The sequence below is a fragment of the Microbacterium sp. NPDC076911 genome (genome assembly GCF_040687125.1).
GTDB lineage: Bacteria > Actinomycetota > Actinomycetes > Actinomycetales > Microbacteriaceae > Microbacterium.
The window spans coordinates 327630-385057 of record NZ_JBFBMP010000002.1 but is presented as its reverse complement, the minus strand read 5'-3'; the positions used below and the strand labels follow the sequence as shown (position 1 = coordinate 385057).

Here is a 57428-nt window from a genome sequence, read left to right as displayed (position 1 = left end):
CCCAGACCTTTCGAGGTCTGGGCCGCGCGAGCGGCGCCGTGGCGCAGCTATCTCACCGCACATCTTTGGCGCAACGCTCCGCTACGCCCCACACGTAAGAAGCCTAACCTTCAGTCGCAACTGATCAAGGAGTCCGCATGACTACCGCAACGCTGCACACGATCAACACTCCAGACGGACCCTTCACGATCATCGAGGATGCCGACGGTGCGGTCATGGCTTCGGGCTGGACGGGCGACGTCGAAGCCATCCTCGCTCGGCTCGCGCCAGCATCACGGCCCACCGAGCTGGTCGAGGGGAGAACGGATGCTGCTGCCGCAGTGGCTGCGTACTACGCCGGAGACCTTGCTGCCATCGGAACGGTCCCGGTGTCGCAGCCGGGCACCGAAATGCAGCGCGCTGGCTGGGCCGCGCTTCGCGAGATCACACCCGGGCAGCCGTTGACGTACGCGGAGTTCGCCACCGCGCTCGGCAGTCCTCGCGCGGTACGTGCGGCAGCATCCATCTGTGCCAAGAATGCTCCGGCGTTGTTCGTGCCCTGCCACCGCGTGCTTCGCACTGGGGGAGCTCTCGGCGGATTCGCATGGGGGGTCGAGGTCAAGCAAGCTCTTCTCGATCGCGAAAGCGGCGGCTCGCAGGTCAGCTAGGGGCGACCGTAGGCCTCGAGCCAGCGCAACCAGACTTCGCTGATCGTCGGATAGGCCGGCACAGCGTGCCACAGCCTCGCGATGGGAACTTCGCCGACGATAGCGACCGTCGCCGAGTGCAGCAACTCGGCAACGTCGGCACCCACGAAGGTTGCGCCGATGATCACGCCGCGGTCTTCGTCGACGATCGCTCGCGCCATGCCCTCGTAGTTGTCGGAGTACGTGCTGGCGCCGGCCACCCACGCCAGGTTGTAGTCGAGAACCCGGATGTTGCGCCCGGCCTTGCGTGCGGCAGCCTCGGTCAGGCCGACCGAAGCAACTTCGGGGTCGCTGAACGTTACTTGCGGAACATGCGCGCGGTCCGCTGTTGCGACATGAGCGCCCCAAGGCTGGTCGTCGACCGATTCGCCCTGCGCTCTCGCAGCGATGACGTCTCCGGCAGCGCGCGCCTGATACTTGCCCTGGTGGGTGAGCAACGCTCGGTGGTTCACATCTCCGACGGCATAGAGCCAATCGGTGCCATGAACCAGCATTGTGTCGTCGACGCTCAACCAGTCACCAGGTGTGAGGTCGATGTTCTCCAAGCCGAGGTCACCGGTGCGCGGGGTGCGGCCGGTTGCAACGAGAACCTGCTCGGCGGTTACCGTGCTGCCATCAGAAAGCTCGAGCGTTGCAGTGTCGCCGTCGCGCTGTGCTGCGGTGGCGGTGACGCCATTGAGCACGGTGACGCCCATTTCCTTGAGGGAAGCTTCAACCATCTCGCCGGCGAACGGTTCCATACCTCCCAGAAATCCAGAACGAACGATCATGGTCACCGCGGCTCCGAGGCTGACATACGCGGTTGCCATCTCAACCGCGACCACCCCGCCCCCGATCACCGCCAGCGAGTCCGGAATCTCGTGAGCGCTCGTCGCCTCGCGACTCGTCCATGGCTTGATGTCTTTCAACCCTGGAGTGTCGGGCAGCATTGCCGCTGATCCGGTGCAGACCGCGACCGCGTTTCGGGCGACCAGATCGGTGACAGTGCCATCGTCGGCAGTGACGCGCACGCGCTTCTTACCGGCGAATTGGGCATGTCCTCGCACGAGATCGATCCCGGCGCCATCGAGCCACTCCACCTGAGACGAGTCGTTCCAGTCGTGGGTCATCGCATCGCGGCGCCGCAATACACCTGCCGCATCGAGCGTTCCGGTGACAGCCTGCTTCGCGCCATCCAGATTCTTTGCCGCGCGCAACGCAGCCGAGCTTCGTAGTAACGCCTTCGATGGCATGCACGCCCAGTAGGAGCACTCGCCGCCGACGAGCTCTGACTCCACGACTGCGGTTCGCAGCCCTCGCTCGACCGCGCGTCCCGCGACGTTCTCACCCACTGCTCCGGCGCCGATAACGATGAGATCATATTCGATTTCGCTCATCTCTTCACCGTATGCCCCTCGCGCGCTCCACGGGTGGGAAAATAGACCTTGCTTTCGCGGAACTCTCAGGCCTACTCTGGAGGGCTGTCGCGTTCACGCGTCGCACCGTCCACGCCCACCCTCAGGAGGATGTCATGAACCAGGTCGCAATTTTCGCGAAGACCGCAGCCATCCTCGGTGTGCCCGGACTGCTGACAGCGCGTCGTCGTCGGTAGCTACTCACTCGATCCGGCACTCACCGCCCGGCAACTGCCGGCCCACTGAGCGTTCTTCTTTCCGCAACGTCCGTTGCGCTATCACGCTCTGGCTGAAACCTCGGCCATCATGCACCACATTCGTCATCTCAGCTCCCACAAGGATCATGGCTACCACCCCAGAAACACCCACGCCCCACCTCTCAACTGCGAGAGCGCTGGGCAGACTTCTGCCCTTCGCCCGACCTGTATTGCCGCGCCTCGCGCTTGGTGCGCTTAGTGCGTTGGCGGCCAGTCTGCTGGCCCTAACCATTCCCCTCGTTCTTGAGGTGATCGTGGGCGGCCCCATCGCTTCGGGCAACCTGACCGCGATCGTATGGGGCTCTGCTGCAGTGCTCGGTCTCGGTCTCGCCGAGGCGCTGATGGTATGGCTGCGGCGCTGGTTCATTCTCGGCCCGGCAACGATGGTCGAGTACGAGCTTCGGCAGTCCTTCTACGCGCGACTGCAGCGCCTACCCGTTGCCTTCCACGATCGGTGGCAGTCGGGGCAGCTACTCAGCCGAATGATGCAAGACATCAGCATGCTGCGCCGGTGGCTCGCTTTCGGTCTCGTGCTGCTGGTCGTCAACGTGCTTACTATCGCTGTTGGTTCGCTGTTGCTATTCCGGTGGCACTGGCTATTGGGGGCCATCTTTCTCGTCACCTCTGCGCCTCTCTGGTATGCGGGGTACCGATTCGAGAAGTCATACGGAACGCTTGCTCGCCAGAGCCAAGACCAAGCGGGCGACTTGGCGACCTCGGTCGAAGAGAGCGTTCATGGCATTCGCGTGCTCAAGGCCTTCGGCCGTGGCACGCACGCACTGCAGAAGTTCACCCGCCAGGCCGAGACTCTTCGCGAGACCGAGCTTGATAAAGCACGAGCGGTGGGACGCATCTGGTTCTGGCTCGTGTTGCTGCCCGACATCGCCTTTGCGCTCTGCCTTGGCGCCGGCGTGTATCTCACCGCGATCGACCAGCTGCGCGTAGACGAGCTCATCGCATTCTTCGCGATGGCGACCGTGCTGCGGTGGCCGATGGAATCGATCGGGTTCCTGTTCTCATTCATGCTCGACGCTCGCACTGCGACCGATCGCATCTTCGAGGTCTTCGACGAAGAGAATCCGATTGTCGACCCAAAGTCTCCGGTTTCGATTGAGAACCCCACAGGCGCACTCTCATTCGAAGGCGTCCACTTCAGATATCAGGATGCTGCACCCTCAGAGCGTGACCTGCTCGACGGTATCGATCTGGTGCTCAATCCTGGCGAAACCATGGCGTTGGTCGGCCTCACCGGTAGCGGAAAGACGACTCTCACGACCCTGCCCGCGCGGCTTTACGACGTGACGGCGGGGCGCGTGAGTGTGGATGGTGTCGACGTGCGAGATCTCACGTTGAAAGAGCTGCGCACCCATGTGGGCATGGCATTCGAAGACGCGACGCTCTTCTCGCAGAGCGTGCGGGACAACGTGCTTCTCGGCCGCGAAGACCTCGAGGCGGGCAGCCCCGAGGCGGAAGCGGTGCTGCGTGAAGCCCTGCAGGTGGCCCAGGCACACTTTGTCGATGATCTGCCCGATGGCGTTGACACGATCATCGGTGAAGAAGGCATGAGCTTGTCAGGGGGGCAGCGTCAGCGACTCGCCCTGGCACGTGCTGTCGCCGCGCGGCCGGCAGTGCTCGTGCTCGATGACCCACTGTCAGCTCTTGACGTTGACACTGAGGCCCTCGTCGAAGATGCGCTTCGCGTTGTACTCGCCGACACGACCGCCCTGGTGGTGGCACACCGGCCCTCGACGGTAATGCTCGCTGACCGTGTCGCGCTGCTAGAAAACGGCCGCGTGACCGCGGTGGGTCGCCACTCTGACCTGCTTCGCGAAAACGCCCACTATCGCCATGTCATCTCAAGTCTCGAAGACGAAGTGACCCGGGTGAAAGAAACAGAGGTGAACCTGTGAGCACAACAGTCACGGGCACGAGCGGTGAAGACCGCTCCGACTACACGCGCGACGAGAGCAAGTCCATTCGCAGACGGTCGTTGCGCCTTCTCGGTTCGCTAATCACCCCAGTTCGTGCGCAGCTGTGGCTTGCAGGAACCGTGCTGGTCATATCGACCGCGCTACGCGTGGCAGGACCTGCGTTGATTGCCTACGGCATCAACACGGCGCTCCCGGCCGCCGTCGATCGTATGGACTGGTTGCCGACCATCGGTGTCGTCGCGCTGTATCTGCTCACGGCGATAGGCGGCGCGGGCCTGATCGGCTGGTACGTCGTGGTCGCTGCACGGTTGACCCAAGCGATCATGCTTGATCTGCGCAAGCGCATCTTCTTGCACACCCAGCGGCTCAGTTTGGAGTTTCATGAGTCGTACACGTCTGGGCGAATCATCTCTCGTCAAACCAGCGATCTCGACACCATTCGCGAGTTGTTGGACGGCGGTTTGAACGAGTTGGTGTCTGGCCTGCTGTTCGGCGGGTTCACCCTGGTCGCGTTGCTGCTCATCGACTGGCAGTCAGGGCTGATCCTTGTCTTCATGGGCGTGCCGCTGTTCTTCTTAATGCGCTGGTTCTACCTTCGCTCGCAGCTCATCTACCGCGAGTCACGAGTGATCAGTGCCCAAGTGATCGTGAAGTTTGTTGAGACTATGACGGGCATTCGCGCCGTCAAGGCGTTCCGCAAAGAAGAGCGCAACGACGACAAGTTCGGTGGGCTTGCGCTCGCCTACCGCGATGTGAACATCCGCTCGATTCGCCTGTTCGGCACCTTCGAGCCGGCGTTGATGGCGGTCGCTTCGGTGAGCATCGCGTTCGTACTACTGTGGGGCGGCATCAGGGTCGTTGACGGCAGTTTGCTCATCGGCACGCTGCTGGCAGCAGTGCTCTACGTGCGTAACTTCTTCGCTCCGTTGCAAGAGGTCGCGTTCTTCCTGAACTCGTATCAATCGGCCACGGCGGCACTCGAAAAGGTGTCGGGTGTGCTCGAAGAAGAACCCACCGTCCCCGACCCGACCGATCCGGTTGACCTGTGGAAATCACGCGGACACGTGCAGTTCAACGACGTGCTGTTCGGCTATGCCGAAGACCGCGTCATCCTTCCGGACTTCAGCCTCGACATACCGGCGGGGCAGACGATTGCTCTGGTAGGCACCACGGGTGCAGGCAAGTCAACGCTCGCGAAGTTGGTGTCGAGGTTCTACGACCCCACTCGAGGAACCGTGTCGCTGGACGGGGTCGATCTGCGATCGCTCCACCCGAAGGATCTGCGTCGCGCCATCGTCATGGTGACGCAAGAGGCTTACTTGTTCAGCGGTACTGTTGCCGACAATATTGCGTTCGGTAAGCCCGACGCGACTCTCGAAGAGATCAAGCGCGCGGCTCGCGCTGTGGGGGCCGAAACGTTCATCGAAGCGTTGCCTGACGGCTATGCCACTGATGTGAACAAGCGTGGTGGCCGTGTTTCGGCCGGTCAGCGACAGCTGATTTCGTTCGCGAGGGCCTTCCTTGCCGACCCGGCGGTGCTGATACTCGATGAGGCCACGGCGTCACTCGACATGCCAAGCGAGCGGATGATTCAAGACGCACTGCAGACGCTGCTCGCCGATCGCACGGCGATCATCATCGCGCACCGGCTGTCGACCGTTGCGATCGCTGATCGCGTGCTGGTGATGGAGCACGGCCGCATCATCGAAGATGACACCCCAGCCGCGCTGATCGCGGGCGAAGGGAAGTTCGCTCAGCTGCACGCTGCATGGCAAGACACCCTGGTTTAGACGGAGGGCGACGAGGTCTCGGTGGGGGAGGGGAATCCGAGACCCCGCCGCCGGTCGGAGTGCGTCGAGCCTTTTACAGGCGGATCTCTGCGATGACCTCACCGTACTCGGTCTCACCCACGGGAGTGAACCCCACTCTCTCGAAGAACGCGGCGGGGCCACCCTCGCCGGCTTCGTAGATCACATAAACACAGTCCATGCCGCGACGGCGCGCTTCATCGAGCAGCGAAGAGACCGCGAAACTTCCGACACCTTGACGCTGGTCGTCGGCATCGACGTTGATACGCCACAGCACAGAGCGAAAGTGCTTCTCAGGCTCTTCTTCATCAAAGTTCGCGCTGACGAATCCGACAACCTCGTCGCCGGAGAGCACGACACGTTGCCATGTCGACTGAGGATTGACCACCGTGGCAGCGATGCCATAACTGACCGGTGCAAGGAACTGCTCCTGCCCCGGCTTGAGAGACAGGTTGTTGACCGCGACGATAGTGGAGGCGGACAGCTCGACCAGACGAAGTTCTGACATATCTACACGGTACCCGTGATCGTCAAGTTGCGGCAGGGAAAACGTCTGGGGTTAATACGAACTTCATGTGGGGAGATATCTTGACGTCGAGATACTTTGCGCTCTGCGATAGGCTGGATGCTGACTTGTGAACGGAGAGCCACGCATGAACGACTCGACCATTATCTACACCCACACCGACGAGGCGCCAGCTTTAGCTACCGCCTCGTTTTTGCCTGTTATTGAGGCCTTCGCGGGACAGGCGGGCGTTTCTGTTGAAACGCGTGACATCTCGCTCGCCGGTCGCATTCTGGCAGCATTCCCGCAGCGACTTTCGCCCGAGCAGCAGGTAGGCGACTCGCTCGCAGAGCTGGGTGGCCTCGCCACCGTGCCCGAAGCGAACATCATCAAGTTGCCCAACATCTCAGCATCCATCCCGCAGCTCAAAGCGACGATTGCCGAGCTGCAGGCGCAGGGCTTCGACGTTCCCAACTACCCTGACGAGGCAACCTCGATCGAAGACAAAGATGTGCGTGCTCGCTACGACCGCATCAAGGGGTCGGCCGTAAACCCCGTGCTTCGCGAGGGAAACAGCGACCGCCGTGCGCCGCTATCGGTCAAGAACTACGCGCGCAAGCACCCGCACCGCAATAAGCCGTTCGCCGAGGGGTCGAAGACGCGCGTTGCCACGATGGACGCTGGTGACTTCAAAAGCAACGAGAAGTCATGGATCGCCGCGCACGACGACGTTCTGACCATTCAGCATGTCGACGCTGACGGCACGGTCACGGTGCTGAAGAACGACCTCAAGGTGCTGCCGCGCGAGATCATCGACGCGACGTTCCTCTCGGCTGATGCGCTCGACGCATTCCTGGCCGAGACGCTTGAGCTCGCGCAGCGCGATGACGTGCTTTACTCCGTGCACCTCAAGGCAACGATGATGAAGGTCAGTGACCCGATCATCTTCGGTCATGTCGTGAAAGCGTACTTCGCGAACATCTTCGAGCAGTACGGTGACGCGATCGCCGCGGCGGGCCTCACCCCCAACAACGGACTCGGCTCCATTCTCTCGGGGCTGTCCGCTGTCGAAAACGGTGACGCTATCTCTGAGGCCTTCACTGAAGGCCTCGCGAGCGGCCCTCGTCTCGCGTACGTCAACTCTGATAAGGGGACGACGAACCTCCACGTGCCTTCCGACGTGATCGTTGACGCATCGATGCCTGCTCTTGTGCGCAATGGCGGCAAGATGTGGGGAGTGGATGGCGGCGAAGACGACACCCTTGCGGTCATCCCCGACTCTTCCTATGCCGGCGTCTATCAAGCTGTCATCGAAGACGTGATTGCTCACGGCCCACTCGACCCCGCCACCATCGGCACGGTTCCCAACGTGGGGCTCATGGCGCAGGCGGCTGAAGAGTACGGCAGCCACGACAAGACGTTTGAAATTGCCAGCCCCGGAGTCGTTCAGGTTCTCGATGGCGATGGCGTCGTCATTCTCGAGCACGACGTTTCGACCGGCGATATCTGGCGTGCAACGCAGACGAAGCACATTCCCGTGATGGACTGGGTGAAGCTTGCCGTTACCCGTGCTCACGCGTCGGGGGTGCCCGCGGTGTTCTGGCTCGATGTCAACCGCGCACACGACGCGCAGCTGATTGCCAAGGTCCACCAGGGCATCGCCCTGCTCGACACCGATGGCATCGAGATCAAGATTCTCGCTCCTGCCGAGGCGACGCTTTACACGCTCGATCGCCTGCGCAAGGGTGAAGACACCATCTCAGTGACCGGAAACGTGTTGCGTGACTACCTCACCGACCTGTTCCCGATTCTTGAGGTCGGCACCAGCGCGAAGATGCTCTCGATCGTTCCGCTGCTCGCAGGCGGCGGTCTCTTTGAAACCGGCGCCGGTGGTTCGGCCCCGAAGCACGTGCAGCAGCTGGTCGAGCAGAACTACCTGCGTTGGGACTCGCTCGGCGAGTTCTTCGCGTTGGCCGCTTCACTCGAGCACCTCGCCAGCTTCACCGACAACCGTCGTGCCAAGGTTCTCGCTGACACGCTTGACGCTGCGACGGGTACGTTCCTTGAGAACGACAAGTCGCCGGGCCGAGCACTGGGCACCATCGACAACCGCGGCAGCCACTTCTACCTCGCCCTCTACTGGGCGCAAGAACTGGCTGCACAGACCGACGATGCCGACCTGGCGGCTGCCTTCGCGCCGGTCGCCGAGGCGCTCGCCGCTGATGAAGACAAGATCGTGGCCGAACTGATCGCCGTGCAGGGCTCGCCCGCCGAGATCGGCGGCTACTACCGCCCCGACAGCGATCTCGTTACCGCTGTCATGCGTCCCTCGTCGACGTTCAACTCGGTGATTGACGCCCTCGCGTAGAACTCGCGATAGCAAAAGCGGTGCGGATGCAGCAGCATCCACACCGCTTTTCTTTGTGAACTAGGCGTGTGCGACTGCCACCCAGGCGCGGCCCGGGCCTGTCACGCTGACGGTGTCTACATCGCCTGAGACGAACGCGGCATCGCCGCGACCGATAGTGGCGGCTGCTCCAGACGGGTCAGCTACGGTGATCTCGTCGCTGTCGGCGAGAATGATCGACGGGCCTTCAAGGGCGATGTCAACGCTGGTGTTGCTCGGCGAGACGAGTGCGAGCGAGAACGGCGCGGGTGGCGAATAGACCGTCACTGGTCCTGTCTCGACCGGCACGAGCAGGTCTGCCGGTCCTTGCTCGAACGAGAGCAAGCTTCGCAGTTCTGCGGTGTCGATGTGTTTAGGCGTGAGCCCCCCGCGCACAACGTTGTCGCTCGCGGTCATCAGCTCAATACCAAGTCCTGACAGATATGCGTGCAGCAGCCCCGCGGGCGCGTAAAGACCTTCGCCGCGCTTCAGACAAACACGATTCATCAGCATGGCGACGACGATGCCGGGGTCGCCAGCATAGTGCGCGCTGATCTCTCGAACTGTGGTGAAGGTGTCGGCGATCGGGGAGTGCGCAGCACCCGGAGCGGATGCGAGGTCGGTGATCGCTGCGACACACCCGGTGACCTCGGCGGAACCGCCAAGGAGCCAATCCAGTGTTGCCGCGATATTGGTCGGATCGTTGAGAAGGTCAAGCAACGGGGCGAGAGCAGGCGTGTTCGTCGCGCGCAGAGCGTCGACTATCTGCGCAACTTCGACTGCTGGCCGGAATCCACAGAGCGCATCGAACCGCTCGCTCACGGCCACGATGATTTCTGGCTTCGGGTAGGGATCCTTGTAATTGCGAGAAGGATCAGACAGTGCAATGCCCAGCTCATTTTCACGGGCAAACCCCGCCTTGGCCTGTTCGGGGGTCGGGTGCACCTGCAATGAAAGCGGACTTGCAGCCGCGAGAACCTTGAGCAGAATCGGCAGATCGCGGCGCTTCGCGCTCAGCTCATCGCCCAACAAGCTCGGGGTCGAATCTATCCACTCTGCGAGCGTCTCGTGTGCTTCCTCGAGGGGAGGGAGCGTGGCAGTTGCGTCGGTGGGGGAACCCTGATGGGTGCCGAACCACAGCTCGGCTTCGGGGGAGCCGCTGGGGGCTGTTCCTCGAAACTCGGCGATTGCCTCGAGAGATCCCCAGGCATAGTTTCGGGGCGCGTTCGTGAGATGGATGAACATCGGATCCTGTTCTACCCGGCGAACGGGTGTCAAACGTTGCCGTGCGAGCACCACGTTCGGTGCTTAGGCGTGTACCCACACCTCGGTGCCGGTCGGTGCCCAATCGTATACATACTTGGCTACGTCGACAGGCATGTTCACGCAACCATGGCTCATCGGGGTGCCGAAGTTGTTGTGCCAGTACGTGCCGTGGAAGCCTTGGTCTCCGTTGAAGTACATCACCCACGGAACGTCTTCAGTGCAGTATTCGGCACCGTCGAAGCAGCCCATGTCTTGAATCGGCACGTGAGCGAAGATGCGGTAGCTGCCGGTCTGCGTGACCGTTTCACCTGGGAGCCCAGACGAGATGGGCCACGAGTTAACGACGCTATCGTTCTCGAAAAGGTAGGTCGTCTGCGCGCCGAGATCAACTTCAATGCGACGCTCGGTGGCAGCCGTCGTGAAATCAGTCGTTTCGACAGGGAGGTCAAAGACCGCTTCACCTGCGGCGAGCTGAGTGGCAAAGGCCGCCGCGATGCCCGAGGTGTCGCCCAACTCGCGTCCGCTGACGCCAGCGGTGATCTCACGCAAGACCCCACCACCTGAATCGGTGATGACGACTGCGTTGACGGCGTCGCGGTTGATCTGCTCGGGCAGCGTGTCAACGACGGCTTGGATCGCATCGGCATTCGCGCTGATGTCGAAGCCGCCGGGGACGGGTGCAACGGTCAGAATTTCGGCGGTGTCAGCTCGGCTGAACGGCACGACGCGCTCGTCGCCGATGTAGAAACCAGCACGCGACAGGACTGCATTAAGTGTCTCTGCTGTCGCCTCGGCGGTCTCAGTCGCCGTCTCTGCGCTTACGGGGGCCGCGCTGATTTCGATTTCGGTGCTCGTTTCACCGGCGAGGAAAGCATCTTGAAGCGCAGCAACCACCGCGGCAGGGCCGACGCCGGTGCCATCGACGGCGGGGGTGGCTACGTAGGCTTTGGAATCGGCATCATATGCGATCGTCGCGTTCGTCGGGTCTACGTAGAGTTCGGGAAGGACCGCGCGCAACGCCGACGCCGCGGCGGCCTCGTCGACGACGATGGTCGCGTCGGCCGATTCGGAGTACCAAGCGGTGACGTTCCACAGTGGGTTTTCGGCATATGCCTGATCGGCCAGAGCGCGTGCGTCGACCGATGCGCCAAGATCGGCGCCAGTGACAACTACATCTCCGCCCTCGCCGGTGAGAATGACGGTGGTGTCGCTCAGTTGCTGTTGAATCGCGTCAGCTGCTGCGCCTACGGTGAGAAAGCCGACGGGCACGCCTGCCACGGCGGTGCCTGGGGCAATCAGCACGAGAGAAGTTGCGACGAGTGAGACGGTGGCAACTGTCGCACCCACGCCGATCCACAAGCCTGCGCGGCGCTTCTTCTTCTTAGGCTCCGCCGGAGCCCATTCGTACACCGGGGTGTCGTCGGTTGAGGGCGCGCCAGAATCTTCACCTGGCGCGGTCTCATCTGAACCTGGTTTGGTTGCGAGATCCGTCACGTGGCACCCCCGTACAGTCAGCGACGTTTGTACCTATGGTAATGGAAGCATGCGTGTGAATAGCCCGTGCAACGTCTGAGAACTTGACGGGGCAAAAAAACCGCCCCGATCAGGGGGTGCAGAGAGCTTGGAACTGCGCGATTGTGGCTTGATAGTCGGCGCCGAGCTGGTCGAGCTCTTCAAGACTCTCGGTGTCGCCGTTCAGAATGTCGTTCATGGAGTCGCCGATCTGGCGGAAAAGCGTCTCGAGTGAAGGCACGATCGCTGCCACCTCGTCGTTGGTCACGTCGGGGGTGAGCTCGGCGAGCTGATCTGCGGCCGCCTGCATCGCGTCGACGACAGCGCTCGGGTCGTCCTCGCTTGCGACATCGAAATCGTCGGTTGCTGAGGTGATCGTGTCTTGAACCAGAGCGCAGGCTTCGTCTGTCGACTGACCTTCGTCGCCCTGCGCGTCGACCCAGTTGCTCGTCGAGTCACTCCCGTCGGTGGACACTGTCGAGTCAGATGCTTCGGGTGATCCAGTGCACGCGGCGGCACCGAACACGATGCTTGTGGCTACCGCCAGCACAGTGAAGCGCCGGGTGAGGGAGTGCGTAGGCATGCCTCAACCCTACGATTTATGGGCTCCGTAGGGAATGTAACAGTTTTGTAAACACGCCACACAAAACCCTACTCGGGGTTGCATTCCATTTGTTCGTAAGGTTCACTAACAAACATGTCAACCGAAGCGCACGGCAGTTCAACTCTGGATTCGCCTCAGCATCCACTCAGCGCACGTTCTCGCGCTTTCGTTCCCGGTCGCGCGTTGCGCCAGGGAACGAAGGTCTTGCCAGAGCACGCCCGGGGGCACAACCGCTCGCTGCTTCTACAAACCTTGTTTCATCAGGGAGCAATGAGCCGCGCTGATCTGTCACGCGAGACCGGCCTGACTCGCGTCACCATTTCGGATCTCATCGCCGAGTTGATCTCCGACGGGTTTGTCGCCGAAATCGGCATGCGCGAGGCATCAGGGCCCGGCAAACCGGCGATGCTGGTTGATCTTGATCGTGCGGGCCATCGAATTGTCGGTATCGATCTTTCCGGCAGCGACGTCATCATCGGTGCTGTCCTCACGCTTGACGGCGACGTTGTCGTTCGCAGCGAGGTTGCGCTCCCGTCTGCCGACGCCGTCGTCGACACTGTGATCGAACTCGCTCGTACGCTTGTCGCTGATTCACACGCTCCCGTTCTCGGCGTGGGCGTAGGAACGCCCGGAGTCGTCGACGACCGTGGCGTGATCCTTGCCGCCCCTAACTTCGGCTGGGTGGGATTCGACCTGGAGGGTTCTTTACAGGAAGCTCTGGGCCTCTCGGTTCTCGTCGCGAACGACGCGAATGCCGCTGTGCTCGCCGAGTACACGTTCGGCGGATCAGGGGCCGACGTGCTGTTGGTCAAAGTCGGCCGCGGTGTGGGCTCGGGCCTGCTCTCAGGCGGGCAACCCATGCGTGGCGCGCACTTCGCCGCAGGCGAGATCGGCCACGTCACGGTGGGCACCGACGGTGGCCCGGCCTGCGTGTGCGGCAAGATCGGCTGCCTCGAAGCGTGGCTATCAGTCCCAGCCCTCACCGCACGGCTTGACGCCGCGGAAACCGACGCCGCGCGTGAGGGCGTGTTGCGCGATGCCGGGGAGCGGCTGGGCATTGCCCTCGCTCCCGTCGTCGGTGCCCTCGATGTGTCAGAGATCGTTCTCTCTGGCCCCCCTGAACTTCTTGACGGCCCGCTTGCAGAGCAAGCCGTTGAGACTCTCCGTGCACGAACTCTCGCCCAGTTCCATGACGGCGTGCGTGTGCGGATGACGGAGCAGGGCCAGGACATTGTCCTGCGCGGTGCTGCTGTCATGGTCCTGTCTGGACAACTCGGGGTGTCATAGCACGAGGCCCCACATCCCCCCCCGGATGGGTCACCCGACCCCCGGAATCCACCAAGAAACGAAGGAACACACCCATGAACAAGAAGCTCGGAGCCATTGCGCTCGTAGGCGCTTCGGCCGTCGTTCTCGCCGGTTGCTCCGGCGGCACCGCTGCCGCCCCTGAAGAGCCGTCGACTGGCGAAGTGACGGTCTGGCTGGTCGGCACCGACACGCCTCAGACTGCTCGTGACTACCTGGTTGACACATTCGCTGAAGAGAACGATGGCTGGACCATCAACATCGAAGAAAAGACGTGGGCAGATGTTTCTGACACGTACACCGCCGCGTTGTCGTCGAACGACGCACCGGATGTTGTCGAGGTCGGCAACACTCAGGCGCTCGGTTTCGCTGACGCTGGTCTGTTTGCAGACCTGAGCGACATCGAGGGCGAACTCGGAGACATGGTGCAGGGTCTGGTCGACGCCGGCACCTACGACGGCTCGCTGTACGCAGCGCCCTACTACGCCGGTGGACGCATCGTCTTCTACACGCCCCAGATCGTAGGCGACACCCTCCCCGCCACACTGGACGAGTACGTCGCCCAGGGCACGGCAATCACCACAGACACCGTTTCGGGCATCTTCGCGCCGGGCAAGGACTGGTACAACGCACTTCCCTACGTCTGGGCGAATGGTGGCGAGATCGCGGTTCAAGACGGCGACGTCTGGGACGCACAGTTCTCGAGCCCCGAGAGCATTACGGGCCTCGAGATGCTGCAGGACGTCTACGAGAACGCTTCGGTTGCACCGGTTGACGGCAACGAGCGTCTCGGAAACATCGCCTTCTGTGCGGGTGAGGTCGGATTCCTCTCGAGCCCTGCATGGGCTGAGGGCAACCTCACCGGCGCATGGCCCTGGGGTGACGAGGCTGCTGGTGAAGAGGTTTCCGAAGGTTGCCCCGACACCTACGCTTCCGACCTTTCTGCATTCGCGCTTCCGGGCATGACCGCTGGTGAGACCGCTCCGATCTTCGCGGGTGGATCGAACCTCGGTGTTGCGTACAAGAGCGATGCGCCTGAGAAGGCGAAGGCTGCTCTGGCCATCATGCTGTCGGAGGGCTACCAGGAACTCCTGGCCGCTCAGGGTCTGGTGCCCGGACTCCTTTCGGCTGCTTCAGCTCTGCCCGACACTGCTTCGGCAAAGGCGCAGGGTGAGGCTCTCGCAAACTCGAAGGGCACCCCGGCAAGCCCCAAGTGGTCTGAGGTCGAGGCTGCGCAGCTCATCCCCGACGCGCTCGTGAAGATCGCACAGGGCGGCGACGTCGCGGCTATTGCGGCGGAGCTTGACACATCCATCGAGGCAATTCTCAACGACTAGTCGTCATGACAGTCTCGTGACAGGGTCCCCGGCTTGCGGGCTGGGGACCCGCGTCCGGGACCGATCCCTCGGCCAGGATCAGAAGCGCGATCACGCGTGGCCTGAGCTTGACCTGGAGAGCGGTCTGGAACCGACAACACATTCCATCGAGCACGATTCGACGTGCCCGAAGAAATCTGTAGAGAGGAGGCGAACATGAGTGAAACTCAGACAGCGGTCCGCGCAGCGAAGCCCGGTGCGAAGCCTGCGAGCGGGAGAGAGAAATTTCGCGCACGTCGCGAAGCACGAGGTGCCTGGAGCCTGCTTGCTCCGTCACTCATCATCCTTGGCGTGATGGTCGGCTACCCTGCCGTGCTGATGGTGATCCAGTCGTTCAGCGACTACACCGTCAAGAACAAGGTGCAGGGCACCCTGCCGAATTTCGTCTGGTTCGAGAACTACGTCGACTTGTTCACAAAGAGCGACTTTCCCGCCGTTCTGGTGCGCAGCCTCGCGCTGATGGTCGTCTTGACCGCACTGATCGTCGTCATGGGAACTCTGGTGGCGGTGCTGATGACGCGACTGAGCCGTGGCTGGCGCATTCTGGTGTCGGTCGGTCTGCTGCTCGCATGGGCAATGCCGCCACTGACAGCAACCGTGGTGTGGGGTTGGATCTTCGATACGCAGTACGGCGTCGTCAACTGGGCGCTCAACACAATCACCGGCACCAGCGACTGGACGAACCACTCCTGGCTGCTCAACCCGCTCTCGTTCTTCTTCGTGTTGACGATCATCGTCGTGTGGCAAGGAATTCCCTTCGTCGCCTTCACCACGTACGCCGGCTTGGGGCAGGTTCCCAGTGAGGTGCTCGAAGCAGCATCCCTCGACGGAGCCAACGGCTTCAAGCGATTCCGGCTCGTCGTATTCCCTTACATCCGAAGCATCATGACCGTTGTGCTGGTGTTGCAGATCATCTGGAACCTGCGCATCTTCACGCAGGTCTACGCGCTTCAGACACGTGGTGGCATTGCCGCAGAAACCAACGTGCTCGGAACATACCTGTTCCGTCAGGGCGTAGGCGAGTTCGGCGCAACCGCGGCCATCGGTGTCGTGATGGTCATTCTGCTGCTCACCCTTTCATGGGGCTATGTGCGCACCACCTTGAAGGAGGAAGAGCTGTGAGTACTCAAGTCACCGCTGGCACCCAGCTCGGCACGATCGGGGTCGATGACCTCGTCGGCGAAGTAGGCAACACCAAGACGCCCAAACGTCGCTCGATCGATGCTCGTCGCCCGTCGGGCAAGCGCATCGCGTACCGCACCGGCCTCAACATCGCTGCGACGATTGTCTTCGCGATGTCGGTGTTCCCCATCTACTGGATGGTGAACATGTCGCTCACGCCGAACAACGAGATTGTCTCTCGCACGCCGAGTTTTCTTCCCTTCAACCTGACGGTCAACAACTACATCACCGCGTGGACACGCGAGGCAGCTCCCGGTCAGACCGACTTTCCTCACGCATTGATGACATCGGTCACCGTCACCGCTGGCGTGCTGATCGTCACCCTGCTGTTCGCATTCCTTGCATCGATCGCGGTCGCCCGCTTCCATTTCAAGGGCCGACGGGGGTTCATCGTCTCGGTGCTCATCATCCAGATGATTCCGGGTGAGGCCATGATGTTCACGATCTACGGCATGATCGACGACTGGCGGCTGATGAACACGATGCTCGGTCTTGGCATTGTCTACGTGGCGATGGTTATTCCGTTCACGATCTGGACGCTGCGCGGCTTTGTTGCCGGCGTGCCCGCAGACCTCGAAGAGGCCGCCATGATTGACGGGTGCACCAAATCGCAGGCGTTTTGGAAAGTCACCTTTCCGCTGCTGGCCCCCGGCCTCGTATCCACCGGAATCTTCGCCTTCATTCAGTCGTGGAACGAGTTCACGATGGCGTTGTTGCTCATGAAGGGGTACAACCTCACCCTGCCGACATGGTTGAACGCTTTCCAGTCCTCGAGCGTCGGCGGCCAGGTCGACTGGGGCGCCATCATGGCGGGTTCTACAATGATCGCGATTCCCGTTGTCATCTTCTTCCTGTTCGTGCAGGGGCGCATGACCGGTGGTCTCGTTGCCGGAGCGGTCAAAGGCTGATGCGCGCACGAATACTCGCCACCTCCCGCGGGGAGGGTGGCAAATGAGGGTTGGGCTCGACGTCGGTGGAACGAAAACCGATGCGGTTGCAATTGATGATGCAGGCACGGTTGTATCGCGAGTGCGCCTCGCGACCGGATGGGGCGCGGACGCTGTTGTAGCGACAGTGTTCGAGGCGGTGCAGGCGTTGCGCGAGCAGATGGATGCTGCATCGCCAGAGTTTCGCTCGGTCGGTATCGGTATTCCAGGTCAGGTCGTCCCCGGCACAACACGCGTGACGCACGCGGTCAACCTCGGAGTTGATGAACTCGATTTGGCGGCTGCGGTATCGCCTACGCTCGGCGTGCCGGTGCACGTCGAGAACGATGTGAAGGCTGCGTCGCTGGGCGGGTATGCCCTGCACGGGGCAACGGGGACCATGGGCTACCTGAATTTGGGCACCGGCATCGCCGCGGGAATCGTGGAAGATGGCGTACTCATGCGGGGTCGTCACGGCACGGCCGGCGAGATAGGTCACATCTCGGTCGATCCGAACGGCCCGCTGTGCCGATGCGGCCAGCGCGGCTGCATCGAAGCTCTGGCGGGTGGCCGCTCGATCGCCGAGCGGTGGGGCCGGGTATCGGCATTTCCGGTGCTCGACGTCTTTGACGCCGCTGACGCGGGTGACCTGCTCGCCGCCGAGCTTCGCAACGGCCTCGCGGCGGGAGCCGCGGCAGCCGTGCGGGTGCTCGTGCTGACCGTTGATGTCGACACCGTGGTGATCGGTGGCGGCGTTACCAACCTCGGCGCGCGGTTGATGCGCGATATCGCCGCAGATCTGGACGCAAGCGCGACAGCTTCGCCGTTTATGCGATCGCTCTCGCTGTCGGCGCGAGTGTCACTATTGCCCGCGGGTTCGCCCGCGGCAGCACTCGGTGCTGCTCTGCTCGGTGAGGCACGCAACACAGAAGGAGTTCTCGCTCATGGCTGAGGTCATCATCGTCAACAACAAGGCTGCCGGCGGCGAGATCGTCGCCCGTGAGATTGCACGCCTCGTGCGAACCAATCCCGAAACGGTCTTGGGGCTTGCCACCGGCTCAACGCCGTTGCCCGTCTACGAAGCCTTGCCCGAGCGCCTGGATGGCATCGACGTGTCGCAGGTGCGCGGATTTGCCCTCGATGAGTATGTCGGTATCGCTCCGGGACATCCCGAGAGCTACCGTGCGGTAATCACCCGCGAGGTCGTCGAGCCTCTCGGTCTAGACCCGGCGCGTATTCACACGCCCGATGGCTCCGCCGAAGGCATCGAGCATGCGGGTGAAGACTATGAACGTGCGATCGAGGCGTCAGGGGGCGTCGATCTTCAGATTCTCGGAATCGGAACTGACGGGCACATCGGCTTCAACGAGCCTGGTTCGTCGTTTGCCTCGGCCACTCGCGTTAAGACGCTGACCGCACAAACGCGTGAAGACAACTCACGTTTCTTTGACTCAGTCGACGAAGTGCCGCGACACTGCATCACCCAGGGGCTCGGAACGATTCTTCGCGCGAAGCACCTCGTGCTGCTCGCTTTCGGTGAAGGCAAAGCGCAGGCTGTAGCCGCAGCCGTTGAAGGAGCGCTCACCGCATCGGTTCCCGGATCGGCCATACAGCTGCACCCACACGTCACTGTGGTGGTTGACGAAGCCGCTGCATCCGACCTCTCGAACGCGGACTACTACCGGTACACGTTTGCGAACAAGCCGGTCTGGCAGGGGATCTAGCGCCAGGCAAAGCGAATCAGCTGGTTGCGGCTCAGCGGAGCGAGCGGGGTGTCAGCAACCTCGTGCTCGCGAACCCATCGCAGCTCGGCGATCTCGGCACTGGCGACGGCTTCGACGCCGTGCACTTTTACGGCGAATGCTTGAGCGATGACCGAGTGCCCCGGTTCGTTGGCAGCAGTGTCGGTGAAAGTGCCGAGCGCTTCTACATTGACCGGGTCGACGACGACTCCGGTCTCTTCTTCCAGCTCGCGAAGCCCGGTCTCAAGCGCCGTCTCGCCGGGGTCAGGTTTTCCGCCGGGCTGTTGAAAGACGGATGCTCCAGCCTTGCGAACGACGAGAGCTCGCCCCTGTTCGTCGCTGACGACCATCGCGCTCACGCGGACAATCCGCTGTGGCTCGCTGCGTTCGGCGCGGGGGGTCTCGTAGGTCACGGCGCGAATACTTTGCCGGGATTGAGGATGCCCTGTGGGTCAAACACTCGGGTGAGCTGGCGTTGGAGTTCCCACTGGTCGTCGCCAATCTCGTCGGCAAGCCACCGCCGCTTGAGTACGCCAATGCCGTGCTCGCCGGTGAGCGTGCCACCAAGCTTCAGCGCGGCGGTGAACAGCTCGTCGGCGGCCTCCCAGATGTAGTCGGGCACATCGACGATCCCGGCATCATTCGGTTTCGCGTCGAAAATGAAGTTCGGGTGTAGGTTGCCATCTCCGGCGTGAGCCACGGTAGGTATCACGACACCGCGTTCGCGTTCGATGCGCGCAATTTCGTCGAACATCGCGGGCATCGCGCTGCGCGGGACCGATACATCCTCAATCAGAGTGGTGCCCAGCTGCTCCATCGCGGGGTGCATTGAACGGCGGATGGCCAGCAGGCGTTCGCCCTCCTCTGCATTGCGTGACACTGCGACGGTGCCGCCCGCATCGCGCAACACGGTGGCGATCGCTTCGGCATCGGCGACGGCGGCTACGCCGTCGGTTTGAATCGTCAGCTGAGCCACCCCGGGAGCGGGAGTGCCGAGGTCGAGCAGATCGTGCACCGCGGCGAGCGAGGCAGCATCCATCAGCTCCATGATGGCTGGCTGCACTCCCGAAGCAGTGACGGCCGCTGATGCCACGGCCGCAGCTCGCACGTCGGGGAAGGTAGCGGCGAGAGTGCACACCTCGCCAGGAATCGCGCGCCGTAGTTTCAGGGTCGCGCCGACGATGACGCCGAGCGTGCCCTCGGAACCGATCATCAGCGATGTCAGATCGAGTCCCGTGACGCCTTTCACAGTGCGGTGACCAAGACGAAGGAGGCGTCCGTCAGCGAGCACCACGTCAACGCCCAACACCGCATCTCGCACGACGCCGTACTTTGCACAGAGCAGTCCGCCCGCTCCGGTTGCGATGTTGCCGCCAACAGTTGAGATGGCTCGACTTGCAGGATCCGGCGCCCACCACATGCCATATTCCGCGAGCGCCGTATTGAGGTCGGCGTTGAGGATGCCGGGTTCCACGACGGCGACTAGGTCATCGGGGCGCACCTCGACAATGCGATCCATGTGGCGCACAGACAGCGCGATTTCGCCTTCGCCGGCGTTCGCTCCGCCTGCGAGGCCGGTACGTGCGCCCTGCGTAACGACCGGAGTGCCGGTCGCCGAGGCGATGCGCAGCGTCTCTTGAACGTCGGAAACGCTGCGTGCGTGCACGACCGCGAGCGGGAGTCCCCGTGCTGCGTGGCCCGACTTGTCGGCTCGCGCTGACTCTCGTGCTGCCTGAGTGATCTCGACAGCATCGCCAAGGGCGGCAATGAGCTGCGTGACGACAGTCGCGCTCATGCGAAGCGGCGCCGTCCTGCCAACACCCCGATTGTGACGGCCACGATCCCGAAGCCCAAGCCGACCCAGGCGAAGTCCATGCTCCACCAGGCGAGAGTTGCCGAGGCGTAAACAAGGATCTCGACGAGCGCGCGGATGAATGGGTGTACGAGAAAGACGGCTCGAGGTGACACAAACAGCGCCCATACGACAATGGCGAGCGCGGGCGCGCCGATGCCAGCGACGATGTTCCAGGGGAACGGCCAAGAAGCGAAGCCCCAGATAGCGAGCGTTGCAAAGGCTGCGAGCTCGACCAGAAACGCCACAACGTCGATCGCTGAGAGCGGTGCGCGGGTTCCCGGCGCGGGCTGCGCGGCGGGCTCGGCGGACTCGGAGGCAACGGACTCAGGCATGATTTCCAGTCTAGGAGGTTCTCCTGTCTGCTGCTGCGGGCGTTTCAGACTGTTGTGCCTAGGCACGGATCGCAGCGATAAGGTCTCGCAGACTGACGATGTCGCCGAGGCGGACCGAGTTCGGCGCCCCCACCTCTTCGCCAGCGATGTAGCTCACCGCGACGCTCGAGTTGGCAAGCAACTGGGCGAGACTTGGTCTGATCGTGACGGTGGCGCTCCCGTCGGCGCCGAGCACGACCTCGCCGATACTCGAACCGCCGAACGAGACCCGCGCGGTCGCATCCGGTTCACCCGTGACGGGAATCTGCAAGGTGAGGCGAGTGCCAGCAAAACTTGCCGCGGCGGTGCCGAGAGAAGGTGCACCTGCCGCGAGGGCCGACTCGCCTTCGCCGGTCCCCGGATCTGGGGTCGGTGTGGGTTCAGGTGTCGGTTCGGGCGTGGGCTCGGGCGTGGGTTCGGGCGTGGGCTCAGGCGTTGGTTCCGGGGTGGGTTCGGGCGAGGGCTCGGCTGTTGGTTCTGGGGTGGGCTCCGGCGAAGGAGATGGGGTGACCACTGGCGGCGTGCCGGGAGTCACGGGTTCAGGAACGGCAGTTTCTGGTGCCGCTGGTTCGGGCGACGCAGGCTCTGCTTCGGCAGCCCGAATGCTGTCCGAAGGTGCAGTCTCGGGCGTTGCGTCTGGCGCGTTTGCGTCGTCTGATTCGACCGGCGGCACAGGGGCCGCGGGCGGCGCCAGCTCATCGAGCGGCTCAGTTGCGCCGGCATCCGTGTCGTCTTCGTCCGCAAGTGTGATCGACGGCAACTCGGCGGCAGTTTGTTGCTCTTGCTGGGTTGTCGACGACGCTGCGCTGGTGGAATCGGCGAGCTGTGGCAGCGCGATCGCGGCTGTCATCGCGGCCGCCGCCACGACCACCCCGGCAGTCACCAGACCCACCGTCGCACCGACGCTCGAAAACGCACCCGCGCTTGCCGCCGCACCAGAGGCCGCGCTCGCGCTGGAGCTTCCTGCACTCGCGGAGGTTGCCGCGCTTGTGGCCAGCGTCGTCGGAGCTCCCACGCTCACTGCGCCTTCGATCACCGAGGAAGGCATCGCTGCGAGAGCGAGCACCGGGACTGGGGCCCCCTGCAACGAAGCCAGGTAGCCCGCGGCGCCAGCGACGCCGACGGTCAGCGGCAACAGCACCAGCGCGAGGCGGTTGCCAACCTCATGGGCTTCGCCTGCGACAATCGCACACCGCGCGCACTCCGCCAAGTGATCGTCGACCTTTGATCGGTCACGGGCCCCGACGTTGTTACGGGCGTAGGCGCCGAGGCGCTCGATTGTCCAGTGGCACGCGGACCCGTCGGCGACTGATTGCAGGTGCGCTTGGATCCATGCCTCGCGAAGACCTTCTCGCGCACGGAAGGTCAATTGCGCCACTGCTGTGGCCTTCATGCCGAGCAGTGGAGCGATCTCTGCAGGTTTCATCTGCTCGATCTCGGAATACCAGAGCACTTCCTGCCATCGGGACGGCAGACTGCGAAACGCACGATGGGTGAGCCCACGGTCCAATGCATCTGCGGTGGCTTGTTCGGTGCTCCCTGGGTCTTCGACGAGTTCCAGAGTGTCGAGGGCGGTCTCGCGATCCGAGCGGCCCCACGCGGCGGCGGTGTTGCGGATGCTGGTGAAAAGATAGGCACGAAACGACCCGGTAGGGCCGCCGCCCGCAACAATCGACTTGTAGATGCGGGTGTAGGCCTCTTGCACGAGGTCATCAGCGTCGGTGCCCGGTGAGACGTTGCGCGCAACTGTGATGCCAGAACGATAGTGGCGTCGCCAGAGTTCACCAAAGGCGTCACTATCCCCCGAGCGAGCGCGCAACACGAGATCCGCGTCGGCCATTGCAGCCGTTGCGCGGGTCTTTGCTACTTCATCTTCGGGCACTGATATCTCCGGTCGGTGGGGGGAAGTTGCGTTGTGTCTGTTCGACCAAGAGACGGTGAATACGGCGTCGTATCACGCAACTTATCCATTCTTACGGCCAACGCTCAGTTTCGCCAGGTGGGGCAGCGACGGGAACGCCGAAAATCTTTTTTCAAAGTCGCGTAATAGATCGGCAATTACGTCGTCTCATATGTCAGGAGAAGGTTGTTCGATACCCGGGGGTACACGAGAACAGCCAATGGTGAGATCAGGAACTCGGGGGAGGGACTGAAATCACTGTCACTCCGGGGGGTCGGCGGCCGTCGCATTGGGGATGCGGCGGCCGCTCCGACGTCAACGGCTCACATCTTGTGCCGCGACCCAGACTCGAACGACATTCAAGTCGCCGTCAAGCAGAACCGCGTCGCCTCGCGCACCCGCGGCGAGATGCCCGAGATCTGGTCGGCCGATGCAACGTGCTGGGGTACTGGTCAGGGCTCGGATTGCCTCGATGATGGGCACGCCCGCACCGACGGTTCGCCGGAGAGCATCGTCTTGGGTAAGGGTTGAGCCAGCGATCGCCCCGTTGCTCGCAAGCCGCGCAACTCCCGCAGCCACATCAACGTCAAGCCCGCCAAGGTCGTAGCGGCCATCACCCACCCCGGTCGCCGCCATCGAATCGGTCACGAGCGCCACTCGCCCCGGTGCGGCTGCGAAGATGACAGCGATCAGGTCGAGATCAACGTGCACGCCGTCGGCGATGACCTCAAGCGTCACGCGAGGGTCGCGAAGAGCAGCGACCACGGGACCAGGAGCCCGGTGATGGATGCCGCGCATTGCATTGAAAGCATGAGTCATCACCGTTGCGCCAGCATCGAATGCGTGTTGGGACGTGGCATGGTCGGCATCGGTGTGCCCGATCGCAACGGCAACGCCCGCAGCGATGAACTGTGCGATCGCGGCGTCCGAGCCGGCGAGTTCTGGCGCAAGCGTAACTTGGCGGATGGTTCCGCGGCCAGCCAGCAAGAGACGTTCGATCGATGCCGGGTCGGGTGCGCGCAACAGTTCGAGGGTATGAGCGCCCTTGTGACCGGGATCGAGAAACGGGCCCTCTAGGTGCGAGCCGAGAATCGAGGAGTCGTGCTCGGCCAAATCAGCAACAATGCCGACGCGAGCGACGAGATCGTCGATCGATGTGGTCACCAACGAGATGACGGCCGCAGTCGTGCCGTGGGCGCGGTGCACAGCGCGCCCGGTGGCGATTGCCTCGGCGCCTTCGTCATAGCTCGCTCCGCCACCACCATGACCGTGAACATCGATGAATCCGGGTGCGAGGATGCACCCTGAGCCATCGATCACCTCGCGCGCAGACGGGTAATCAGCGCCGACCCCTCGTGCGGCGACCTGGCCGCGATCGAACAGCACCCAGGCGACGTCGATGTCAGCACCGTCGTCGACGAGGCGCACCGAATGCACCAGCGTGCTCATTCGCGGCTCCAGTCAATCTCGTCGGACTCGGAGAACCGAATGCACTGCTTCGTCCACATCGGTCCCAGAGCGCCCACACGCGTTCGGAAGGAATCCCAGGTGCGCAGCTCGCTGTGGCCGGTGGCGGGAGACCACCCTGCTTCGGCCGCCGCCGCGATACGCGGAAAAGCAAGTGTGTCAATGGCATCGAGGTCGCGCACCGTCTCGGTCCAGAGCGGTGCTTCAATGCCGAGAATGTCTGCGTCAGTGATACCAGCGATCACTGTTGAAGGTTCCCACGAGTAAGAGCGCTCGACGCTCGTGGCGCCATTGGCCCATGTGAGCCCGAGCGCGGCGTCTGGAGTTGGCTTCATATCGAGGTAGATCGCGTCGGCCGGAGAGAGGATCAGTTGGGCACCGTTGCGAACGAACGCGCGCGCCTTGTCATCCATGCCGTCGGTTGGCGTCACGAATCCCCAGTACTGACCGACCGTGCTGTCGTGCAGGCCTGCAGCCGCGCCCGCTTCGTGCCATGCGACGGGAATCTTGTCGAGGTCAGCGATGAGCTCGCTCGCTCGTCTTACGAACTCGGCGAAGTCTGCTGGCTCAGTACCGAGCGCTTCGTCGCCGCCGAGGTGCAGGTATGGCCCTGGCGTCATGCCCGCGAGTTCCCCGAACACATCGGCGAGAAAGTCGTAGGTCTTCTCGTCGTGAATCTTGAGCGACGAAAACCCCACCGCCACGCCGTCGTATGGGGCGCCGTTCTTTGGAAGCGAGCCACCGTAGTCGCGAACGACTTCGCGGATGTGCTCACTCAGCACAGGCTCTTCGACGAGTTCGGGGTAGGCCAGCCCCACGGCGTGAGTGTGTCCGGGCACATCGATCTCAGGCACGACAATCATGTGGCGTGAGGCCGCGTACTCGACGATTTCTCGGTAGTCGGTTTTCGTGAAGAAACCGCCGGGGCGGCCGCCGACCGAGCTGCTGCTGGCCATTGCGGTCAGCTCAGGGCGCGAGCGCAACTGGATTCTCCAGCCTTGGTCGTCGGTGAGATGGAGGTGAAGAGCGTTGAACTTGAGCCCGGCCGCCCGATCGATGTACGCCTTGACCGTCTCGACGCCATGAAAGTGGCGAGCGACGTCGAGCATCACACCGCGGTATGCGAAGCGGGGCCCGTCTTGAATGGACACGGCCGGAACACTCCAGGTGTCGCCGTTGCGCGTGACCAACTGAACGAGAGTCTGGATGCCATAGAACAGGCCCGCGGCATCGGCGCCCATGAGCTCCGCTCTGCCGCTTGTCACAGCCAGCCGGTACGACTCGGGCGCGCCAATGCCGTCAACACTCATCGTGATGAGCGCAGCGTCGGTCGAGACGATCTCGACATCCAGACCGGTGCGAGTCGCGAGCAGGGCCGCCGCGATGCGCGCTGCGGCGGGGTCACCGCCGACGGAGGGCGCAGCAAGCGACATCGCGTCAGTGTCGCCGAGGTGGATGCTGCGAGGCGCGGGGACAACGGAGGGAAGCGACATCGTCACTCCATTCTGGTTGTAAAGAGTCCTAACAAAAGGCAGAGCGCCAGCCTATCAGCGGGAAAACCCCGAGGCGAGAGTGGGGCGCATCCGTTATGCTCGAACAGTCGCGACTGGCGTTCAGGTGGGTTCCCACCGGGGAGCGGCTGACAATGGCATTCGACCGTACGCCTGGGCCGATGTGGACTTCCGCTATCCGAACCGCCGTGTCAGGAGATCGCTATGACCGATCAGTATTTCAACGCCCCTCTTTCTGAGGTCGACCCCGAGATCGCCGAAGTTCTTGAAAAGGAACTCAACCGCCAGCGCGGATATCTCGAGATGATCGCCTCTGAGAATTTCGTGCCCGTGTCAGTGCTTCAGTCGCAGGGCTCGGTACTGACGAACAAATACGCCGAAGGCTATCCTGGCCGCCGCTACTACGGCGGTTGTGAAGAAGTCGACGTCGCTGAAGAACTCGCCATTGCGCGCGCGAAGTCGCTATTCGGTTCAGAGTTCGCCAACGTGCAACCGCACTCCGGTGCATCGGCCAACGCGGCAGTGCTTCACGCCATTGCCCGCCCCGGCGACACGCTGCTCGGCCTCTCGCTTGACCATGGTGGCCACCTCACCCACGGCATGAAGATCAACTTCTCGGGCCGACTGTTCAACATCGTCGCTTACGGTGTGGACGCTGAGACCAGCGAAATCGACATGGACGAGGTTCGTCGCCTCGCCGTCGAGCACAAGCCCAAGGTCATCATCGCGGGCTGGTCGGCGTACCCGCGCCAGCTCGACTTCGCGAAGTTCCGTGAGATCGCCGACGAGGTCGGCGCATTGCTCTGGGTAGACATGGCGCACTTCGCGGGGCTGGTTGCCGCCGGACTGCACCCCAACCCGGTGCCTCACGCGCACGTCGTTTCGTCGACGGTGCACAAGACCATCGGCGGCCCACGTTCCGGGTTCATCCTCACCAATGACGCCGACATCGCCAAGAAGATCAACTCAGCTGTGTTCCCTGGGCAACAGGGTGGACCGCTTATGCACGTGATTGCGGCTAAGGCGACCGCGTTCAAGCTTGCGGCAACCCCAGAGTTCAAAGAGCGCCAGGAGCGCGTGCTGCGCGGAGCCCACCTGCTCGCGGAGCGACTGTCACAGCAAGACGTGAAAGACGCTGGCATTGCTGTTCGTTCGGGCGGTACCGAGGTGCACCTCGTGCTCGTCGACCTTCGTGACGCCGAAATCGATGGAAAACAGGCCGAAGACCTGTTGCATGAGATCCAGATCACCGTGAACCGCAACGCGGTGCCCAACGACCCACGGCCACCTATGGTGACCTCGGGCCTTCGCATTGGAACGCCCGCGCTCGCAACGCGCGGATTCGGCGACGAGGAGTTCGCCGAGGTTGCCGACGTGATCGCGCTCGCACTGTTGCCGGGTGCCGACGTCGCCGCGCTGCGCGCGCGTGTGGCCGCGCTGACCGAAGCATTTCCGCTCTACCCGGGCCTCGAGCAGTAAGGCATCGCCGGCATGACTGCACTCAAACTCGATGGGCGCGCAGCAGCCGCGGCGATCAACGAAGAGCTTCGCGAGCGCGTTGCGGCGTTGAAAGCACGGAGCGTCATTCCGGGCATCGCGACGGTGCTGGTGGGCGCTGATCCGGCATCTCAGCTGTATGTCGGTATGAAGCACCGCCAGTCCGAAGCGATTGGGATGAACTCGATCCAGCGCGAACTGCCCGCAGACGCTACGCAGGCCGATGTCGAGCGATTGATCGACGAGCTCAACGCCGACCCTGAGTGTCACGGCTACATCGTCCAGTTGCCGTTGCCTCGTCACATCGACACCGATGCGATCTTGGAGCGAATTGATCCGGCGAAGGATGCCGACGGGCTGCATCCCACTAACCTGGGCCGGCTCGTGCTGAACGTGAATTCGCCGATCACCTCGCCGCTGCCGTGCACGCCTCGCGGCGTGATCGAACTGTTGCTGCGCAACGACTATGACCTCAACGGCAAACATGTCGTCGTCGTCGGCCGTGGCGTCACGATCGGTCGCTCGATCGGGCTCTTGCTGACTCGTCGTGAGATCAACGCCACCGTGACGCTGACGCACACGGGAACGACTAATCTGGCGCATCATCTGCAACAGGCTGACGTCATCGTCGCCGCGGCGGGTGTCAAGCACATCGTGCAGGCCGCGCACGTCAAGGATGGCGCGGCAGTGCTCGATGTTGGTGTCACCCGAGAGGCTGACCCCGAAACCGGCAAGTCAAAGGTCTTCGGCGATGTGCACCCCGATGTCGCCGAGGTCGCCGGCTTCCTCTCGCCGAATCCGGGTGGGGTGGGGCCGATGACAGTGGCTCTTTTGATGACCAACGTCGTCGAAGCAGCGGAGCGGTCAATCAACTAGCCCGATGGTTTTGATGGGATGCTGCGCGAGTTGCGGCATCCCATTAGGCGTTTCAGCCCTTTCCGAGATCGTCGAGCATCTTGCGCTGCTCGGGAGTGAGCCCGTCGTGAAGTTCTTGGTGCGCCGCAGCGGTGTCGACAGTCGTGGTTGCCGGAGAAGCCTTGGCGGCGGCTTCTCCCGGCTTTGGGCCCATCGCGCGATCGTAGATGGCACTGGCTTGTGCCTCGAACTTCTTGTTCACTCGCGAGTAGATCCACCAGCCAATGGTGATGAGAAACGGGGGGAGCACCCACGCCCAGAACCAACTGCCGCCCGCGTTCACACGAGACAGCAGCATGACGATCACCCATATGATCGCCGCCACGGCGAGCACGATCAAGCCTTGAACAAAGCTCTCGGCCACACGCGTGCGCTGAGCGGCAGACTTGGCAGCCGACTTGGCGAACATCTTCAGCACGAACGGCTTCACCAGAAGTTCTGCTAACACCATGATGACGGCAGCCCAGAAGACGTGGAAGCCCACGTTCGCGGGCGTCAGCAGATCGATAACCAGCAGCACAGCGACGTTGTAGACATACAGCGCCGCGAAGCGCACGATCCAAGCTTTCATATGCCTAGATTGCCACGGGTGCCGCCCGCATGCACTTTGAGCTACGAGATCGACACGAGCTTGTCGAGGTCGTCGGCGGGCAGCTCGTCTGCGGTGGCCATCACATCGAGACTGACGAGGTTGGTGCGCCCCGACATGATGTTGAGAAATGCGGTGTCTGCCGCGTCGCGGCCGGTCGCAATGCGCACGAGCGATGACCGAGGTGCGAGTGTCGTGGCGTCGACGACGCACCATGCACCGTCTACCCAGGCCTCGGCAACAGCGTGGAAGTCCATCGGGTCGAGGCCCGGCGCATAGACAGCCGCTAGCCGTGTGGGAATTCCCTTCGACCGCAACAGTGCGACAGTCAAATGTGCGAAGTCGCGGCACACGCCCTGACGAGAGAGCAGAGTGCGCACGGCTCCGTCGGTCGGCAAGCTGGAACCACTCACGTACGCCAGATGCGTACCCACCCACGATGACACTGCCTTCAGCAGCTTGGCGGGGTCGTCGATGCCGTCAAATTCAGCGGATGCAGTCGCGGCGAGTGCATCGGACTCTGAGTAGCGGCTGGGGCGTGAATAGATCAGCAGATCAGTATCGGTCGCGGGGTCGGTTGCACCCGCCCCCGAAATCTCGGCGTGGTAGTTCATCTCAAGGCGCCCGACGTTGGGCCGAACCCGCTTCAAGCGAGTGCCCGACACATCAGCGAGTTCTTCGCTCTCGATAGCGGTGCCGTCGAGGGTCACCTCGAACGATTCGGTCGCCGGCTGATAGTGGTCTGAGACGGCGACTGCAAAGACAAGATCGGCGGCTTCGGTGACATCGAGCACAATGCGGCTGGTGACTTCCCTATTCATGCCGCAAGCATCCCACGGACTCACGCTCACCATTGCTCGGTTGCGTATCTGCGTCGAGTGTGATTGGCGAGATTTACCGGGTAGCGCCAGCTAGTACGACGCTCGCTTCTCACCAGACGAGGATGGCGTCCATCGAAGCGCGAGCGACTCTGAAGCGCGAGCCAGCAGCGACACATCGGCGGCGACAGCAATGAAGTTGGCGCCTGCATCGACGTATGCCTGCGCCTGTGCTTCGACGAAAGCATTCACGCCTACGGGTTTGCCCGCGGCCTTGACAGCAGCGAACGCTGCCACGACCGCGGCGACGACATCAGGGTGAGTCTGCTGGCCGAGCAATCCCATCGACGCAGCCAGATCGCTGGGGCCGACGAATACGCCGTCAACGCCATCGACGGCAGCGATCTCGGCCGCAGCATCCACCCCTGCCGAAGTCTCGATCTGCACAAAGAGCGATACATGATCATCGGCATTCTCGAGATAGCCGTCGACACGATTCCATCGCGCCGAGCGCGCCAGCGCTGATCCGACGCCGCGCTTGCCGCGAGGCGGATATCGCACCGCGGCAACCGCCGCTTGTGCTTGTGCTGCGGAAGAAATCATCGGCACGAGCAGGTTCTGCGCGCCGAGGTCAAGCACCTGCTTGATCGTCACCGCATCGAGGCTCGCGACGCGCACCACAGGTGTGATCGGGTAGGCAGCGACCGCGTGGAGGATCGCCAGGGTGGAACCCAGATCGAGGGGGGAGTGCTCGCCATCGATCAGCATCCAGTCGATGCCCGAGCCCGCGCAGATCTCTGCTGCCACCGGCGAGCCTGAGCACACCCAGATGCCTGCGAGCGGATGGTCTGCGTGTGCGAGTGCATCGCGGAACGTGGGAGCTAGTCGAAGCGGCATGTCAGTCCTGTCTTTGGCAGGGGCGAGGGGGGATCAGACGAATCTGCACGTGATGGTGCCCATCGGGCCGTAGTCGCACAGCACGCTGTCGCCGCGCTTCACCCACATCGGGCGCGTGAACGAGCCCGCAAGGATGATCTCTCCGGCCTCGAGCCGAGCGCCGTGCTGGTGAAACTTGTTCGCCAACCACGCGACACCCGTGGCGGGGTGGTTGAGCACGCCCGCGGCAACGCCGGTCTCTTCGATCGTCTCGTTGCGATAGAGAAGCGCCGACACCCAGCGCAGATCGATCTGATCGGGGCGCATGGGGATGCCACCCAGCACCATGCCGCCGTACGCGGCGTTGTCGCTGATGGTGTCGACGATCGTGCGTCCCTCAAGTTCAATGTGTGAGTTGAGCACCTCAAGCGCAGGCGTCACATACTCCGTCGCACGCAACACATCGAAAAGGGTGCAGTGAGGCCCGGCGAGTGGCTCTTTCAGCACAAACGCCAGCTCTACTTCGATTCGCACGTTCGAGAAGCCGTCGTAGGGGATCACCGAACCGTTCGCCCACACGGTGTCGTCGAACATCACGCCGTAATCAGGTTCGCTGATGCCGGTGGCCTGCTGCATAGCCTTCGAGGTGAGACCGATCTTGCGGCCGACGAGGCGGCGCCCTGCGGCGATCTGCTGATCGCGCCACACCCCTTGGATGGCGTATGAGTCGTCGATTGTCGCATCGGGGTATCTGGAGGTGATGCGTGGCATCACGGTGCGCGAGTCGGCGGCGTCGGCAAGCTCGCTCGCGAGCGCGGCGATCTGGTCAGCTGTCAGCATGTGGTCTCCTGGCTTCGACGTTACAGCTGGTGGCCGAGCTTGTACTCGCCCTGCTTGTACTCAGGCATGGAGTCTTCGTCAGGACGCGTGTAGCTGAAGCCATCCGCGCCGATCGTGACGGCCATCTCGCTGCTATCGGTGCGTGTCACGACGGGCTGCGGATTGCCGTCGAGATCGAGCACGAGCGACGCTTCGGTGTACCAGCTGGGAACGACGGGGTTGCCCCACCAGTCGCGACGCTGGTTGTCGTGCACATCCCAGGTGACGACGGGGTTGTCGGGGTCACCGGTGTAGTAGTCCTGGGTGTAGATCTCGACTCGGTGACCGTCAGGGTCGCGCAGGTAGAGGTAGAACGCGTTCGACACACCGTGGCGGCCGGGACCACGCTCGATCGCGTCGGAGCGACGCAGGGCGCCCAACTTGTCGCAGATGGCGAGGATGTTGTGCTTTTCGTGCGTCGCGAAGGCCACATGGTGCATGCGCGGGCCGTCACCGCCGGTCATGGCGGTGTCGTGCACGGTGGGCTTGCGCCGCATCCACGCCGCATAGACCGTTCCCTCGTCGTCCTGAATGTCTTCGGTGACGCGGAAGCCCAGATCCTGCATGAACTTCACCGCGCGAGGCACGTCAGGGGTGACCTGGTTGAAGTGATCAAGACGCACCAGCTCACCGGGGGTGTGCAGGTCATAGCGCCACGAGAGCCGCTCGACGTGGTCGGTGTGGTAGAAGAATTCGTAGGGAAAGCCGAGGGGATCGGTCACGCGTACTGAGTCGCCGATGCCCTTGACGAAACCGTCTGTGCGACGCTCGATGCGGCATCCCAGCTCTGAATAGAACGCGACCGCCTTGTCAAGGTCTTCTGGTGCGCGCACGCGGTATGAGAACGCGGCGACGGCGGCGGTGTCGCCCTTTCTCAGGATGAGATTGTGGTGGATGAACTCCTCCGTGGAGCGCAGGTAGACCGCCGAGTCGTCTTCTTCAGTGACATAGAGACCGAGCACGTCGACGTAGAACTCGCGTGAGGCGGCGAGGTCGGTGACGATGAGCTCCATGTAGGCGCAGCGCAGAATGTCAGGAGGAGATGCCTCGGGTGTCGCGACCGGATTGGCCGAGTGAATCGGTGCCTCTTGCGAGACATAGAAGCCGGAAGAGGTGAGGGTTTTGTCGGTCATGTCAGCGTCCTTGCGTGAGAAAACGAGAAGGGGAGGGATGCCGCGGCGGGATGAGTCAGCGCAGCATCCGGCTTTTGCGGCCTAGCCTTTGCCGAAGGTCGGGTTGTGCACTTTGCCAAGGGTGATGTGCACGGCTTGCTGGTCGGTATAGAAGTCGATTGAGCGGTAGCCGCCTTCGTGGCCTAGGCCCGACGCTTTCACTCCGCCGAACGGGGTGCGCAGATCACGCACATTGTTCGAGTTCAGCCACACCATGCCAGCTTCGACCGATTGCGAGAAGTTGTGAGCCCGCTTCAGATCGTTGGTCCAGATGTAGGCGGCCAGACCGTACTTGGTGTTGTTCGCGAGCGCGAGCGCTTCTGCGTCGGTATCGAACGGCGTGATCGCGACGACGGGCCCGAAAATCTCTTCTTGGAAGATGCGCGCGTCGGGAGAGACGTCGGCGAACACCGTCGGTGACACGAAGTTGCCCTCGTCGAAGCCAGGAGCGCGTCCTCCACCGACGACGAGGCGTGCTTCGCGCTTGCCGATCTCGATGTAGCCCATCACCTTGTCATAGTGCTCGGGGTGAACCAGCGCGCCGACTTCGGTGGCGGGGTCATGCGGATAGCCCACGACGACGCGTTGGGCTTGGGCCGCATAGCGTTCAATGAACTCGTCATAGATCTCCCGCTGCACAATAATGCGGCTGCCAGCAGTGCAGCGCTCGCCGTTCAGCGAGAAAACCCCGAATATCGTCGCATCAATCGCCGCGTCGAGATCAGCGTCGGCGAAGACCACGGCGGGGCTTTTGCCGCCGAGTTCCATCGACAGACCCTTGAGGTATGGCGCCGCATTGCCGAAGATCAGCTGACCTGTGCTGCTCTCGCCGGTAAACGAGATGAGCGGAACATCGGGGTGCTTTACCAGGGCATCGCCAGCATCTTCGCCAAGCCCATTGACCAGGTTGAACACTCCCTTGGGCAGGCCCGCTTCTTCGAAGATGCCCGCCCACAGCGATGCCGAGAGTGGGGTGAACTCGGCTGGCTTCAACACCACGGTGTTGCCGGTGGCGAGAGCGGGGCCGAGCTTCCAAGACTCCAGCATGAAGGGAGTGTTCCAGGGGGTGATGAGGCCGGCGACGCCGATCGGCTTTCGGTTCACATAGTTGATCTGACGGCCCGGCACTTTGTATGTGTCGTCGGCTTGCGCCACGATCAGGTCGGCAAAGAAACGAAAGTTCTCGGCCGCGCGGCGTGCTTGGCCAAGCGCCTGAGTGATTGGCAAACCCGAGTCGAAGCTCTCCAGTTCAGCCAGACGGGCGTCGCGTGACTCGACGAGATCGGCGATGCGGTGCAATACGCGACTGCGCTCGCGGGGCAACATGCGTGGCCAGGGCCCCTCGTCGAACGCACGGCGCGCGGCAGCGACTGCAAGGTCGATATCGGTCTTTTTTCCGGCCGCAGCACGCAGATACGGCTGGTTTGACACCGGGTCGAGTACTTCGAAGGTGTCGCCGTCGACAGAGTCCACAAACTCGCCGTCGATGTAGTGCTGGATGCGGCTGGGAAGGTCCGCGGGCACGTAGCGCGCCACGTTGTGCGCTGTCGTGGTGTCAGTCATGTTTCCTCCGTGGGAGCTGGTTAGAAGGCCGGCAGGCCGAGGGTCTCGTCTGGATGCTCGTGGATCATGTAGGCATCGAGCGTCGCCGAGCGGTGACGACGGGCAGCCTTCTCGATCTCACCGAGCGGTGCGCTGGTCTCGATGAGTTGCAGGATGTTCTCGTGCTCTCGCACCGACTCGGCGGCGCGTCCTGGCACAAAGCTGAAGGTGGAGTCACGCAGGTGCCCTAGTCGGCCCCACTCGGCTTCAACTAGTTCGAGCAGTCGAGGGTTAGCGCAGGTGGCAAAAAGCGTCGCGTGAAATTCTTGGTTCAGTCGGGTGAATGCGCGCGGATCAAAGTGGTCCAGCGTCTCGACCATCAGATCGTTGATGTCTCGCGCTTGACGAATATTGGCCACCGTGAGGCGGCGTGCGGCCAGCGCGGTGGCAGCGCCTTCGAGGATGCTGAGCGATTGCATGCTGAACCGGTATTGAGTGTCATCCACCATCGATACCCGCGCGCCGACGTTGCGCTCGAACGTGACCAGGCCTTCAGCTTCGAGTTGACGGATTGCTTCGCGTACCGGAACAACGCTCATGTCAAGCTCGCCGGCGATGCTGCCCAGCACGAGACGGTAGCCGGGCGTGAACTCCTGGCTTGAGATGCGCTCTTTGACCCAGTGATAGGCCAACTGGGATTTGCTCTTTGTCGAGTCCGTGTTCATCACGGTTCCTCCGTGTGAGCGGCCTCGAAGCGTGCCCGCCACTGGGCGTTCATCGGGAACAGGCCATCGACGGGGTTGCCCTCCGCAACGCGCTCAGCAATCCACGCGTCTTCGTCTTCCTGCTTGATGGCAGCGTCGACGACCTCGTCGGCGAGGCTCGGGGGAATCACGATGACTCCATCGCGGTCGCCCACAATCACGTCGCCCGGCTGCACGGTGGTGCCACCGCAACCGATGGTGACGTCGAGATCCCAGGGCACGTGGCGCCGACCCAACACCGCGGGGTGCGCTCCAGCGGTGTATAACGGGATGCCTACAGCGGTCACCGCATCGGCATCGCGCACCCCGCCGTCGGTGATGATGCCAGCGGCCCCGCGAGTATGCGCGCGGATCGCCAGAATGTCTCCCAGGGTGCCGGAGCCGGTCTCGCCGCGTGCCTCGATGACGATGACTTCGCCCTCGTCCACAGAGTCGAACGCGCGTTTCTGAGCGTTATAGCCACCGCCATGCGACGCAAACAGGTCTTCGCGGTGGGGAATAAAACGAAGCGTCTTCGCGGTGCCAACCAGCTTGGTCTCGGGATGCAGGGGGCGCACACCATCGATGGTGACGTTGTTCAGCCCACGCTTGCGCAGCTGCGCAGACAAGCCGGCGACCGGCACGCGGTGGAGCTTCTCGCGCAACTCGTCTGAGAGGGCTGGAGCCGGCGCAACCTTCGCGATGCCCGCCGCCTCGGCTGAGCCCCAGGCTTCGATACGTTGCCTGTCGTCGACCGAGGGAAGCGAACCGAGGGATTCGTCGAACGCAGCGTCACCCTGCACAACTCGCGTTACGAGTGGCCCTGAGCTCGAGCCCGCAACGTCGACGGCGACCTCGACGATGTCGCCTGGCACGACCACCGAGGACCCTGCCGGGGTACCAGCCAGAATCACATCGCCCGGCTCAAGAGTGAAATGCTGCGAGAGATCGGCAATGATCTGCGTCAGCGGAAAGATAAGGCCCGCCGTCGTATCGTCTTGCGCCAGCTCGCCGTTTACCCACGTCCGCACGCGCACGGCTGTGGGGTCGACATCGCGAGCGTCGATCAGCAACGGTCCGATAGGGGTGTAGCCGTCTCCGCCCTTCGAGCGAACGTTGGAACCTTTGTCGTTTGCGCGCAGGTCGTAGAGCCCAAAGTCGTTGGCCGCAGTGATTGCAGCGACGTAGTTCCATGCCTCGGCGGAGCTGACGTGACGAGCTGCAGTTCCCATGATGACTGCTACCTCACCCTCGAAAGCGAGCAGTTCGGTGCCCGCGGGCCGCTCTATTGTGCTTCCTGACGCAGCGACAGAACTTGATGCCTTGAAGAAGTACGACGGCGAAGCCGGGGTGCGGCCGCGCTGATTTGCTCGTGAGGTGTAGCTGAGGTGGACGGCGATGATCTTGCCGGGCCGCTGGGGGAGTGCCGAGAAACGGGCGTCGTCGGAATCGGCTTCGGACGGTGTGGTTTCGTTCATGAGCTCCCTCGCTCTTGCGTGATATCTGAAATCGTATATGATCGTCGGCAGGCGAGCAAGTACTGTTCTTGACCGCTCACAGAGTTGGTTCGAATGACGAAGGAGTCACCGTACGATGTCCGTTTCCCCCTCCGCGCCACAGGGTTTCACCCCCACAGGCACCATTGCGACGTCAGCCGACAGGCGACGCGTGGTGTTCGCGACAGTCGTAGGCACCACCGTTGAGTGGTACGACTTCTTCATCTATGCCGCAGCCGCGGGCCTGGTCTTCAGCCAGATCTTCTTTGAGCCACTCGGTGCACAGGCAGCTCTCCTGCTCTCATTTGCCACCGTGGGCCTGAGCTTCTTGTTCCGTCCACTCGGCGCTTTCCTCGCCGGCCACTTCGGTGACAAGTACGGCCGTCGTGTCGTCCTGGTCTTCACGCTCGTCTTGATGGGTGGCGCGACGACGCTGGTTGGGCTGCTGCCTACGTACGCCCAGATTGGTGTCGCCGCACCGATCCTGCTCGTGACCCTTCGCATTCTGCAGGGAATCTCGGCCGGTGGTGAGTGGGGTGGCGCCGTCCTGATGGCCGTCGAGCACGCTCCCAAAAAGAAGCGCGGTATGTTCGGCGCTTCGCCGCAGATTGGTGTGCCGATCGGTCTGTTGCTCGCCTCGGGAATTATGGCGTTGATGGCCGTGATCGCCCCGGGCGACGCGTTCATCGAGTGGGGCTGGCGAGTGCCGTTCCTGCTGTCATTCATTCTGATCATCGTCGGGTACTGGGTGCGTCGCCACGTCGAAGAGAGCCCGGTATTCACCGAGCTGGCCGAGCGCAAAGAGAAGACGCGCATGCCCATCGTGCAGCTGTTCAAAAAGCACACCCTTCTCGTGATCATCGCGGCGCTGGTATTCGCAGGCAACAACGCGGTCGGATACATGACCACCGGCGGATACATTCAGAACTACGCCACCAACCCTGATGGACCGGTCGGTCTTGAACGCGGACCTGTGCTCTGGGCGGTCGCTGCGTCAGCAGTCACCTGGCTGGTGTCGACCTTCTTCGCCGGGTGGATCTCTGACAAACTTGGCCGCCGCAATACCTACATCATTGGTTGGATTCTGCAGCTCGGCGGTGTCTTCTTGCTCTTCCCGCTCGTGAATTCGGACAGCATTATGTCGTTGTTCTTCGGCCTCGCGATTCTCACCGTCGGCCTTGGTTTCACCTATGGGCCGCAGGCTGCGTTGTACTCCGAGTTGTTCCCGGCATCGATTCGCTTCTCGGGTGTTTCAATCTCGTACGCCCTTGGTGCAATCCTCGGTGGCGCCTTCGCTCCCACGATTGCGACGGCACTCGTGCAGGCAACCGGATCGACCGACTCCGTTACCTGGTACCTCGCTGGTATGACCTGCATCGGCCTCGCGGCAACCCTGTTGCTGCGCGATCGCTCGGGTGTTCCGCTCGGTCCCGATCACGAAGCCGAGCAGGCCAAGAGCCCGATCTACGGAATGTCGCGGGCGTAGTCCGCGGTACCCGAATCAACGACGACCGAAGAAGGCAGCATGCAGTTTCATCACCATGGCTATGTGTCAAGCGACCCGCGCGTCCAGCCGGCCGCGGCGATCGGTATCGATCGTGCTGACGAACTGCCGACTGCGATCGACGTTCTCATCGTGGGCTCTGGCCCTGCCGGCATGCTGCTCGCGGCTCAGATGTCGCGTTTTCCGTCCGTCTCGACGCGCGTTATCGAGCGTCGAGACGGACGGCTACCACTGGGCCAGGCCGACGGAATCCAGCCGCGTAGCGTGGAGACCTTCCAGGCGTTCGGCTTTGCCGAACGCATCGTTGCCGAGGCGTACAACATCGCCTACATGAACTTCTGGGGCCCCGATCCCGAAAACCCTCAGAACATCATTCGTACGTCGCGAACGCCGGACTACGCCTACTCGATCAGCGAGTTTCCCCATTTGATCGTGAACCAGGCGCGGGTGCTCGACTACTTCGCCGAAGCTGCAGCACAGGGTCCTGGGCGCATTGTGCCCGACTACGGCATCGAGTTTCTGTCACTCACAAGCCATGACGGCGACGACTTCCCGCTTGAGGTGCGTGTGCGCTACACAGCGGGTACGCGAGAAGGCGAAGAGCGCACCATTCGGTCGAAGTACGTCGTCGGCTGCGACGGTGCCCGCAGCGGCGTGCGCGAGGCGATCGGGCGAAAGCACACAGGCAACAGCGCTGCGCATGCTTGGGGCGTGATGGATGTGCTCGTGAACACAGACTTCCCTGATTGGCGCACGAAGTGCGCGATCAACTCTGCCGCGGGGAACATTCTGCACATTCCGCGCGAGGGCGGCTATCTCAGCCGCATGTACATCGACCTCGGTGAGGTCGCAGAAGACGATGACCACCGCGTGCGCCAGACTCCGATTGAAGATGTCATACGCAAAGCAAATGCGATTCTGCACCCATATTCGATTGACGTGAAGCAGGTCGCGTGGCACAGCGTTTACGAGGTCGGCCACCGCGTGACCGACAAGTTCGACGACGTGCCCGTAGGCCATGATCGCTCGCCGCGTGTGTTTCTTGCCGGCGATGCCTGCCACACGCACAGCGCGAAGGCTGGGCAGGGCATGAACGTGTCGATGCAAGATGGATTCAACCTGGGGTGGAAGCTCGGCTCCGTGCTTACCGGGCTCAGCCCCGAGACACTGCTGTCGACTTATTCGGCGGAGCGCCAACCGGTGGCGCAGCAGCTTATCGACTTCGACAAAGAGTGGTCATCGCTCATGGCTCGCAAGCCCGAAGAGATCACCGATCCACAGGACCTCGCCACCCACTATCTCGCGACGGCGGAGTTCCCTTCGGGGTTCATGACCCGATACGGGTCCTCGGCAATTGTGATGGATGCTGCGCACCAGCATCTTGCCGAGGGATTTCCCCTCGGTAAACGCTTCAAGTCCGCTCCGGTGTCGCTCGTGTGTGATGGCAATGCGGTTCATCTCGGCCATCACGCCACCGCAGACGGCCGCTGGCGGATCTATGCGTTCGCCGATGCGGCGACCGCGGGGGAGGCCTCTCACCTCTCGCGCTGGGCGGAGTGGGTTGCGAACGCGCCCGAGTCTCCGCTGAAGAAGTTCACGCCCGCGCAGGGCGATGTCGACGCGATCTTCGACATCAAGGTGATCTATCAGCAGTCGCCCGCTGAGATCGAGTGGACCTTGGTGCCCGAACTGTTTCGCCCCTGCACAGGGCCCCTCGCGCTCACCGACTGGGAGAAGGTCTTTGCCGCCGGAGCAACAGACTGGAACGGCGTAGACATCTTCGCGGAGCGTCAACTGTCGCGCGATGGCGCGGTGGTGGTCGTGCGCCCTGATCAGTACGTCGCGGCGGTTCTTCCACTCGACGAGCCGGCTGCACTCGCGGACTTCTTCGCACCGGTGTTTCGAGGCTGAACCCCCACGTTCAGGCGTTCACCCGGATGATCTCCTGCTGGTAGGGCGCGATCACATCGCCCGAGATTCGGCAGTCGAGTACGAGGAATCGTCGGGACTCCTCGGGCTCTGCGGACCACGTGGCAAGCCTTTCCAGGTCAGCCATGGTGCGGACCACCACACCCTCGGCGCCGACGCCGCTGGCGAGCGCCGCGAAGTCGACCTGAGGGATCATCATGGGTTCGCGGGCGAGCCCTTTCAGACCGTAGAGATTGACCTCGGCGCCATACGCGGCGTCGTTCCACACCACCGCGATTCCACGGCCAGCAGCAACGCGCACGGCAGATTCGAGGTCAGCAAGCGCCATCAGACCGCCACCGTCACCCGTCGTCAAAACGATCGTCGACGCTGGCCTGGCAAGAGCCGCCCCGGGTACAGATGGCCAGCCGAGGCCGATCGACTGAAACGCTGTGCCGATCATCATTAGGCGGTCGGGTGAGGCTACGGGCCAGTACATGTTCGCCCAGCCGATGAAATGTCCACCGTCAGAGACGACGACGCGGTCTTCGGGAAGAAGCTCGCCAATGCGGGTGGCCACAGTGCGCGGGTCGAGACGGCCGTCGGCGGCAACCGAGTCGCCCTCTTCGTATGCCCGCAATGGTGCGATATCGATCGATTCGCGCCAGCCGCTTGGCTCAGACTCTGCCTCGGTGAGCTCGGTGACAAGCGTTTCGGCGACGCTCGCCGCATCCGCCCGAACAAAGCCCGCGACGTGCGGATGGGTCGCAGTCGGCGCCACATCGACTTGGAAGACGCGTGTGCCCGGAGCGAATAGGTCTCCGAAGCGCATGGTGAACTGATTGAGTGACGCGCCAAACACCACGGCGACGTCGGCTTGGCGCACCAGGTCCATGGCACCCTCAGCGCCGAAACCTCCGGTGACTCCAAGATCGAACTCGGGTCGCGGAAAGATGCCACGGCCCAGCGCGGTGGACGCGGTGACGGCTCCGGTCAGGTCGGCGAGGTGCCCGAGAGCATCGCCGGCGCCCGAGATCCACGCGCCTCGGCCCGCGAGCAAGAACGGACGGCTCGCGGTCGCGAGCGCCTCAGCGAGTTCTCGCACCGAGGCTTCAGCAAATGCTCCGCGCGGGGCGAGGGGCGCGGGCAGACGTGGGTCTGGGGCGGTGGGGATGGGGCCGGCATCGAGGGCTGCAACGTCATAGGGGATCGCAAGAACCGTGGGAACGCGGTACGTCAGCGCGTGTTCGATGGCAATCACGGTCGTGGCGGCGGCATCGGCACGCCCGACCGTGTAGGTGCGCGCGCCGACGGCGGATGCCATCGCGATCTGGTCAACATCCCACGCGCGCGGGCCTGAGGTCGGTTCATCGCCGACCACCAGCACCAGCGGAACGTGAGCCTGTACTGCTTCGGCGAGTGCCGTCAGCGTGTTGGTGAAGCCTGCGCCGTAGGTCGCGGTGGCGACAGCGAGGCGCCCCGATGCCCGATAGAACGCATCAGCTGCCACAACGCCACCGGCTTCGTGGCGCACGGCTGTGAACTGCGCTCGGGTCGATCGCTCCAGCGCGTCGAGGAAGTATGCGTTGCCGTTGCCCATCACGCCGAAGACGTGGTCGATGTGACGGCCGAGCGTGAGAGCGACATGCGCAGAGACAGTGGTCATAGGGACAGTGGGCATGGCGGAGCCTTTCGAGACGACGGAGCAGAGTTTCCGTATGTGTCTCGCGTTCGCCTTCAGGCGTCGGCTGCGTGCCCCTTTTCCGAGCACCGGCGGGAAGATGCACCGCTGGACACTTTGAGTATATGCGCGCAGCCCGATGCATGTCGCTGGCATGATCGAAGAATGAAGACGATTCAGTTGCGCCGCTATGCCCTTGTCGACGGAGAGTACGACGCCTTCGTGGCCTGGTGGCAGGGTTGCATGCCCGAAGTTCGCCCGGCCGCAGGTTTCACCATCGAGTTCGCCTACGGTCTGCGCGAGTCGAATGAGTTCGTGTGGGCAGTGAGTGTCGAGGGAACCACAGAAGAGTTTCTTGCGCTCGAAAAGGTGTACGTTGCGTCGGCGGCTCGAGCGGCGGCCTTTGAAGGCGTTCCGCAGCGAATCGCCAACTACGACATTCAGCTGGTTTCCGAGTCCTACTAGCAGCCGCCGCGACGGCGAGAGGCTCTAGGCATCTGTACATCACGTACATCGGATTGCTCACGTAATCCCGGCAGAATGGGATCGTAAGCGACTGCCGTGCGCTGCGGCATCCGATTGATGAAGGGGTCTCGAATGACTGACAACCGTGAAACCGATCTGCTGGCAGCCGTTCCCGATTCTCTGTTCATCGGCGGAGAGTGGCGGCCTGCCGCTAGCGGCAACACGCTTGAGGTGTTTGACCCCGCTACAGGCCTCGTTGTGAAAGAAATCGCCGATGCGGGCGTCGGCGACGGCAAGGCAGCCATGGATGCTGCTGCCGATGCATTTCCCGCGTGGGCGGCGACACCCGCGCGTGAGCGTGGCGAGATTCTCCGTCGTGCTTTCGACCTGCTGCAGGAGCGAAAGGAGGACTTCGCTCTGCTGATGACCATTGAGATGGGCAAGCCTCTCGCCGAAGCGCGAGGCGAAGTGGCCTACGGCGGCGAGTTCTTGCGCTGGTTCAGCGAGGAGTCTGCTCGGGTGCAGGGCCGATATGCCCCTAACCCTGAGGGCACCGGTCGCATGATCGTGACGCAGCATCCGGTTGGACCATGCTTTCTGATCACGCCGTGGAACTTCCCACTAGCGATGGCTACACGCAAGATTGCACCCGCGCTTGCCGCAGGCTGCACGGTCGTGATCAAGCCTGCTGAACTGACGCCGCTGACGACCCTCTACTTCGCAAAGCTGCTCGAAGATGCCGGTCTGCCCAAGGGGGTCGTCAACGTCTTCACGACATCGACCTCGGGTGATGTGTCGGAGCCCATCATTCGCGACCCACGGTTGCGCAAACTGTCGTTCACCGGCTCAACGGGTGTGGGGAAGAAGCTGCTCGAGCAAGCCGCTCAAGGAGTGCTTCGCACCTCGATGGAGCTCGGTGGCAACGCCCCATTCGTGGTGTTCGACGATGCTGATCTCGACAAAGCGGTAGACGGCGCGATGCTCGCCAAGTTCCGCAACATCGGTCAAGCCTGCACGGCAGCAAACCGGTTCATCGTTCACCGTTCTGTTGCCGAGGAGTTTGCGCGACGCGTCACTGAGCGCGTCGAAGGCTTCGGAATTGGCCGAGGCACCGAAGAGGGCGTCACCATTGGTCCGCTCATCGATGACCGCGCTGTCGCAAAGGCAAAGTCTCTCGTCGAAGATGCGGTCTCACGCGGCGCGCAACTGAAGACCGGCGGCAAGGCAGTGGCAGGCCCCGGCACCTTCTATGAGCCGACCGTTGTGACAGACGTGCAGCCCGGCAGTGACATTCTGCGTGAAGAGATCTTTGGACCGGTGCTGGCGGTTGTGCCTTTCGACACGGAAGACGAGGCAGTGAGCATCGCGAACGACACCGAGTACGGCCTGGTGTCATACGTCTTCACCGAAAGCCTGTCGCGCGGCCAGCGCATGATTGACAAGTTGGAGACCGGAATGATGGGCCTCAACGTCGGCGTGGTGTCGAATGCCGCAGCGCCATTTGGCGGGTGGAAGATGTCAGGTCTCGGTCGCGAGGGCGGGGCTGAAGGCATTCACGAGTACTTGCAGACGAAGTACACGCTGACGGCCAACCCCTACTCGTCGTAGATCATCGGGCTGGGCGCTGTCAGCCCAGGACTACGGCGAATCCGAGAATGGCGCTCGCGATCGACAGCACCGTCAACACCAGTGACGTCGCGACTTTCTCGTGACGTCGTGCATAGGACTTGCGACGCGCTCCCATAGCGGCTGCTAGTCACGCGTGACGGTCAAGGAACGAGTAGACCTCGTTGTCATCTACGCCGGGAAAGGTGCCGCGGGGGAGCGGCGAGAACATCTGCATGTGCACGCGCGCGCTCGGCCACGCCTTGCCCGCCCATCGCTCGGTGACTTCGGCCGGCGGCCGACGGCAACAGGTTTCGTCTGGGCAGCGCGAGGTCGCGCGCTTGTGGGTTTCGCGACCGCGAAACCAGCGAGCATCATCGAACGGCACGCCGACGGTGATTGAAAACTCGCCGTCCGACGTTGACCCGGTCTGCGTCGAGCACCAGAACGTGCCGGCAGGGGTGTCGGTGTATTGGTAGTGCTCCGTGGTGCGGTTCTGCTCGGCGAAGGCAGCCCGTGCTGAGAACCTCTTGCACGCGATCTGACCATCGACCGCTCCCGTCACATCGGTGGGGAGGGGCAGGTCGTCGTTCTCGTAGACACGCGAGATCGCACCTGAGCCATCCACCCGCAGAAAATGAAGCCGGATGCCGAGGTGAACCGTGGCGAGGTTGGTAAGCCGCATAGCGGCTGCTTCGTGTGTCACGCCGAACGCATCACGAAAGTCCTCGACGGCGAGGTTGCGATCCTTCTTTGCTTGCGACAGAAATGCTACCGACGGGGTTTCCGGCATCAAACAGCACGCGGCGTAGTAGTTGATCTCGAGACGCTGCTGAAGAAAGTCAGCGTAGTCGCTCGGTCTGGTGTGACCGAGCAGCCGGTGCGCCATCGCCTGCAGCGCCATCGATCGCAGGCCGTGGCCGCCAGGAATGGAGGCTGGAGGTAGATAGATGCGCCCGTTCTCCAAGTCTGTGACGGATCGGGCGGAGTGGGGGAGGTCGCTCGCATAGATGAGTTCGAAGCCGAGCTGCTGCGCCATGACGCTCACGGTGCGGTGCGTCAGCGCACCAGATGCGTGGCCTGCCGCCTTGAGCTGCTTCTCAGCAAGTTTCTCGATATCGGGCAAGTAGTTGTCGACCGCACGCATCTTCAGACGCAGATCGGTATTTGCTCGACGTGCTTCTTCGGGAGTCGCGATCGCTTCGCGCTCGCGTCGCTGCAGTTCGCGATGTAGGCCGAGCACCGACTCAATCGTCTCGTCGCTCGTGCTCTTGGTGATCCTGACCGGCGGAATGCCGAGCTGGCGAAAGACGGTGCTTGACTGCGCCCGCTCCAGTTCGATCTCAAGTGCTGCGCGGCGATTCGGTGGCTCCGTTGAAAGCAGCTCAGTGACGTCGACTCCGGTAGCGCCAGCGATGGATTGCAACAGCGAGAGCTTGGGCTCGCGCTTGCCGTTTTCGATGAGGCTGAGCTGACTGCCCGCCACCCCCACAAGAGCCCCGAGCTCGTCAAGGGTGTACCCCTGCGACACCCGTTGGTGCCGGATCCGATGGCCAAGAGTGGACAACTCGATTGCGCTAGGTGCCATTCCTTCAGGATAGCGAAAGAAGTTGAATTCTTGACACCATATTTCGCAGAAATATCTATCTATTCTGTCGCAACCTTGAGGAACAGAACCGATTTGCTACGCAGAGGAGCGCAACCATGGCAATCGCCGACATCGTCCCGCAGACCACCAGGCCGACCACGAAGACTGTGCCGACGTTCGGTGAGACGCCCGCGGTGTACGGCGAGGGAATGGCAGATCTCGTCGCATGGGTAGACAAGATCGTGGCGTTGACCAAGCCAGACCGCGTGCACTGGATAGACGGCTCGCGCGCCGAGAACGAAGCTCTGCTGCGCGAAATGGTCGACGAGGGCAAGATCATCAAGCTCAACCCCGAATGGCGACCAGGCTCATACCTCGCGCGCTCTCACCCGAGCGATGTTGCCCGCACCGAGGCGCGTACTTTCATCGCCTCGCAACGCGAGACAGACGCTGGTCCCACTAACAACTGGGCTGAGCCTGAAGAAATTCGCGCCACGATCACCCCGCTGTTTGAAGGATCGATGCGTGGGCGCACTATGTACGTTGTGCCGTTTTCGATGGGTGCGGTCGGGGGACCGCTTTCACACATTGGCGTTCAGATCACAGACAGCGCGTACGCCGTCGCCTCAATCGGCATCATGACCCGCGTCGGCACCGAGGTGCTGCGCCAGATCGCTGACGGTGCACCCTGGGTCAAGACGGTTCACTCGGTCGGCGCTCCACTTGCACCGGGTGAGCAAGACGTCGCGTGGCCTTGCAATGACGAGAAGTACATCGTGCACTTTCCCGACACCCTCGAGGTGTGGTCGTTTGGCTCTGGCTACGGTGGAAACGCCATTCTTGCCAAGAAGTGCTTCGCGTTGCGTATCGCATCGGTAATCGGGCGCGACGAAGGCTGGCTCGCCGAGCACATGCTGCTCATTCGCGTCATCTCACCCGAAGGCAAGGCGTACCACGTGGCCGCAGCCTTCCCCTCGGCGTGTGGCAAGACCAACCTTGCGATGCTTCGCCCCACGATTCCCGGCTGGCGAGTGGAAACCATCGGGGACGACATCGCCTGGTTGCGTCCCGGCGACGACGGGCGCCTGTGGGCCATCAACCCGGAGGCGGGCTTTTTCGGTGTGGCTCCCGGAACCGGGGAATCGACCAACGTCGCCGCGGTCGAGACGCTGTGGGGCAACACCATCTTCACGAACGTTGCGTTGCGCCCTGACGGTGATGTCTGGTGGGAAGGCCTCACAGATACGCCACCCGCCAAGCTCACCGACTGGGAAGGCAATCCGTGGACGCCTGACTCTGGTCGACCTGCTGCGCACCCTAACTCGCGCTTCACCGTTCGCGCATCGCAGTGCCCGCAGATTGCCCCCGACTGGGACACTCCTGAGGGCGTGCCACTCGACGTAATCCTCTTCGGCGGTCGCCGAGCGACCAACGTTCCGCTCGTCGTCGAGGCGACCGACTGGACGCACGGCGTCTTCATGGGCTCCAACATCTCGTCGGAGCGCACCGCTGCCGCCGAGGGTACCGTGGGCGAGCTTCGCCGTGACCCGTTCGCAATGCTTCCGTTCTGCGGCTACAACATGGCCGACTACTTCGGGCACTGGCTGCGCATCGGTCAAAAGTTGCGCTTCGATCGCGCCCCGCGCATCTTCCAGGTCAACTGGTTCCGCAAGGGCGACGATGGCCGCTTCCTCTGGCCAGGCTTCGGTGACAACGCGCGCGTGATCGACTGGATCATTCGCCGCGTCGAAGGTTCGGTCGGCGCAGTCGATAGTCCGGTGGGACGGCTTCCCAAGACCGACGAGTTGAACTTGGACGGTGTGGAGATCTCAGACGCTGACCTTGAGGCGCTGTTCTCTATCGACCGCGACTCGTGGATGCAGGAATCAGAGTTGACCGAAGACTTCTACCGCACTTTCGGTGGACGAGTGCCTGCGCCGTTGTGGGCTGAGCTTTCCGCATTGCGTTACCGCCTGCAGCGCGCCTAGTGTGCGGCGGATCGCCCGCCGATCACACCAGCAATTGGTGCTTTGCCAGATCTCGGTACAGCGGAGTCGAGGCAATCAACTCGGAGTGAGTGCCCTGCCCGATGACCTTGCCGTGATCAAGCACCACGATCAGGTCGCTGTCGACGACCGTTGACAGTCGATGCGCGATGACCACGAGCGTGCGCCCCGCAGCGACCGCATCGATGGCTTCACGCATGCGCTGTTCGTTGAGCCCGTCAAGCGAGGAGGTCGATTCGTCGAGCAACAGGATGGGTGGTGCTGCGAGCAGCGCGCGCGCGATCGCGAGTCGCTGGCGCTCGCCGCCTGAAAGTTTGACCCCCGATTCGCCGACCGGCGCTTCGAGGCCGAGGGTGCTTCGGTCGAGCACGTCTCCCAGATTGACGGCGCGCAGCACCTGCTCGCACTCGCTGTCAGAGGCTTCGGGCGAGGCAAGGCGAAGATTGTCGCCGAGTGTGCCAGCGAGTGTGGGAGCATCCTGCTCGACATAGCCCAACTGTGCGCGAAGAGCATCGCGCTCAAGGGTGCGCACATCTTCACCTGCCAGCAGAATCGCGCCGGAAGTGGGGTCATAGAAGCGCTCAATGAGCGAGAGTGTTGTGCTCTTGCCTGCACCGGACGGGCCGACGAGTGCGACGCGCGCCCCTCGGGGTACCGAGAACGAAACGCCTTGAAGCACGCTCTCGGCGGCTTCGACGTGCGCCATCTCGATGTCGGGGTCGAGCGGTGTCGTTTCGACGTGTGCACTCTCAAGCAGCGCACGCGCTTCGGCCTCGGCCTTGCGTCGGGCTTCGACGACCGTTTCGGGGTATGCGAAGTGAACGTCGCGAAACTCGATAGCGGCCTCGCTGGCTTCGACCGCGGGAGTTTGCGCGGGCACGCTCGCGGCCAACTCTGCATCGTGCTGTGTCTCTGTGGGCAGGTCGAGAACCTCTTGGATGCGCCCCAGTGCGCCCAAGGCCTGATTCACCGAGGTGATCGCTCCGAAGAATGTCGCGAGAGGTTGGATCAAGAAGAAGAGGAACATCACGAACGTCACAAGGCTCGCGATGGTGATGGCGCCGGATGCTACGCGAAACCCGCCGACGCCGAGTACGGCGAGAAGCGACAACTGCAGGGCGACGCCAGCGATCGGCACGACGAGGGCAGACGCTTTCGCCACTTTCACACCGGCGTCGTAGGCATCCGTGGCCGTCTCGGTGATCGCCGACTGCTCGCGTTCGGCCGCGCCCGCCGCCCGTATGGTGCGGATCGAACCGACCGCGCGCTCGACGCCCGAGGCAAGCTCACCCACCTTGGCCTGTTGCACCTCGGTCGCGCGACGAATGCCACCGCTGATGCCTGTCACGATGGCTACTGAGACTCCGATGACGACCACGATGAGGAGCAGGAGCAGTGGGTCGATCACCGCCATGGCTACCAGCGCCCCGACGAAGATGAGGCCGTTGCCGACAGCATCGGCGAGGCCTTGAGTCAGCACCGCGTACAGCAGTGTGGTGTCGGTTCCGACGCGCGAGACCAGATCGCCGGTTCGGCGCGAGTCGAACTCACTGATTGGCAGGTGAAGAATCCGCGAAATGAGGCGCCGTCGACTCGAGAGCACCACAGCGGTTCCGGTGCGCTGAAGCAGATAGTGCTGATAGCCCGAGATCAGCGATGCAACGACGACGAGTGCCGCGATAGCCCAGGCGAGCGAGCCGAGCGGGTCACCTGCCTGCACCAGAGAAATGACCTGCCCGACCAGAAGCGGCTGCGCCAGCGTCGCGATCGCGCCAAGCACGCTGAGTACGGCGACCACGATGAGAACACCGCGGTGTTCGAACAGGAATGGCAGCAGCTGCGCGCAGCTGGCGCGAGGCCCTTCTTGCTTGCGGCGTCGACCTCGCGGTGAGCGGACAGTCGTGGCGGGGGTAGCGGGGGAAGACACAGCGGAACCTACTTTGTGAGACGGGACTACATAGAACCGTACTTCTACTGTGCGGCTTGTTTGCTATCCGTGTCGTGTGCGACTGCGCCGGGCTCTGTGATCTGCATCTGTGGCAGTCGCGCGACAGCGAGCCAGCAGGGCAAAACCACCATGCACAGAATGGGTAGCAGGGTGGCGTCTCCGACGACAACGGCAGCGATGAACAGAGATAGCCATCCGTCTCTCACGACGACAAGGCAGATCCCGAGCACGCCAGCGCCGATTGCGACTGTCAGCGAGATGCTGGGGAAAGCGGCGTAGGCGAGCACACCGATGGCCACTCCGATGAACACCGTGGGGAATACTCGGCCACCGCGAAAGCCCGCTGCGCCGGCGATCAGTAGCGCGGCGAGCTTGATCACAACGATCATTGCGACCTGCCATGGTTCGACATCGTCGGCGACCGCTGCGAGCTGCGCCATCTGGTCGACGCCCTTGAACAGGGTGATCTCGCCACCGAGCGCTCCGAGTGCGCCCAGCAGCACTCCGGCCACCGTCAGCGGCAAGACCGGACCGCGCCACCGATGAAACAACCGGTGCACGTGTGGAAACAGCAGGAGCAAGCACAAACCGGCAGCCATCGCAACGGTAGCCACCGCGAGCGCGATACCGAGATCAGCGAAGACCGCGGGGGTGTATTCGGGGAGGGTGAGTGACATGGTGTGGCCGCTCAGGACCATCATGACCAATGAACCGGAAGCCGCGGAGACGAGCGGGAGGAAAAGTCGATCCCACAGCAGCTCTTTTGACGCCGTCGCTGCGGCCACTGAGGTAGCCAGAAGGGCAGCACCTAGCGGCGACCCGAAGAGCGCGCCGAAGGTGCCGGTGACGACCATCAAGATGATCAGCTTGGTAGGAACGGCCGGGATCAACCTCTTGCAGACCCAGACGGCAAGCGCCACGTTCAATGTGATGATCGGCGCTTCTGGGCCCAGACTCACGCCAGTGGCGAGCGTGATGATGGCTGCGAGTGCGAGGCCGGGGAGCGTGATGAGCGGAACGGGAGGGGGAAGAAAGACTCTGTCGCCGGATCAGGGCCTGCGTGCCCCGGTGCGAACCGCACGATCAGACCGGTGGCAAAGCCTGCCAGCGTCAGGACGACGAGAATCCACCATGGTGCGTAATCATCGAATCCACCAAGTGCCGGAAGTTCATCCCACAGCAGGTTCTCCAACGCCCTTGCGACGAGGTCCAGCACAACGAGCCCGAGGGCGCTGCCGATGCCAATGAGTAGCGCCGGCCCCGAGAGTAACAACAGCCGACGCGTGGGTGATGCTTCGGCGGGGATCTCTTGGATGTGGCTGCGCCCGAACTCCGGTGTAGGTCTTGACTGCTCTGGATCGTTCGTTGTCATGAGCGGCCTCTCACCTGATTTGCTTGCCGGATCTTCTTGACCACGATAGAAGAAGCCGCCCAGCGATGTGGTCGAAGCGACCCGCGCTGAAGCGGTTAGCTCCAGATTGTGGCGATTGCGGCGTTGGCCGCAGTCAAGAGCCCAATCGACCAGAAAATGCCCGGCGGCACCGAGCCGGTCTTGCGCTGACGGCCGGAACCGATGCCCAGCAGTGCACCGATGATGATCAGGATGACCAGCTTGGTGCCGATCTTCGCGTAGTTGAGCTCGCCTTCGATTCCCCACGGTGCAGCAAGCGCGAGGCCTGCGACAAGGGCTAGCGCCATGCCCCAGCTCATCAGTCGGGTGATTCCCCGATGGCCGTTGACTGCCTCCACGGCCCACGCTCCGAAGAGCACCGCGAAACCAATCAGGTGAACGAACAAGACGATGTGGCGCAGAGTCTCCATAATCGTCAACTTAGGCGCAAACGAGGGCTCGCGCTAGCAAGGTCGGCCTCACTTCAGAGTGCGGCAGCTGCGTGAGCGCTATCGGTGGCGTCGTAGTCGACATCCTTCGTCTCGGGGGTGAAGATCAGTGCGACGAATGTCAACACACCCATTGCCGAGAGGTACAGACCGACGAGCCAAGGTGCGCCGCCCGCTGCCGCCCAGAGAGCGACGGCAACGATGGGAGCCAACGCTGCGCCGAGGATGGAGGCGAGATTGTATGAGATCGCTGAACCGGAGTACCGCACGTTGGTGGGAAACAGCTCAGGAAGAACCGCACCCATGGGGCCAAAGGTGGCACCCATCAACATGAACCCGAAGATCAGGAACGCCTGCACGAGCGCTCCGGTGAACTGGGGATCGGCGGTGGGGAGCAAGAAGATGTTGAACGTAAAGCCGAAGACGATGATCGCGCCAGTTACCCAGAGCAGAAGCTTGCGTCGGCCAATCGAGTCAGCGAGCGGTCCCGACAGCATTGTGAAGATGCCGAAGAACACGACGCCGAGAATCTGCATGATCACAAAGTCGGTGTAAGCGAAACCCAAGCCCGGGTAGAACTGGGCGGCGAACGACACCGGGTCGAACGGTGTTCCGGCGGCTTCGGCGGCGGCTTCTGCCGCGGCAGAAGCCGCCGAGAGGTCTGCTGATTTTGTGCCGTACGACAGCGTGAAGTTCGTCATCAGGTAGAACAGCACATAGGTGGCGAGCATGATGAATGTGCCGAGGATCAGGTGCCACCAGTGGCGTTTGACCACTGTACCCAGCGGGAACTTGCTGATCGCACCCTTCTCCTCAGCCTTTGTGTAGGACTCCGATTCGACCAGTCGCAGTCGCACCCAAAGACCGATGATGACCATCACGGCTGAGAACAGGAACGGCACCCGCCAGCCCCACGCGAGGAACTCCTCTGAACGCTGGCCGCCGCCCTCGGGATGGGGGAGAAGGAAGTTGATGGCGAGAAAGACCGAGTTGGCGATGATGAACCCCAGCGGGGCGCCCAGCTGTGGAAACGTGCCATACCAGGCGCGCTTCCCCGCGGGGGCATTCTCGGTCGCGACCAGCGCAGCTCCTGACCACTCCCCGCCGAGCGCGAACCCCTGAGCCAGACGAAGAATGAGCAGCATGAATGCGGCCCACCAGCCGATGTCGTTGAACGTGGGCAAAAGACCGATGAGGAACGTCGCGATGCCCATGGTGAGCAACGAGGCGACCAGGGTTGCTTTGCGTCCGAACCGGTCACCGAAGTGACCAAAGATCACGGCTCCCAACGGGCGCGCGATCATCGCTGCCCCGAACACGCCAAACGACGCCAGAAGCGAGGTGGTGTCGTTGCCGGTAGGGAAGAAGAGAATCGGAAAGACGAGCACGGCAGCCGTCGCGTAGACGTAGAAGTCGTAGAACTCGATCGTGGTGCCGATAAGGCTGGCCGCGATAACGCGCGAGCGGGGGTTTGCGGGGGCGGTCGCCGCAGCGGCGGAAGAAGAAGACATACCAATACCTGTCGAAGCGCAAAGCGATTGTTCCTATTGGAACAGGGAGGCGAGCGAGCGCTGACGCAGGGTGACGCGGCAGACGACTCTGCGTTGGGTCACCGTGAGCCCGGGATGGTGACCCAGGCACAAATATCTACTTTACCGCGCGCCGGCGCGAAGCTCGCGCAACAGCACAGCGGTGCGCACCGCAGCATCCGCCGCTTCGAACCCCTTGTCTTCGTTGGAACCAGCGAGACCCGCGCGGTCAATTCCCTGGGCTTCATCATCGAGAGTGAGCACCCCGAAGCCCACCGCCTTGCCAGCGTCAAGGGCAACGCGGGTGAGGCCGTCAGTCGCTGCAGCCGAGACGAACTCGAAGTGGGGAGTTCCGCCTCGGATGATCACGCCGAGGGCGACCACGGCATCGGCGCCAGCATCCAGTGCGGCTTTGGCGGCCACCGGAAGCTCGAATGAGCCCGGAACGCGAATCAGTTGCCACGTGGCGCCGTACTGCGCGAGGGCCCGTTCGGCCCCAGCGATCAGTCCGCCCGTGATGACGTCATGCCACGTGCCAGCGATAACCACGACATTCAGACCTGTCGCGTCGACGTGGCCTCCTGGCGCGGGTGCTCCGGTACCACTCATCGTTGGGCTCCTTCGTGCATTTTCGCGACCGCATCCGCCAGGTCGTCAGAGTTGATGATGTGCCCCATGCGGTCTCGCTTGGTGGCCATGTATTGGTGATTGTTCGGGCCGACTCCGACGAGAAGCGGAACTTGCTCGACGATGTCGAGACCGAAGTCGCGAAGCTGGGTCACCTTGTCAATGTTATTGGTGAGCAGTCGGATGCTGTCGATTCCAAGGTCAGCAAGAATTCCCGCCGCAGCGGCATAGTCGCGGGCGTCCGCCGGCAGTCCCAGCGCGAGGTTTGCGTCGACGGTGTCGAGGCCGCGCTCTTGCAGAGAATAGGCGCGAAGCTTGTTGATCAACCCGATGCCGCGGCCCTCGTGGCCGCGCATGTAGATCACGACGCCGCCCTGCGTGGCGATGGCGTCGAGCGCAGCATCCAGCTGCGGACCGCACTCGCATTTAAGTGAGTCAAACGCCTCACCCGTAAGGCACTCCGAGTGCACGCGCACGAGCGGCGGTTTTTCGCCGATGTCCCCCGACACAACGGCGACGTGGTCGGTGCCAGTCACGCGATCCTTGTACGCCAAGAACCGGAAGTTGCCGTGCGCCGTCGGCACATTTGCCTCGGCGCGAAGGCTGACCCGCCGACGATGGGCGGGCTGGACCGGGGCATCAAGAGGCTCGATCTCGTTCACGTACGCGATCAGCTGCTCGATGGTGATCACGTGAACGCCGTCGCGGGCCCCGAGGTCTAACAGGCCGGGCAAGCGCATCATCGATCCGTCCTCATCGACGACCTCGGCGATCGCGCCAACCGGCTGAAGACCCGCGAGGCGCATGAGCTCAACGGCAGCTTCGGTGTGCCCGCCGCGTTCGCGCACACCGCCGTCGACCGCGCGCAACGGCAGCACGTGACCGGGTCGGATGACGCTCGTCGGCACGGAATCTGGGTTGGCAAGCACATTGAGCGTGTGGGAGCGATCAGAAGCGCTGATGCCGGTCGTGACGCCCTCAGCGGCATCCACACTCACGGTGTAGGCGGTACCGCGGGCGTCTTCGTTTGTTTCAACCATGGGCGGCAGATTGAGGCGGTCCGCCCACTCTGCGGGCATCGGCGCGCAGATGAAGCCACTTGACCAGCGAACCGTCCACGCGATCCACTGGGGAGTCGCGAGCTCGGCCGAGATGATGACGTCTCCTTCGTTTTCACGGTTCTCATCATCGGCAACGATGACGGGGCGCCCGGCGGCGAGAGCTTCAAGTGCCTCGGGGATTGTGGAAAGGCTCATCGTGAGCCTCCTTCCGTGTTCGCGGCCGATGCCGCAGGAGAAAAAGCGAGCAGGCGCTGAACGTGACGCGCCAGAATGTCTGTCTCGAGGTTGACGCTTTCGCCCACCTGGCGACCCCCGAGTGTCGTGGCGGTCAGCGTCTCGGGAATCAATGAGACCTCAAACCACTGGGCGCTATCGGCCGGCTCGCTTACAGCGCTGACGGTCAGCGAGACGCCGTCGACGGCGATAGACCCCTTGTCGACGACCAAAGGGGCGAGTTCGGTGGTGAGCGAAATGCGAACGACTTGCCATTGCGCGCCGGGGCGTACTTCGAGGACTTCGCCGGTGCCGTCGATGTGCCCCTGAACGATGTGCCCGCCCAGACGTCCGTGTGCGGCGGTTGCGCGTTCGATGTTGACCGAGCGCCCCGCGGCGACGCCTGCGAGCGTCGACATATCCAGGGTCTGTTGCATCACGTCGGCGGTGAACCAGTCCTCGCCCTGCGCCACCACGGTGAGGCATACGCCGCTCACGGAGATCGAGTCGCCGTGCCCGGCGTCTGAGACCGCTTTTGGCGCCTGTACGGTCACCCGCACGCCGTCGCCCGAACGGGTGACGGCCGTGACCGACCCGATCTCTTCAACAATTCCGGTGAACATCAGTTCTCGCTTTCGCCGGTGGGGTTGGTGATGACCAGCAGATCATCACCAAGATGGTGAACGGCTGCGACGGTGAGCCGCCGCGCCTGTGAAATGGTGGCGACGCCGATGTCGCCGAGTGCGAGGCGGTCGCCGCCGATGAGCACCGGGGCAACGTAGGTCAGTATTTCGTCGGCGAGGCCGTCGCGCACGAAAGCGCTAGCGAGAGTCGGGCCTCCCTCGACGAATACCCGTTGAACGCCACGACGAGCGAGGTCGTCGAGCGCCTCAGCGAGGCCGCCGTCGTATTGCACGACTGAGCGTGGGTGCCGACGCACTGCTGCCGCGTCAGGAATGGCGCGTGAGCCGATCACCACCGGTAGCGGCTGCTGCGGGAACAGCTCCCCACTTTCGTTGCGTGCGGTGAGGGCGGGATCATCGGCGAGCACGGTACCGGTACCGGCGACGATCGCATCGGCCTGGGCCCGACGGCGGTGCACGTCGGCGCGCGCAGCAGGTCCGGTGATCCACTTGCTCGTGCCGTCGGTAGCCGCGGCACGCCCATCGAGGCTCTGTGCCCACTTGACGGTGACGTGTGGCCGACCCAGTCGCTGCACGGTAAGCCAGGACTCGAGCAGCTGCGCAGCATCCTCTTCCAAAACCCGCGCGTCAACGTCGATGCCGGCGTCGCGAAGGCGTTGCGCACCGCCCGCGGAGTCTTCGCCAGGGTCTGCGACGGCATAGACGACGCGCGCGATGCCTGCGGCGATAAGGGCCTCAGAGCAGGGTCCGGTGCGGCCCGTGTGGTTGCAGGGCTCGAGGGTCACGATCGCCGTCGCGCCGCGTGCGGCATCTGGTGTGAGCTTCGAGAGGGCGTCAACCTCGGCGTGTGGGGTGCCAATGCCACGATGCCAGCCGTCAGCGAGAATCTCACCGCTTGCCGAGAGGATGACAGCGCCGACCTGCGGGTTCACTCCGCGCGGGCCGTTGGGGGCAACAGACAGCGCGTGACGCATTGCGCCTCGCTCGATGTCGGTGACCGCCATCTTGTTCGTCCTCACCCTCGGTTCTCCGGGGTTGCAAACGCAACGGTGCAGGCCACACCGCCATGCTTCCTCTCATCCGGACTAGCGACGATTGCTCGTCACATCACCGTCGGTTCTGGAATTTCACCAGATCAACCTCAGCGGCATCCAAAAGATGCTGGTGCTTTGGTTCGCGGACTGTCACCGCCGGTTCGGATTCTCACCGACCCCGGAGCATGTTAATGCTCACGAGTCTACCTAACGTCACGTCAAAGCTTTCATTCCCGGTCGATGGCTTCGGGTTGCCTGTCGCAATGCGTGCCACTGCAGGTTAGTGCGCAGTGCCACGCACGAGCGTGGCCGCCGTGGGTTCGTCGATGACCAGGTCAGTCACGGCGCCGGTGCGCAGAGCGGCGCGCAGCGGCACGACCTTGGCGTCACCCGAGACGACGCAGACGCGTCGATCAATCGCCTGCAGTTGCCGTGGGGTAGGGCCCGTCGCGCGTTTGTTGATAGCGATGTCTTCCCAAGACCCGTCCTCGCGCAAGAAGACAGTGCAGACGTCGCCGACGACCCCATCGGCGGCGAGCGCGAGTTGGTCGGTTGGCTCGAGGTATCCCGAGATGTAGACCCGAGAGGGCACAGGGGCTGCCAGTGCGCCAACGCCGAAGACGGCGATATCGGCTCGCGCTTGCACGCGCAGCACATGTTGCACGCTTCGTTCGCGCCACATCAAATCTCGGGTCTCAGCCAGATCGAAAAAGGCAGGTACGGGAAAGTGCTGTGGGCTCGCCTCGAATGCTTGCGCGAACTGGGTGACGAGCTCTGATCCGTGCGCAAGCCCCGAGGTCGATGTGTTGGTCGCTCCGTTGAGTTGGACGACCGTCGCTTCGCGAAGGGGGGTGTGGGCGAGGTGGGCCGACACTGCAGCCACTGTCGTGCCCCACGCGAGCCCGAGCGTCATGCCGTGGGTGAACCAGCTTTGCGTCAGCTGGGCGGCGTAGCGGGCGACATTGTCGAGGCGAGTGTCTGCGGTAAGAGCGGTGCGGACCGGTACGACGTGCGCACGTACGCGGAACAGCGATGCCACCTGGCTGGCAACGGCCCCGCCACTGCCTGTCGGACGCACCTGCACCTGCACCACACCGCGGTCTCGTGCGAGCTTGAGCAGCCTGCTCACGCCGGAGCGCGAGATGCCGAGGTGTCGGCCAATCGACTCCATCGTCTCGTCTTGCAGGTAGTACAGCGTCGCTGCCTCGTGCATCATTTCGTCACGATCGTCCACTCGAGCTCCTCGCATGTTGCACGTTTGTGCA

49 protein-coding genes and 2 riboswitches (1 of these 51 only partly in view) are annotated in these 57428 nt (G+C 63.0%); of the genes, 18 read left to right on the top strand and 31 right to left on the bottom strand.

The genetic code is table 11. The features are described 5' to 3' along the window. A protein-coding gene (locus AB0O81_RS04215) for an AlkA N-terminal domain-containing protein (RefSeq protein WP_363581787.1) crosses the window boundary here: on the top strand, window positions 1-141 show its 3' end. It extends 1365 nt beyond the left edge of the window; 141 of the gene's 1506 nt are visible here — the last part of the coding sequence; its start codon lies off the left edge, out of view; the stop codon is at window positions 139-141. Next, on the top strand, window positions 138-647 hold the full coding sequence (locus AB0O81_RS04210; RefSeq protein WP_363581545.1) for a methylated-DNA--[protein]-cysteine S-methyltransferase: 510 nt from the start codon (window positions 138-140) through the stop codon (window positions 645-647). The genes AB0O81_RS04215 and AB0O81_RS04210 overlap by 4 nt, the downstream gene beginning before the upstream one ends. Here AB0O81_RS04210 and AB0O81_RS04205 read toward each other — a convergent pair. Next, the gene (locus AB0O81_RS04205; RefSeq protein WP_363581543.1) at window positions 644-2062 is read right to left on the bottom strand and encodes an NAD(P)/FAD-dependent oxidoreductase; all 1419 of its coding nucleotides are present in this window, start codon (window positions 2060-2062) and stop codon (window positions 644-646) included. The two genes, AB0O81_RS04210 and AB0O81_RS04205, sit on opposite strands and share 4 nt — an antisense overlap. A gap of 361 nt (window positions 2063-2423) precedes the next feature. On the opposite strand from AB0O81_RS04205, the gene AB0O81_RS04200 reads away from it, so the two are divergent. Further along, on the top strand, window positions 2424-4247 hold the full coding sequence (locus tag AB0O81_RS04200) for an ABC transporter ATP-binding protein (RefSeq protein ID WP_363581541.1): 1824 nt from the start codon (window positions 2424-2426) through the stop codon (window positions 4245-4247). Continuing rightward, on the top strand, window positions 4244-6058 hold the full coding sequence (locus AB0O81_RS04195; RefSeq protein ID WP_363581539.1) for an ABC transporter ATP-binding protein: 1815 nt from the start codon (window positions 4244-4246) through the stop codon (window positions 6056-6058). Before AB0O81_RS04200 ends, AB0O81_RS04195 begins: the two co-directional genes overlap by 4 nt. A gap of 73 nt (window positions 6059-6131) precedes the next feature. Here the strand turns inward: AB0O81_RS04195 and AB0O81_RS04190 are convergent, their stop codons facing one another. Beyond that, window positions 6132-6584, bottom strand: a complete 453-nt coding sequence (locus AB0O81_RS04190; RefSeq protein ID WP_363581537.1) for a GNAT family N-acetyltransferase — start codon at window positions 6582-6584, stop codon at window positions 6132-6134. A 145-nt stretch (window positions 6585-6729) separates the two neighbouring features. Here AB0O81_RS04190 and AB0O81_RS04185 point away from each other — a divergent pair, with 145 nt between their 5' ends. Beyond that, window positions 6730-8949, top strand: a complete 2220-nt coding sequence (locus AB0O81_RS04185; RefSeq protein WP_363581535.1) for an NADP-dependent isocitrate dehydrogenase — start codon at window positions 6730-6732, stop codon at window positions 8947-8949. Between the two features lie 60 nt (window positions 8950-9009). Here the strand turns inward: AB0O81_RS04185 and manA are convergent, their stop codons facing one another. From manA to AB0O81_RS04170, 3 genes are all read right to left on the bottom strand, one after another. Continuing rightward, window positions 9010-10212, bottom strand: a complete 1203-nt coding sequence (gene manA, locus AB0O81_RS04180) for a mannose-6-phosphate isomerase, class I (protein ID WP_363581533.1) — start codon at window positions 10210-10212, stop codon at window positions 9010-9012. A 63-nt stretch (window positions 10213-10275) separates the two neighbouring features. Beyond that, complete coding sequence (locus tag AB0O81_RS04175) at window positions 10276-11727, bottom strand: L,D-transpeptidase (RefSeq protein ID WP_363581531.1); 1452 nt, start codon at window positions 11725-11727, stop codon at window positions 10276-10278. 109 nt (window positions 11728-11836) lie between these two features. After that, window positions 11837-12328: a hypothetical protein gene (locus tag AB0O81_RS04170; RefSeq protein WP_363581529.1), complete on the bottom strand. Its 492-nt coding sequence runs from the start codon at window positions 12326-12328 to the stop codon at window positions 11837-11839. A gap of 204 nt (window positions 12329-12532) precedes the next feature. Between AB0O81_RS04170 and AB0O81_RS04165 the strand changes: the two genes are divergently transcribed. From AB0O81_RS04165 to AB0O81_RS04140, 6 genes are all read left to right on the top strand, one after another. Then, the gene (locus AB0O81_RS04165) at window positions 12533-13636 is read left to right on the top strand and encodes an ROK family transcriptional regulator (protein WP_363581785.1); all 1104 of its coding nucleotides are present in this window, start codon (window positions 12533-12535) and stop codon (window positions 13634-13636) included. A gap of 74 nt (window positions 13637-13710) precedes the next feature. Continuing rightward, entirely contained in the window at window positions 13711-14991 is a 1281-nt protein-coding gene (locus AB0O81_RS04160) for an extracellular solute-binding protein (RefSeq protein WP_363581527.1), read from the top strand. A 195-nt stretch (window positions 14992-15186) separates the two neighbouring features. Beyond that, window positions 15187-16152: a sugar ABC transporter permease gene (locus AB0O81_RS04155; RefSeq protein ID WP_363581525.1), complete on the top strand. Its 966-nt coding sequence runs from the start codon at window positions 15187-15189 to the stop codon at window positions 16150-16152. Continuing rightward, window positions 16149-17120: a carbohydrate ABC transporter permease gene (locus AB0O81_RS04150; RefSeq protein WP_363581523.1), complete on the top strand. Its 972-nt coding sequence runs from the start codon at window positions 16149-16151 to the stop codon at window positions 17118-17120. Before AB0O81_RS04155 ends, AB0O81_RS04150 begins: the two co-directional genes overlap by 4 nt. 43 nt (window positions 17121-17163) lie before the next feature. Then, window positions 17164-18090, top strand: a complete 927-nt coding sequence (locus AB0O81_RS04145) for an ROK family protein (protein WP_363581521.1) — start codon at window positions 17164-17166, stop codon at window positions 18088-18090. Next, the gene (locus tag AB0O81_RS04140; RefSeq protein ID WP_363581519.1) at window positions 18083-18862 is read left to right on the top strand and encodes a glucosamine-6-phosphate deaminase; all 780 of its coding nucleotides are present in this window, start codon (window positions 18083-18085) and stop codon (window positions 18860-18862) included. The genes AB0O81_RS04145 and AB0O81_RS04140 overlap by 8 nt, the downstream gene beginning before the upstream one ends. On the opposite strand, the gene AB0O81_RS04135 is transcribed toward AB0O81_RS04140, so the two are convergent. From AB0O81_RS04135 to AB0O81_RS04110, 6 genes are all read right to left on the bottom strand, one after another. Continuing rightward, entirely contained in the window at window positions 18859-19293 is a 435-nt protein-coding gene (locus AB0O81_RS04135) for an NUDIX domain-containing protein (RefSeq protein WP_363581517.1), read from the bottom strand. The two genes, AB0O81_RS04140 and AB0O81_RS04135, sit on opposite strands and share 4 nt — an antisense overlap. Further along, a complete protein-coding gene (locus AB0O81_RS04130; protein WP_363581515.1) occupies window positions 19290-20675 on the bottom strand; it encodes an FAD-linked oxidase C-terminal domain-containing protein in 1386 nt (461 codons plus the stop codon). Before AB0O81_RS04130 ends, AB0O81_RS04135 begins: the two co-directional genes overlap by 4 nt. Further along, complete coding sequence (locus tag AB0O81_RS04125; protein ID WP_363581513.1) at window positions 20672-21067, bottom strand: YrdB family protein; 396 nt, start codon at window positions 21065-21067, stop codon at window positions 20672-20674. The genes AB0O81_RS04130 and AB0O81_RS04125 overlap by 4 nt, the downstream gene beginning before the upstream one ends. 58 nt (window positions 21068-21125) lie before the next feature. Then, window positions 21126-22988, bottom strand: a complete 1863-nt coding sequence (locus AB0O81_RS04120; protein WP_363581511.1) for a sigma-70 family RNA polymerase sigma factor — start codon at window positions 22986-22988, stop codon at window positions 21126-21128. 333 nt (window positions 22989-23321) lie between these two features. Next, complete coding sequence (gene nagA, locus AB0O81_RS04115) at window positions 23322-24455, bottom strand: N-acetylglucosamine-6-phosphate deacetylase (protein WP_363581509.1); 1134 nt, start codon at window positions 24453-24455, stop codon at window positions 23322-23324. Next, entirely contained in the window at window positions 24452-25966 is a 1515-nt protein-coding gene (locus AB0O81_RS04110; protein WP_363581507.1) for a family 20 glycosylhydrolase, read from the bottom strand. Before AB0O81_RS04110 ends, nagA begins: the two co-directional genes overlap by 4 nt. A 99-nt stretch (window positions 25967-26065) precedes the next feature. Next, window positions 26066-26150: riboswitch (ZMP/ZTP riboswitch) on the top strand. A 38-nt stretch (window positions 26151-26188) separates the two neighbouring features. Here AB0O81_RS04110 and glyA point away from each other — a divergent pair. Both glyA and AB0O81_RS04100 read left to right on the top strand, forming a co-directional pair. Continuing rightward, window positions 26189-27463, top strand: a complete 1275-nt coding sequence (glyA, locus tag AB0O81_RS04105) for a serine hydroxymethyltransferase (protein WP_363581505.1) — start codon at window positions 26189-26191, stop codon at window positions 27461-27463. 12 nt (window positions 27464-27475) lie between these two features. Further along, window positions 27476-28357 (top strand): bifunctional methylenetetrahydrofolate dehydrogenase/methenyltetrahydrofolate cyclohydrolase, encoded by an 882-nt coding sequence (locus AB0O81_RS04100; RefSeq protein WP_363581503.1) that lies wholly within the window; start codon window positions 27476-27478, stop codon window positions 28355-28357. Window positions 28358-28409: 52 nt separating this feature from the next. On the opposite strand, the gene AB0O81_RS04095 is transcribed toward AB0O81_RS04100, so the two are convergent. The 8 genes from AB0O81_RS04095 to AB0O81_RS04060 all read right to left on the bottom strand — a co-directional run bounded on the left by AB0O81_RS04095 (window position 28410) and on the right by AB0O81_RS04060 (window position 36493). Beyond that, the gene (locus AB0O81_RS04095; protein ID WP_363581501.1) at window positions 28410-28967 is read right to left on the bottom strand and encodes a hypothetical protein; all 558 of its coding nucleotides are present in this window, start codon (window positions 28965-28967) and stop codon (window positions 28410-28412) included. Between the two features lie 41 nt (window positions 28968-29008). Beyond that, window positions 29009-29806, bottom strand: coding sequence for a transglutaminase-like domain-containing protein (locus tag AB0O81_RS04090; RefSeq protein WP_363581499.1), 798 nt, complete (start codon window positions 29804-29806; stop codon window positions 29009-29011). A gap of 90 nt (window positions 29807-29896) precedes the next feature. Next, window positions 29897-30700, bottom strand: coding sequence for an aldolase/citrate lyase family protein (locus AB0O81_RS04085; protein WP_363581497.1), 804 nt, complete (start codon window positions 30698-30700; stop codon window positions 29897-29899). Between the two features lie 33 nt (window positions 30701-30733). Continuing rightward, window positions 30734-31519: a 2-oxo-hept-4-ene-1,7-dioate hydratase gene (gene hpaH, locus AB0O81_RS04080; protein WP_363581495.1), complete on the bottom strand. Its 786-nt coding sequence runs from the start codon at window positions 31517-31519 to the stop codon at window positions 30734-30736. Between the two features lie 20 nt (window positions 31520-31539). Then, window positions 31540-32691 (bottom strand): 3,4-dihydroxyphenylacetate 2,3-dioxygenase, encoded by a 1152-nt coding sequence (gene hpaD, locus AB0O81_RS04075; protein ID WP_363581493.1) that lies wholly within the window; start codon window positions 32689-32691, stop codon window positions 31540-31542. 81 nt (window positions 32692-32772) lie between these two features. Further along, a complete protein-coding gene (hpaE, locus tag AB0O81_RS04070) occupies window positions 32773-34293 on the bottom strand; it encodes a 5-carboxymethyl-2-hydroxymuconate semialdehyde dehydrogenase (RefSeq protein WP_363581491.1) in 1521 nt (506 codons plus the stop codon). Between the two features lie 20 nt (window positions 34294-34313). Then, window positions 34314-34997: a GntR family transcriptional regulator gene (locus AB0O81_RS04065; RefSeq protein WP_363581489.1), complete on the bottom strand. Its 684-nt coding sequence runs from the start codon at window positions 34995-34997 to the stop codon at window positions 34314-34316. Then, complete coding sequence (locus AB0O81_RS04060; protein WP_363581487.1) at window positions 34997-36493, bottom strand: fumarylacetoacetate hydrolase family protein; 1497 nt, start codon at window positions 36491-36493, stop codon at window positions 34997-34999. Before AB0O81_RS04060 ends, AB0O81_RS04065 begins: the two co-directional genes overlap by 1 nt. A 115-nt stretch (window positions 36494-36608) precedes the next feature. Here AB0O81_RS04060 and AB0O81_RS04055 point away from each other — a divergent pair, with 115 nt between their 5' ends. Together AB0O81_RS04055 and AB0O81_RS04050 are read left to right on the top strand one after the other, a co-directional pair. Next, window positions 36609-37997 carry an MFS transporter gene (locus tag AB0O81_RS04055; protein WP_363581485.1) on the top strand — a complete coding sequence of 463 codons (1389 nt, stop codon included), beginning with the start codon at window positions 36609-36611 and terminating at the stop codon, window positions 37995-37997. Between the two features lie 39 nt (window positions 37998-38036). Next, window positions 38037-39926, top strand: a complete 1890-nt coding sequence (locus AB0O81_RS04050) for an FAD-dependent monooxygenase (RefSeq protein WP_363581483.1) — start codon at window positions 38037-38039, stop codon at window positions 39924-39926. Between the two features lie 10 nt (window positions 39927-39936). Here the strand turns inward: AB0O81_RS04050 and AB0O81_RS04045 are convergent, their stop codons facing one another. Next, window positions 39937-41589, bottom strand: a complete 1653-nt coding sequence (locus AB0O81_RS04045) for a thiamine pyrophosphate-binding protein (protein ID WP_363581783.1) — start codon at window positions 41587-41589, stop codon at window positions 39937-39939. A gap of 180 nt (window positions 41590-41769) precedes the next feature. On the opposite strand from AB0O81_RS04045, the gene AB0O81_RS04040 reads away from it, so the two are divergent. Both AB0O81_RS04040 and AB0O81_RS04035 read left to right on the top strand, forming a co-directional pair. Further along, complete coding sequence (locus AB0O81_RS04040) at window positions 41770-42069, top strand: hypothetical protein (protein WP_363581481.1); 300 nt, start codon at window positions 41770-41772, stop codon at window positions 42067-42069. A gap of 132 nt (window positions 42070-42201) precedes the next feature. After that, window positions 42202-43677 (top strand): NAD-dependent succinate-semialdehyde dehydrogenase, encoded by a 1476-nt coding sequence (locus AB0O81_RS04035; RefSeq protein ID WP_363581479.1) that lies wholly within the window; start codon window positions 42202-42204, stop codon window positions 43675-43677. Window positions 43678-43825: 148 nt separating this feature from the next. Here AB0O81_RS04035 and AB0O81_RS04030 read toward each other — a convergent pair whose 3' ends face one another. Continuing rightward, a complete protein-coding gene (locus tag AB0O81_RS04030; protein WP_363581477.1) occupies window positions 43826-45262 on the bottom strand; it encodes a helix-turn-helix domain-containing protein in 1437 nt (478 codons plus the stop codon). Window positions 45263-45378: 116 nt separating this feature from the next. Between AB0O81_RS04030 and AB0O81_RS04025 the strand changes: the two genes are divergently transcribed. Then, window positions 45379-47250, top strand: coding sequence for a phosphoenolpyruvate carboxykinase (GTP) (locus AB0O81_RS04025; protein WP_363581475.1), 1872 nt, complete (start codon window positions 45379-45381; stop codon window positions 47248-47250). 22 nt (window positions 47251-47272) lie between these two features. Here AB0O81_RS04025 and AB0O81_RS04020 read toward each other — a convergent pair whose 3' ends face one another. The 10 genes from AB0O81_RS04020 to AB0O81_RS03975 form a co-directional block, all read right to left on the bottom strand. Then, window positions 47273-49195 (bottom strand): ABC transporter ATP-binding protein, encoded by a 1923-nt coding sequence (locus AB0O81_RS04020; RefSeq protein ID WP_363581473.1) that lies wholly within the window; start codon window positions 49193-49195, stop codon window positions 47273-47275. Between the two features lie 44 nt (window positions 49196-49239). Beyond that, window positions 49240-50193, bottom strand: coding sequence for a chloride channel protein (locus AB0O81_RS04015; RefSeq protein ID WP_363581781.1), 954 nt, complete (start codon window positions 50191-50193; stop codon window positions 49240-49242). Continuing rightward, window positions 50172-50588 (bottom strand): hypothetical protein, encoded by a 417-nt coding sequence (locus AB0O81_RS04010; RefSeq protein WP_363581471.1) that lies wholly within the window; start codon window positions 50586-50588, stop codon window positions 50172-50174. The genes AB0O81_RS04015 and AB0O81_RS04010 overlap by 22 nt, the downstream gene beginning before the upstream one ends. Before the next feature lie 95 nt (window positions 50589-50683). Continuing rightward, on the bottom strand, window positions 50684-51037 hold the full coding sequence (locus AB0O81_RS04005; protein WP_363581469.1) for a Fe-S protein: 354 nt from the start codon (window positions 51035-51037) through the stop codon (window positions 50684-50686). 53 nt (window positions 51038-51090) lie between these two features. After that, window positions 51091-52566: an MFS transporter gene (locus AB0O81_RS04000; protein WP_363581467.1), complete on the bottom strand. Its 1476-nt coding sequence runs from the start codon at window positions 52564-52566 to the stop codon at window positions 51091-51093. A 141-nt stretch (window positions 52567-52707) separates the two neighbouring features. Then, a complete protein-coding gene (ribH, locus tag AB0O81_RS03995) occupies window positions 52708-53193 on the bottom strand; it encodes a 6,7-dimethyl-8-ribityllumazine synthase (protein WP_363581465.1) in 486 nt (161 codons plus the stop codon). Next, the gene (gene ribA / locus AB0O81_RS03990) at window positions 53190-54467 is read right to left on the bottom strand and encodes a GTP cyclohydrolase II (protein WP_363581463.1); all 1278 of its coding nucleotides are present in this window, start codon (window positions 54465-54467) and stop codon (window positions 53190-53192) included. The genes ribH and ribA overlap by 4 nt, the downstream gene beginning before the upstream one ends. Beyond that, a complete protein-coding gene (locus tag AB0O81_RS03985; RefSeq protein ID WP_363581461.1) occupies window positions 54464-55108 on the bottom strand; it encodes a riboflavin synthase in 645 nt (214 codons plus the stop codon). The genes ribA and AB0O81_RS03985 overlap by 4 nt, the downstream gene beginning before the upstream one ends. Beyond that, a complete protein-coding gene (ribD, locus tag AB0O81_RS03980) occupies window positions 55108-56133 on the bottom strand; it encodes a bifunctional diaminohydroxyphosphoribosylaminopyrimidine deaminase/5-amino-6-(5-phosphoribosylamino)uracil reductase RibD (protein ID WP_363581459.1) in 1026 nt (341 codons plus the stop codon). Before ribD ends, AB0O81_RS03985 begins: the two co-directional genes overlap by 1 nt. Window positions 56134-56193: 60 nt before the next feature. Then, a riboswitch (FMN riboswitch) is annotated at window positions 56194-56352 on the bottom strand. Window positions 56353-56443: 91 nt separating this feature from the next. Beyond that, complete coding sequence (locus AB0O81_RS03975; protein ID WP_363581457.1) at window positions 56444-57397, bottom strand: sugar-binding domain-containing protein; 954 nt, start codon at window positions 57395-57397, stop codon at window positions 56444-56446. Between the last annotated feature and the right edge of the window lie 31 nt (window positions 57398-57428).

What these genes read in the sequence shown, in the direction of transcription:
- AB0O81_RS04210 (WP_363581545.1), top strand. Translation starts at nt 138, where the DNA reads ATGACTACCGCAACGCTGCACACGATCAACACTCCAGACGGACCCTTC.
- AB0O81_RS04205 (WP_363581543.1), bottom strand. Translation starts at nt 2,062, where the DNA reads ATGAGCGAAATCGAATATGATCTCATCGTTATCGGCGCCGGAGCAGTG.
- AB0O81_RS04200 (WP_363581541.1), top strand. Translation starts at nt 2,424, where the DNA reads ATGGCTACCACCCCAGAAACACCCACGCCCCACCTCTCAACTGCGAGA.
- AB0O81_RS04190 (WP_363581537.1), bottom strand. Translation starts at nt 6,584, where the DNA reads ATGTCAGAACTTCGTCTGGTCGAGCTGTCCGCCTCCACTATCGTCGCG.
- AB0O81_RS04185 (WP_363581535.1), top strand. Translation starts at nt 6,730, where the DNA reads ATGAACGACTCGACCATTATCTACACCCACACCGACGAGGCGCCAGCT.
- manA (WP_363581533.1), bottom strand. Translation starts at nt 10,212, where the DNA reads ATGTTCATCCATCTCACGAACGCGCCCCGAAACTATGCCTGGGGATCT.
- AB0O81_RS04170 (WP_363581529.1), bottom strand. Translation starts at nt 12,328, where the DNA reads ATGCCTACGCACTCCCTCACCCGGCGCTTCACTGTGCTGGCGGTAGCC.
- AB0O81_RS04160 (WP_363581527.1), top strand. Translation starts at nt 13,711, where the DNA reads ATGAACAAGAAGCTCGGAGCCATTGCGCTCGTAGGCGCTTCGGCCGTC.
- AB0O81_RS04155 (WP_363581525.1), top strand. Translation starts at nt 15,187, where the DNA reads ATGAGTGAAACTCAGACAGCGGTCCGCGCAGCGAAGCCCGGTGCGAAG.
- AB0O81_RS04145 (WP_363581521.1), top strand. Translation starts at nt 17,164, where the DNA reads ATGAGGGTTGGGCTCGACGTCGGTGGAACGAAAACCGATGCGGTTGCA.
- AB0O81_RS04140 (WP_363581519.1), top strand. Translation starts at nt 18,083, where the DNA reads ATGGCTGAGGTCATCATCGTCAACAACAAGGCTGCCGGCGGCGAGATC.
- AB0O81_RS04130 (WP_363581515.1), bottom strand. Translation starts at nt 20,675, where the DNA reads ATGAGCGCGACTGTCGTCACGCAGCTCATTGCCGCCCTTGGCGATGCT.
- AB0O81_RS04125 (WP_363581513.1), bottom strand. Translation starts at nt 21,067, where the DNA reads ATGCCTGAGTCCGTTGCCTCCGAGTCCGCCGAGCCCGCCGCGCAGCCC.
- nagA (WP_363581509.1), bottom strand. Translation starts at nt 24,455, where the DNA reads ATGAGCACGCTGGTGCATTCGGTGCGCCTCGTCGACGACGGTGCTGAC.
- AB0O81_RS04110 (WP_363581507.1), bottom strand. Translation starts at nt 25,966, where the DNA reads ATGTCGCTTCCCTCCGTTGTCCCCGCGCCTCGCAGCATCCACCTCGGC.
- glyA (WP_363581505.1), top strand. Translation starts at nt 26,189, where the DNA reads ATGACCGATCAGTATTTCAACGCCCCTCTTTCTGAGGTCGACCCCGAG.
- AB0O81_RS04100 (WP_363581503.1), top strand. Translation starts at nt 27,476, where the DNA reads ATGACTGCACTCAAACTCGATGGGCGCGCAGCAGCCGCGGCGATCAAC.
- AB0O81_RS04095 (WP_363581501.1), bottom strand. Translation starts at nt 28,967, where the DNA reads ATGAAAGCTTGGATCGTGCGCTTCGCGGCGCTGTATGTCTACAACGTC.
- AB0O81_RS04090 (WP_363581499.1), bottom strand. Translation starts at nt 29,806, where the DNA reads ATGAATAGGGAAGTCACCAGCCGCATTGTGCTCGATGTCACCGAAGCC.
- AB0O81_RS04085 (WP_363581497.1), bottom strand. Translation starts at nt 30,700, where the DNA reads ATGCCGCTTCGACTAGCTCCCACGTTCCGCGATGCACTCGCACACGCA.
- hpaH (WP_363581495.1), bottom strand. Translation starts at nt 31,519, where the DNA reads ATGCTGACAGCTGACCAGATCGCCGCGCTCGCGAGCGAGCTTGCCGAC.
- hpaD (WP_363581493.1), bottom strand. Translation starts at nt 32,691, where the DNA reads ATGACCGACAAAACCCTCACCTCTTCCGGCTTCTATGTCTCGCAAGAG.
- hpaE (WP_363581491.1), bottom strand. Translation starts at nt 34,293, where the DNA reads ATGACTGACACCACGACAGCGCACAACGTGGCGCGCTACGTGCCCGCG.
- AB0O81_RS04065 (WP_363581489.1), bottom strand. Translation starts at nt 34,997, where the DNA reads ATGAACACGGACTCGACAAAGAGCAAATCCCAGTTGGCCTATCACTGG.
- AB0O81_RS04060 (WP_363581487.1), bottom strand. Translation starts at nt 36,493, where the DNA reads ATGAACGAAACCACACCGTCCGAAGCCGATTCCGACGACGCCCGTTTC.
- AB0O81_RS04055 (WP_363581485.1), top strand. Translation starts at nt 36,609, where the DNA reads ATGTCCGTTTCCCCCTCCGCGCCACAGGGTTTCACCCCCACAGGCACC.
- AB0O81_RS04050 (WP_363581483.1), top strand. Translation starts at nt 38,037, where the DNA reads ATGCAGTTTCATCACCATGGCTATGTGTCAAGCGACCCGCGCGTCCAG.
- AB0O81_RS04045 (WP_363581783.1), bottom strand. Translation starts at nt 41,589, where the DNA reads ATGACCACTGTCTCTGCGCATGTCGCTCTCACGCTCGGCCGTCACATC.
- AB0O81_RS04040 (WP_363581481.1), top strand. Translation starts at nt 41,770, where the DNA reads ATGAAGACGATTCAGTTGCGCCGCTATGCCCTTGTCGACGGAGAGTAC.
- AB0O81_RS04035 (WP_363581479.1), top strand. Translation starts at nt 42,202, where the DNA reads ATGACTGACAACCGTGAAACCGATCTGCTGGCAGCCGTTCCCGATTCT.
- AB0O81_RS04030 (WP_363581477.1), bottom strand. Translation starts at nt 45,262, where the DNA reads ATGGCACCTAGCGCAATCGAGTTGTCCACTCTTGGCCATCGGATCCGG.
- AB0O81_RS04025 (WP_363581475.1), top strand. Translation starts at nt 45,379, where the DNA reads ATGGCAATCGCCGACATCGTCCCGCAGACCACCAGGCCGACCACGAAG.
- AB0O81_RS04010 (WP_363581471.1), bottom strand. Translation starts at nt 50,588, where the DNA reads ATGACAACGAACGATCCAGAGCAGTCAAGACCTACACCGGAGTTCGGG.
- AB0O81_RS04005 (WP_363581469.1), bottom strand. Translation starts at nt 51,037, where the DNA reads ATGGAGACTCTGCGCCACATCGTCTTGTTCGTTCACCTGATTGGTTTC.
- AB0O81_RS04000 (WP_363581467.1), bottom strand. Translation starts at nt 52,566, where the DNA reads ATGTCTTCTTCTTCCGCCGCTGCGGCGACCGCCCCCGCAAACCCCCGC.
- ribH (WP_363581465.1), bottom strand. Translation starts at nt 53,193, where the DNA reads ATGAGTGGTACCGGAGCACCCGCGCCAGGAGGCCACGTCGACGCGACA.
- ribA (WP_363581463.1), bottom strand. Translation starts at nt 54,467, where the DNA reads ATGAGCCTTTCCACAATCCCCGAGGCACTTGAAGCTCTCGCCGCCGGG.
- AB0O81_RS03985 (WP_363581461.1), bottom strand. Translation starts at nt 55,108, where the DNA reads ATGTTCACCGGAATTGTTGAAGAGATCGGGTCGGTCACGGCCGTCACC.
- ribD (WP_363581459.1), bottom strand. Translation starts at nt 56,133, where the DNA reads ATGGCGGTCACCGACATCGAGCGAGGCGCAATGCGTCACGCGCTGTCT.